The sequence below is a fragment of the Citrobacter sp. KH_055_1 genome, from assembly GCF_057838705.1.
Map to the genome: position 1 here is coordinate 4,022,179 of NZ_CM174473.1, position 57,671 is coordinate 4,079,849.

Below are 57,671 nucleotides of genomic sequence, written 5' to 3' on the forward strand. Positions count from 1 at the left end.
CACTTTCAGCAGCTCGTCCCAGAACGTATCGTTCATCGCTTCGGTATCGGCCAGGCCAAACAGCCCCTGATACCACTCACCGGTGAAGACGTATTTTTCACGATCGCCCGGCAGGTAGCCCCAGATTTCATCTGCGGTGAAGGACATGATCGGCGCCATCCAACGCACCAGCGCTTCAGCAATATGGAACAGCGCGGTCTGGCAGCTACGACGCGCCACGCTGTCCGCTTTCGCGGTGTATTGACGGTCTTTGATGATGTCAAGGTAGAACGAACCCATTTCGACGGAGCAGAAACGCATCAGGCGCTGTACCACTTCGTGGAAGTCATAGGCTTCGTAGGCTTTGAGGATCTCGTCCTGCGCCGCTTGCGCACAGCCCACAGCCCACCGGTCCAGAACAACCATCTCTTCCGGTTTCACCATGTCTTTCACCGGATCAAACCCGTTCAGGTTTGCCAGCAGGAAGCGCGCGGTGTTACGGATACGGCGATAGCTGTCAGCAGCACGTTTCAGGATTTCGTCAGAAACAGCCATTTCACCGGTATAGTCGGTAGACGCCACCCACAGGCGCAGAATATCCGCACCCAGCTTGTTCATCACGTCCTGCGGAGAAACGGTATTACCGATGGACTTGGACATCTTGCGGCCCTGACCATCAACGGTGAAACCGTGGGTCAGTACCTGACGGTACGGCGCTTTGCCCTTCATCGCAGTGGAGATCATCAGCGAAGACATGAACCAGCCACGATGCTGGTCAGAGCCTTCCAGATACATATCTGCCGCATGCCCCGAAAACTCAGGACGCACGTCGACGACGGATGAGTGGGTAGAACCGGAGTCGAACCATACGTCCAGGGTATCCGGTACTTTGACGTACTGATCGGCTTCATCACCGAGGATATCTTTGGGATCGAGATCCCACCACGCCTGGATACCGTCAACTTCAACGCGTTTAGCCACTTCTTCCATCAGTTCGATGGCGCGCGGATGCAGCTCTTCAGTGTCTTTGTGGACAAACAGAGACATCGGCACACCCCACGTACGCTGACGGGAGATACACCAGTCAGGGCGGTTGGCGACCATCGATTCAATACGCGCCTGGCCCCAATCGGGGATCCACTGCACGCCTTTAATCTCTTTCAGCGACTGCGCACGCAGGCCTTTCTGATCCATGCTGACAAACCACTGCGGGGTGGCACGGAAGATGATCGGTGACTTGTGACGCCAGCAGCACGGATAGCTGTGCTGCATCTTCTCAACGTGCAGCAGTGCACCTTTTTCAGTCAGCAGCGCCACGACAACATCGTTCGCTTTGAAGACGTTAACTCCATCCAGGGTCGGGTACGTACCCGGCAGATAGGTACCATCTGGCCCTACCGGGTTTGCGACTTCCAGGCCGTATTTCTGACCAATCACGTAATCATCCGGACCGTGGCCAGGTGCGGTGTGTACCGCACCGGTACCGGCATCCAGCGTCACGTGATCGCCCAGGATCGCCGGAACATCAAAGCCAATGAACGGATGGGTAAAGCGCAGCAGTTCCAGCTCAGCGCCTTTTACCGTGCCCAGAATGGTGTAATCCGCCGCGCCGAGACGCTGCATCACACTTTCGACCAGATCTTTTGCCAGAATCACGGCCTGACCGTCAATCTGCACCAGTGCATAGTCAAAATCAGGGGCCAGAGAAATCGCACGGTTAGCCGGCAGGGTCCACGGAGTGGTGGTCCAGATAACCAGAGAGATCGGGCCATTCACGTCAGAAACGCCAAATTTCGCTTTCACCGCATCCTGATCGGCGGCGTGGAACGCAACGTCGATAGACGGGGAGGTTTTGTCGTAATACTCAACTTCCGCTTCCGCCAGCGCGGAACGGCAGTCTACACACCAGTGCACCGGCTTCGCGCCTTTATGCAGATGGCCGTTACCGATGATTTTACCCAGCGCGCGAATGATGTTGGCTTCGGTTTTGAAGTCCATCGTCAGGTACGGCTTCTGCCAGTCACCCAGCACGCCCAGACGGATAAAGTCTTTACGCTGACCGTCAACCTGCGTTGCGGCGTATTCGCGGCACTTGGCGCGGAACTCTGCGGCAGTGAACTTTTCACCCGGCTTGCCGAACTCCTGCTCTACTTTCAGTTCGATAGGCAGGCCGTGGCAGTCCCAGCCAGGGATATAAGGGGAGTCGTAACCGGAAAGCCCTTTGGACTTCACGATAATGTCTTTCAGAATCTTGTTAACGGAGTGACCAATATGAATGCTGCCATTCGCATAAGGAGGGCCATCATGCAGAATAAAGGTTTTTTTGCCTTTTTTAGCCGCACGAATGATGCCGTACAGGTCATCATCGGTCCAACGCGCCAGCATTCCCGGTTCACGCTTGGCGAGATCGCCGCGCATCGGGAACCCTGTTTCCGGCAAATTCAGGGTTGATTTAAAGTCACTCATCAGATTCTCGGTTCCGTATTTAAAACTCGTATAGGCGTTAAGCCGGTTTTGATAGCCCAAAAAATTCGCGGGCAGTTAACTCATCACGCGCAATCTGCGCTTTTAGTTCATCCAGCGAGGCAAATCGCTGCTCGTTGCGTATTTTTTTACGCAGCACGACATCTATATGGCGACCGTAGAGGTCCATTACAACATCCAGTAGATGCACTTCTAACTGCTGGCGTACACCGGCCACCGTTGGGCGGGTTCCGATATTCGCGACACCGGGTAAAGGCGTTTCGCCCAAGCCCATCACCTCAACCGCGTACACCCCTTTAACTGGAGAAACCTGGCGACGAAGCGGTAAATTCGCCGTGGGGAACCCGATGGTCCGCCCTAACTCGTCGCCGTGTACCACCCGTCCTGAAATGGTAAACGGATGGCCCAGTAAGCTTTCGGCTAACAGCAGATTATCTTCTGCTAGCGCCTGGCGCACAGCAGTGCTGCTGATTCGCACCCCGCCCTCACAGAAGGTCTGGGTGCTGGTGATATCAAAGCCATACTCCGCGCCCGCTTCCTGTAATAACAAGAAATCGCCCGCGCGGCTAGCGCCAAAGCGGAAATCATCACCTACGGCAAGAAATTGTACGCCAAGGCGCTTCACCAACAGGTCGCTGATAAAGTTCTGCGCCGTTAATGCGGCAAAACGCCGGTCAAAACGCACGCACAGCACGTAATCAACACCACATTCCGCCAGATAACGCAGCTTTTCCCGCAGGCGGGTCAGTCGCGCAGGTGACTTTTCAGTCGCAAACAGCTCCAGCGGCTGCGGCTCGAAAATCATCACCATGACCGGTAAATTTCGTTTGCGCCCTTCTTCCTGTAAGCCCTGCAACAACGCGCGATGACCACGGTGCACGCCGTCGAAATTACCAATAGTCAGCACACACCCATGCGGGGCCTGACTGAGATTATGTATGCCTCGTATCAGCTTCATGTCTGGCTCAAAACAGTGAAAATCGTGAAAGTATACCCTGTACCGCGGTCAAGGTTAACCGGCGATTGGTTCTGCGAAACAGAAAGAAGATTGTTTTCATTGTTATGAAACAAAATGCGGTCCTCCGCTGACCAATCAATTCAACTTTTCTCGTGGAAAAGCTGTATTCACAGCACGCAAGCTGGTAGAATCCTGCGCCATCACTACGCAACGAGTGCTGCATTTTAAACGGCGCTTATTTGCACAAATCCATTGACAAAAGAAGGCTAAAAGGGCATATTCCTCGGCCTTTGAATTGTCCATATAGAACACATTTGGGAGTTGGACCTTGGCTAATATCAAATCAGCTAAGAAGCGCGCCGTTCAGTCTGAAAAGGCCCGCAAGCACAACGCTAGCCGTCGCTCTATGATGCGTACTTTCATCAAGAAAGTATACGCAGCTATTGAAGCTGGCGACAAAGCTACTGCACTGAAAGCATTTAACGAAATGCAACCAATCGTGGATCGTCAGGCTGCTAAAGGTCTGATCCACAAAAACAAAGCTGCACGTCATAAAGCAAACCTGACTGCACAGATCAACAAACTGGCTTAATCGCCTGCTTGCTGTCGCTTTGTGAAAAAACCCGCGTAAGCGGGTTTTTTTATGTCTGTTTACTTACTCCCCGGCGCAAACAATGCCGAGTAGTTAGCATTGCAAATACGCTGCACCGCCGGATGCTGGATCATCCTCTCCGCAAAAATGGCATGGTACTCCTCCATCACATTCTCCACGCGTCCAATCTCAATGATGGAATCATCAGCGTAGAAATTGTTCGAATAGAGCGTAGGGGCGACGAAAATAGCATTGTGCGTAGCGCCAAAGGCTTTCATCAAGGCGGCATCGTCAAACTCTCCGAGGATCTCAACGTTCAGTCCCTGCGAGTTAATCCAGTTCAGCAGCTTGCGCCCGAGCATTGAGCGACGTCCTGGTATCAGCAGGCGACGCTCCTCAAGGCAGGCTGGAAACGGCTTCTCCGGCAGCGGATTGGTGCACCAGAAACTCACGCAACACTCGCCGATTTTTACCGAGAACAGCCCTTCCTGCTGCGTTGAGTCGATTGGGCAGTCGGAGATAATCATATCCAGCTTGTGCTGGCTGAGCTGCTCCAGCAGCATCTCATGCGTGGATTCAAAGCAGCGTAGATGGATTTGTTCATCGTCAACGACGGCAGCGTCGAGCACGCTACTGACCAGCTGTTTAGATAACGCATCCGCCACGCCCACATCGAACAGCAAGTTAGACTCTTTGCGGTAGTTCACGATATCCAGCATCTCCTGGCTTAAAGTGAACATTTTGTCCGCATAACGAAAAACTAATTCGCCTAGCTCACTAGGCTCCAGCCCTCGCCCCTTACGCTTAAACAACTTCCCCTGTAAGCGTTCCTCCAGCGCTTTGATCTGCCCGGTAATGGTTTGCGGTGTCAGATAAAGCGCTTCTGCGGCCCCCACCACCGAACCTTCTTTATACACATGCCAGAAGTAATACAGGTGGTTGTAATTTATATGAGACATACTCTCTCCCTGAAAATTGTCACCAAAGGGTTATCGGCTCAGGCTGACGCGTTTAACCGGGTACGCAGCCAGCTATAACCGATCACCGCCGATAGCAGAGAACCAATCAGGATCCCCAGTTTCGCCCAGTTAATCAGCTCCGGATCAACGTTACCAAACGCTAGGCTGGCGATGAAAATAGACATCGTAAAGCCAATCCCGCAAAGAATACCCACCGCCATGATTTGCTGGAAGTTCGTGCCTTCAGGCAGCTGCGCCACCTTGAGGCGTAACGCCAGCCAGCAGAACAGGCTAATCCCCAGCGGTTTACCGATAAGCAGGCCGGCGATAATCCCCAGCGGCAGGATGGAGGTCAATCCGTCCATCGTCACACCCTGCAGTGGAACCCCCGCATTGGCGAAGGCAAACAACGGCAGAATCAGATAGGCCACCCACGGATGCAGCACATGCTCCAGACGTTTCGCCGGAGAACGGCCATGCTTTTCCTTCAACGGGATGAAGAAACCGACAATCACACCCGCCAGCGTCGCATGCACCCCTGACTTCAGCACTGCGGTCCATAACACGACGCCCACCAGGATATAAATACCGGTACGTCTGACACCACACAGGTTCAACGCCGCCAGAATAAGAATCGCTAATGCGGCAACCCCCAACGACAGCAGAGAGAGATCGCTGGTATAGAACAGTGCGATGATCACAATCGCGCCAAGATCGTCAATAATCGCCAACGCCATGAGAAAGATTTTCAGCGCCAGCGGAACACGGCTGCCCAGCAGCGCCAGTACGCCGAGCGCAAAAGCGATATCCGTTGCCGCCGGGATCGCCCATCCTTCACGTGTGATGGGGTCGGCATAGTTGAATGCCAGATACAACAGCGCCGGGACAATCATCCCGCCAATCGCGGCAATCACCGGAAACGCAGCCTGGCGTAAACTGGCCAGCGATCCCTGCATCAGCTCACGCTTAACTTCCAGACCAATCAGCAGGAAAAACACCGCCATTAAGGCGTCGTTGATCCACAGCAGCATATTTTTATTGATCTCAAGCGCGCCGACCCGCAGTTGAACCGGGGTCTCCAGAAAGTCGTGGTACCATCCACTGGTTACGCCGATATTGGCCATCAACATTGCTACTACCGCAGCGATGATCAAAATAATGCCTCCCGAGGCATCGCTACTAAAAAAACGATGTAGATGTTTCACTTTTATTCTCTCTATTGGGTGAATACTTCGTAATTACTATCTTACTCCGCATGACTCATCGTTAATATTAGATTATTCATGATAAATAGATCGGTTTTTACGATCTAACAATCTGGATTGTTTCGTTCCTGTTCAGGACGGATCCGAAAAAATAAAAAAGCCTGAGACTCTTCAGTCCCAGGCTTTTTATCAAATTTATGGCGGTAAATTAACGCGTCAGGTCGTCAAAGAATTTCTTCACGCCGTCGAAGAAGCTTTTAGAACGCGGGCTGTTTTGTTCGCCCGTTGGGCCGCCAAAACTGTCCTGCAGATCTTTCAGCAACTGTTTCTGCTTGTCGTTCAAACCAACCGGGGTTTCAACCACCACGCGACACAGCAGATCGCCCTGAGCACCACCGCGTACCGACTTAACGCCTTTACCACGCATACGGAAAAGTTTACCGGTTTGCGTTTCGCCAGGGACTTTTAACTTCACCCGGCCATCCAGCGTCGGGACTTCAATCTCGCCGCCCAGCGCAGCCATCGCAAAGTTGATCGGCACTTCACAGTACAGGTTATTTCCTTCACGTTCGAAAATCGGGTGCTGTTTCACCTGCACCTGAACGTACAAATCGCCTGACGGTGCGCCATGCTCACCCGCTTCGCCTTCACCAGATAAACGAATACGGTCACCGGTATCAACCCCTGCCGGGATTTTAACGGACAGTGTTTTGCTCTTCTCTACGCGGCCATGCCCGTGACATTTGTTGCACGGATCTTTAATCAGCGTACCGCGGCCCTGACAGTGTGGACAGGTCTGCTGTACGGCAAAGAAACCCTGACGCATCTGCACCTGACCGGAACCGTGACAGGTCGGACAGGTCTGCGGCTGAGTCCCGGATTTCGCGCCGCTGCCGTGGCAAACGTCACACTCTTCCAGCGTAGGAATACGGATCTCTTTGGTGACGCCACGCACGGCTTCTTCCAGAGTGAGATCCATGTTGTAACGTAAATCCGCACCACGTGAGGCGCGCTGACGGCCACGACCACCGCCAAAGATATCGCCAAACACGTCACCAAAGATATCGCTGAAGTCAGCACCGCCGCCGAAACCGCCACCGCCGCCCATACCGCCTTGCTCAAACGCAGCATGACCGTACTGATCGTAAGCCGCGCGTTTTTGCGCGTCGGTCAGGATCTCGTAGGCTTCTTTGATCTCTTTGAATTTGGCTTCGGCCTCTTTATCACCCTGGTTACGGTCCGGGTGAAATTTCATGGCCAGGCGCTTATAGGCCTTTTTGATTTCACGCTCTTCCGCTGTTTTGGAAACGCCCAAAATCTCGTAATAGTCTTGCTTAGCCATCTCTTTTTATCTGCCCCTAACATGCGTGCACGGGCGGAGAGGAAACCTCTTCGCCCGTGCCAGTGTTTTACCCGTTCAAAGGGCGATTATTTTTTGTCTTTCACTTCTTCAAACTCAGCGTCGACAACATCGTCATCTTTCGCGTTGTTCGCGGAAGCATCAGCTGAACCCGCCTGCTGCTGTGCATGCTGCTGCTGAGCGATTTCCATCAGTTTCTGGGAAACCTGTGCCAGCGCCTGCATTTTCGCTTCGATATCTGCTTTGTCTTCGCCTTTCAAAGACGTTTCCAGCGCAGTCAGAGCGGACTCGATAGCAGTTTTGTCGTCAGCCGGCAGTTTATCGCCTGCTTCTTCAACCTGCTTGCGAGTGCTGTGCAGCAGATGGTCACCCTGGTTACGGGTCTGGACCAGCTCTTCAAACTTACGGTCAGATTCTGCGTTCGCTTCTGCTTCGCGAACCATTTTCTGAATTTCTTCTTCGTTCAGACCAGAAGACGCCTTGATGGTGATCTTCTGCTCTTTACCGCTGTTTTTATCTTTCGCAGAAACGTGCAGGATACCGTCAGCATCGATATCGAAGGTCACTTCGATCTGCGGCATACCGCGCGGTGCCGGGCTGATACCATCCAGGTTAAACTGACCCAGATCTTTGTTATCAGCAGCACGTTTACGTTCACCCTGCAGCACATGGATGGTTACCGCGGACTGGTTGTCTTCAGCGGTAGAGAACACCTGGCTGTGCTTGGTCGGGATAGTGGTGTTTTTCGCGATCAGCGGTGTCATCACGCCGCCCATGGTTTCGATACCCAGAGACAGCGGGGTAACGTCCAGCAGCAGTACGTCTTTAACATCACCGGTCAATACACCACCCTGAACAGCAGCACCGATTGCTACAGCTTCGTCCGGGTTAACGTCTTTACGCGGTTCTTTACCGAAGAACTCAGCAACTTTCTTCTGTACCATCGGCATACGAGTCTGACCACCGACCAGGATAACGTCCTGAACGTCAGAAACAGACAGACCAGCATCCTGCAGAGCAACTTTCAGCGGCTCGATAGAACGGTTAACCAGGTCTTCTACCAGGCTTTCCAGTTTCGCACGAGTCACTTTGATGTTCATGTGTTTCGGACCAGACGCATCTGCAGTGATGTACGGCAGGTTAACGTCGGTCTGCTGCGCAGAAGACAGCTCAATTTTCGCTTTCTCTGCGGCTTCTTTCAGGCGCTGCATTGCCAGCGGGTCGTTACGCAGGTCAATGCCCTGATCTTTCTTAAATTCATCAACGAGATAGTTGATCATGCGGCTATCGAAGTCTTCACCACCGAGGTGGGTATCACCGTTGGTTGCCAGAACTTCGAAGGTTTTTTCACCGTCAACTTCGTCGATTTCGATAATAGAGATATCGAAAGTACCACCACCGAGGTCGTAGACCGCGATAGTACGGTTGCCGACTTCTTTGTCCAGACCGTAAGCCAGTGCAGCAGCGGTCGGTTCGTTGATGATACGTTTGACTTCCAGACCTGCGATACGGCCGGCGTCTTTCGTTGCCTGACGCTGAGCATCGTTGAAGTATGCAGGTACGGTGATAACCGCTTCAGTTACCGGTTCGCCCAGGTAATCTTCAGCCGTTTTCTTCATTTTTTTCAGCACTTCAGCAGAGATCTGCGGCGGTGCCAGTTTCTGACCTTTTACGTCAATCCATGCATCACCGTTGTCAGCACCGATGATTTTGTACGGCATGATGGCTTCATCACGCTGTACTTCTTCGTCCTGGAAGCGGCGGCCAATCAGGCGTTTAATCGCAAACAGGGTGTTTTGCGGGTTTGTCACTGCCTGACGTTTAGCCGGCTGACCAACCAGAGTTTCACCATCCTGGGTATAAGCAATGATAGAAGGCGTGGTGCGATCGCCCTCGGCGTTCTCCAGCACACGTGCAGTAGTGCCATCCATAATCGCTACACAAGAGTTGGTAGTACCCAGGTCGATACCAATAATTTTACCCATCTAAACGTCTCCACTAAAAATTCTGTCATCAGGTGGTTGTGAATCTGTAATAAGGGCGAAACGTGCGGTTTCAACTACCCTGAATCGTTTTTTTTCAGACTCACCACTGCGGTTGTCTACAAGATGGGGTCGTAACCCACGTCATCAAGGGGGGCATGCAAATTTTTTTTAGCCCGATCGTAATAAAATGAGAGATAACGGGCAGAAAAACAGGAAAGTAAATAGTCACCACCCCAAAATAATTCATAAAACCAATATTAAAAATACCAGTCATTCACTTGAAAATTGTAATAAAAAGAAAAGATTACCTGCATGAACCGTTTTTCCAACGGCGGTATTATGGTCACTGGTCACTCACTTTTGAACCCGTCAAAGAGAAATTTCATGAAATCCCTGTTTACCCTTCCCACCAGCCTGTTGATAGGCCTGCTGCTGAGCAGCGCTGCACAGGCTAACGATCATAAAGTTCTGGGAATGATTGCCATGCCCAGAAATGCAACCAACGATCTCACGCTAAGAATCCCTGTTTGTCGTGTCGTGAAGCGTATTCAACTGACGGCAGACCGTGGTGATATCACACTAAATGGCGCTTCCGTTTATTTTAAAGCCGCGCGCATGTCCAGCCAGAGCCTGAATGTTCCGTCCTCCATCAAAGAGGGGAAAACCACCAACTGGATTAACATCAATAGCGACAACGACAACAAACGCTGTGTGTCTAAAATCACCTTCTCTGGCCAGTCAGTAAACTCCTCCGACATGGCGACCTTAAAAGTCATTGGTGATGACTAACCCCCTGACTTCTCGGCCATGATATTCAGTACTGGGGAAAAAAATTCATTTTCCCCTCATCAGATCATAGACAGCCCCCTCTCCCCTGATTATCATGCCGCGCCCCGAAGTCCGTGATCGTTTTTCGGGGAAATTATTTCACCATTCAATCAATGATGATTTTGAGGAATTATGGGCAACACTAAGTTGGCTAATCCGGCACCGCTGGGCCTGATGGGCTTCGGCATGACCACCATTTTGCTTAACCTGCATAACGCGGGTTTCTTCGCCCTTGACGGTATTATCCTGGCGATGGGACTGTTCTACGGCGGTATCGCGCAAATTTTTGCCGGTCTGCTGGAGTACAAAAAAGGCAATACCTTCGGCTTAACCGCCTTCACCTCTTACGGCTCGTTCTGGCTGACGCTGGTCGCGATCCTGTTAATGCCGAAAATGGGCCTGACAGAAGCACCGAACGTGCAGTTCCTCGGCGTGTATTTGGGTCTGTGGGGCGTGTTCACCCTGTTCATGTTCTTCGGCACACTGAAAGCAAACCGCGCGCTGCAGTTTGTCTTCCTGAGCCTGACCGTGCTGTTCGCCCTGCTGGCTGTGGGCAATATTGCAGGTAACGAAGCGATTATTCATGTTGCTGGCTGGATTGGCTTAGTGTGTGGCGCAAGCGCCATTTACCTGGCGATGGGTGAAGTGCTGAACGAACAGTTTGGCCGCACCATCCTGCCAATTGGTGAAATGCACTAATTCTGTCTGTATCCCCCCGCAAGGGGGGATAATCCTTACAGACGCTGTAATTCTCCCTCAGCGTCCGTATCACGATGATAAATATCCTGTCGTAGCCAAATCCCCAGCCCTAAACCCACCAACGAAAGCGCCAGCACATACCAGGCCGGAGCCATCGGCGACACACTCATCAACATCGTGACCGCGATTGGCGTCAAACCACCGAAAATGGCATACGAGACGTTATAGGAAAAAGAAATACCAGTAAAACGGACTTCCGCCGGGAACGCCCGTACCATCACGTAAGGCACCGCGCCAACCACGCCAACGCAAAGCCCAACCAGACCGTACAACAGGAACAGGTGCTCAGGATGACTGCCGATCAGGTGATAGAAAAACCAGCTGGAACAGGCCAGCAGCAGGCTACCGACAATAAAGGTTTTGCTGGCACCCACTCTGTCGACCACGAATCCCGCCAGCAAGCACCCGATGCACAGCATAATGGTGGCCACGCTGTTGGCCTGTAACGTCAGCGCAGGTGCAAAACCATACTGTTTTTGCAGCCAGACGGGCGACATCAGGATCACCACCACAATCCCAGCTGAGAGCAGCCAGGTCAGTAGCATCGACACCGCCACTGCTTTTTTATGCTTGCTGACGACCGACTTCACCGGCAGTTCCTGCGCCAACGCTTTGCGCTGCTGCATCTCGAGAAAGATCGGCGTCTCCTGCAACCAGCGGCGCAAATACATTGCCACCAGCCCAAACGCACCTCCCAGCAAGAAAGGTATACGCCAGCCGTACTCATGTACCGCCTGCTGCGTCAGGCTGGTATTCACCAACGTGGCCACCACCGAGCCCAGAAGGATCCCCACCGTTAACCCGGCGGTCAGCGTTCCACAGGCAATGCCGATACGGCGCTCCGGCACGTGTTCGGCAACAAACACCCAGGCCCCCGGCACTTCTCCTCCAATGGCGGCACCTTGCAGAATACGCATCAGCAACAGCAACAGCGGGGCCAGGATCCCCATCGAGGTATACGTCGGCAGCAGACCTATCGCCAGCGTCGGTATCGCCATCAGTAAAATGCTCAGAGTGAACATTTTTTTGCGCCCGACCAGATCGCCAAAATGCGCCATGATGATGCCGCCTAACGGGCGCGCCAGATAGCCCGCGGCAAAAATACCGAAGGTTTGCACCTGACGTAGCCATTCGGGAATGTCCGCGGGGAAGAACAGCTCACCCACAACGGCGGCAAAGAAGACAAAGATAATAAAATCATAAAACTCGAGCGCCCCACCGAGAGCAGCGAGCGAAAGGGTTTTATAATCCTGGCGATTCAGCGGTCGAGAATGTTGTGACATAGCAAACCATGCGTCAGTGGAGTGATTGAAGGTGTTTAGCGATACGTGTAAATCAAAAATTACTATATCGTAAACAATTCAATACTCCACCGGCATTGCGCTTTATGTCACGAAAAGGCTACTTTCAGGCATTTGTATCGCGTATCGCGCTTTTAGGCCGAAAAGATGCTACCACTTCCGGGGCGGTTTCCACATACGGTCCATCCAGCAGCTGTATACAATATGGTACACTTGCAAAAATACCCGCCACAATAACGTTACCGTCGGCGTCTTTCACCCCTTCCAGCGTTTCTTTGATCGATTTCGGCTGGCCAGGCAGGTTGAGGATCAGTGCCTGCTTGCGAATAACCCCAACCTGACGGGAGAGGATCGCCGTCGGCACAAAGTGCAGGCTAATCTGGCGCATTTGTTCACCAAAGCCGGGCATCTGCCTGTCGGCTACCGCCATCGTAGCATCTGGGGTTACATCACGACGCGCCGGGCCGGTGCCGCCGGTGGTCAGCACCAGGTGACAGCCCATTTCATCAACCAGTTCACACAATGTTTGTTCAATGATCGCCTGCTCATCCGGGATCAACCGGGTTTGCAGTTCAAAAGGCGTTATCAGGGCGGACGCTAGCCACTCTTCAAGTGCGGGAATACCCTTATCCTGATAAACACCGCTGGAGGCACGGTCAGAAATAGAAACTAAGCCAATGCGTAAAGTATTCATGATTATTCCGTTTAAACAGTCTCGTTAAACAGAATGATACACTGCGAAGGGAAGGACAGACAGATTTCAGAAGAGGTAGCGTGACCCCCGTCAGGGCCACGCGCAAATGATTACAGCAGATCGCCGATCATTTTTTCCAGTTTGCCCTGGTCTACAGCAAACTTACGGATACCGTCTGCCAGTTTGTCTACAGCCATCGGGTCCTGGTTGTGCTGCCACAGGAACTCAGCTTCAGTGATACGTGCAGGACGCGCTTTCACTTCGCCAGAGAAGGACAGTTTACGTTCGAGCGCGCCTTCGCTTTCAGCCAGCTCTTTCAGCAGTGCCGGGGCAATAGTCAGACGATCGCAGCCCGCCAGCTCAATGATTTCGCCAATGTTACGGAAGCTCGCGCCCATCACCACGGTTTCGTAACCGTGCTGTTTGTAGTACTCATAGATTTCCGTGACGGAAACCACACCCGGATCTTCTGCCGGTGCGTACTCTTTCTTATCGGTGTTGGCTTTGTACCAGTCCAGAATACGGCCAACGAACGGAGAAATCAGGTAAACGCCTGCTTCTGCACATGCACGCGCCTGCGCGAAGGAGAACAGCAGAGTCAGGTTACAGTTGATGCCTTCTTTTTCCAGCTGCTCCGCGGCACGGATACCCTGCCAGGTAGAAGCCAGTTTGATCAGAATGCGATCGTTGCTGATGCCAGCATCGTTGTACATTTTGATCAGACGTTTCGCTTTCGCGATAGACGCTTCGGTGTCGTAGGACAGGCGCGCGTCAACTTCAGTAGAGATACGACCCGGGACCAGTTTCAGGATCTCCAGGCCGATGTTTACCGCCAGTTTGTCCGTCGCGTCGACGACCTGCTGCGCGCGGTCGTTGCTCTGCTGCTTAGCCCAGGCCACAGCGTCATCAATCAGCTTGCGGTATTCCGGGATCTGCGCTGCGTTAAGAATGAGAGAAGGGTTAGTTGTGGCATCCTGAGGCTGATACAGCTTCATTGCCGCGATGTCTCCGGTGTCGGCCACTACAGTGGTGAACTGACGAAGGGAGGTCAATTTGTCCGTCATGATAGCGTTTCTCTTTAAACAGCGTGTTAGGGGGATGTAACCGATCTTTCCTGATGATAGCACGACGCACTCTCAGCGCAACCGCCGGGAGTGCCTCACCTGCCGTTCAGCCCTGATTACGCATCTCAGAGCCTATAGTGCGCAATTAAAGAGTCGACCTGATGTTATGGTAAACTCCCGCTATCAATCTCATTACAAGGTTTATACTGTTCGATAATTGGTAGCGCTTACATCAGGATATTAGCGCGTGCCGGCATCAACAAGAGGGATGTTAATGCCTGATTTTTTCGCATTTATTAATGAAATACTGTGGGGCTCGGTGATGATCTATCTCCTGCTGGGCGCAGGATTTTGGTTCACTTACCGTACCGGTTTCGTCCAGTTCCGCTACGTTCGCCAGTTTGGCAAAAGTCTTAAAAATAGCATCAACCCACAACCTGGGGGTTTAACCTCATTTCAGGCTCTGTGTACCAGCCTCGCCGCCCGTATCGGCAGCGGAAACCTGGCAGGCGTTGCCCTGGCTATCGCGGCTGGGGGGGCGGGTGCCGTCTTCTGGATGTGGGTCTCGGCGGTGATCGGCATGGCAACTTCATTTGCCGAATGCTCACTCGCCCAACTGTATAAAGAACGCGACAGTAAAGGCCAGTTTCGCGGCGGACCCGCGTGGTATATGGCGCGCGGGCTGGGCATGCGCTGGATGGGCGTTCTGTTCGCCATCTTTTTACTCATTGCCTATGGCTTAGTTTTTAACAGCGTCCAGGCGAACTCGGTCTCGCGTGCGCTGGAGTTTGCTTTCGACATCCCCCCCCTCGTATCCGGGATCTCGCTGGCAGTGCTGTCTTTGCTCGTCATCGTCGGCGGTATTAAAGGCGTTGCCCGCCTGATGCAATGGATCGTGCCCTTAATGGCCCTGCTGTGGGTCGGCTGCAGCATCGTCATCTGCCTGTGGCATATCGGGCAGATCCCTGAGGTCATCGTCACCATTGTGAAAAGCGCGTTTGGCTGGCAGGAAGCCGCCGCCGGCGCCGCCGGGTATACGCTAAGCCAGGCCATTGCCAGCGGCTTTCAACGCGGTATGTTTTCTAATGAAGCGGGCCTGGGTTCAACGCCTAACGCCGCGGCCGCGGCCGCGTCATGGCCTCCGCATCCCGCCGCACAAGGCATTGTGCAGATGATTGGCGTGCTGGGCGATACGTTGGTTATCTGTACGGCCAGCGCAATGATTATTCTACTGGCAGGCAATGGCACCACGTACGTTCCAATGGAAGGTATTCAACTGGTCCAGAAGGCTATGGTAACGCTCACGGGGGAATGGGGTGCCGGGTTCGTTGCGCTGATTGTGGTTCTGTTCGCCTTCAGCTCTATTGTCGCTAACTACATTTATGCAGAAAATAATCTGATCTTTCTGAAACTGGACACCATTCGCATCATCTGGATTTTGCGTATTACCACCGTCTGCACCGTGATCGGCGGAACACTACTCCACTTTCCGCTGGTGTGGCAGCTCGCCGACATTATTATGGCCTGCATGGCCATCACGAATCTGACGGCGATTTTGCTGCTTTCCCCGGTTGTTCATACTCTTGCCAGCGACTACCTGCGCCAGCGAAAACTCGGCGTGCGACCGGAATTTGATCCGCAGCGTTATCCTGATATCAGACAACAGCTTGCACCTGATACCTGGGATGAGCCGCCGCGCAGCTAGCGCGGCAATCGCAACCATCGATCAATTCTGTCGTTTTTTTTGCTACAGTCGCAGTAAATCTCCCGCAAGGACTGGATATGCTGATTCTGATTTCACCTGCAAAAACGCTCGACTACCAAAGTCCACTGGCCACCACGCGCCATACGCTGCCCGAGCTGCTGGACCATTCCCAGCAGCTTATCCACGAAGCGCGTCAGCTGTCTGCACCGCAAATAGGTAAGCTGATGGGGATAAGCGACAAGCTGGCGGACCTGAACGCCACCCGTTTCCACGACTGGCAGCCTGACTTCACGCCCGATAATGCGCGTCAGGCCATCCTGGCGTTTAAAGGCGACGTCTACACTGGGCTGCAGGCAGACACCTTCAGCGAGGCCGATTTTGATTTCGCCCAACGGCATTTACGCATGTTGTCCGGGTTGTACGGCGTGCTGCGCCCGCTGGATCTGATGCAGCCTTACCGCCTCGAGATGGGCATTCGCCTTGCCAACACCAAAGGCAAAGATCTCTACCAGTTCTGGGGGGACATCATCACTGACAAGCTGAACGAAGCGCTGGAAGCACAAGGCGACAACGTGGTGATTAACCTCGCCTCGGATGAGTATTTTAAGTCCGTGAAACCGAAAAAACTGAACGCGGAGCTGATCAAACCGGTCTTCCTCGACGAGAAAAATGGCAAATTCAAAGTGATCAGTTTCTATGCTAAAAAAGCGCGCGGTCTGATGAGCCGCTATATCATTGAAAACCGCTTAACCCAGCCAGAACAGCTGACCGCCTTTAACAGCGAGGGCTATTTCTTTGATGAAGAAGCTTCCGGTAAAGGCGAGTTGGTGTTTAAACGTCACGAGCACTAGTGTACATGCCGGATGGCGGCTAACGCCTTATCCGGCCTACGACACAAAACGAATGCCCGTAGGCCGGATAAGACGCGCTAGCGTCACCATCCGGCACAACAATTATCCGCGGGTCATCATCAGTTGACGCAGCGCGGCAAAATCAGCCGGTAGATGATGCGACAGCAGCGGCAAGTCCGCACGCTCCGCCAGCTCTTTTGGTAGATCCAGCGTCACATCAAGGATCTGTTCAACGCTTTCTTTAAACTTCGCCGGGTGCGCGGTCCCAAGGAACAGGCCATATTCGCCTGGGTTCAGTTGATCACGCAGCGCGCGGTACGCCACCGCCGCGTGCGGCTCTGAGGTGTAGCCAATCGCCTGCAGCTCACGCATCGTTTCCTCAGTGGTCGCATCGTCAACGGCCGCATAGCCCAGTTCGTTCAGACGCCAGATTTTACGACGGAACAGCTCTTCCACGCGCGGCCAGTTGTTCGGCTGGCTGACATCCATGGCATTCGATAAGGTCGCCTGGGTGGCTTTCGGCGCCCACTCGCCTTCTTCAAGGAAACGCGGAACCGTATCGTTGACATTGGTTGCCGCGATAAAACGCTTCACCGGCAAACCGAGTGATTTTGCCAGCAGTCCAGCGGTCAGATCGCCAAAGTTGCCGCTCGGTACAGAAACCACCAGCTGATTGCGCGCCTCCTGCGGCAGTTGCGCCACGGCCTCAAAGTAGTAGCAGATTTGCGCCAGCAACCGGCTGATGTTGATCGAGTTAGCCGAATTTAATCCCAGCGCCACCTTTAGTTCTTCGTCATCAAACGCCTGTTTCACCAGCGCCTGGCAGGCATCAAAATCACCGTCAATGGCGACAGTTTCAATGTTTCCACCCAGCGTACAGAACAGTTTTTCCTGTAACGGGCTGATCTTACCGTTAGGATAGAGGATCACCACGCGCACATTTTTCAGGCCATAAAAGGCATGCGCGACCGCCGCCCCGGTATCGCCGGACGTGGCCGTCAGGATGGTTACCGGCTTGTCGCCGCTGATGTGCGTCAGCATCTGCGCCATAAAGCGCCCGCCAAAGTCTTTAAAGGCCAGCGTCGGGCCGTGGAACAGCTCCAGACAACCGACATCCCCCGTCACCTGAGCAACCGGCGCAGGGAATGCAAACGCCGCGCGCACGCGATCTGCGAGGACGTCATTCGCTATTTCATCACCAATAAAGGCGGACAGGATCTTTGCGCTACGGCTGACAAAATCCAACTTCAGCATTTCATCGATTTCGGTCAGGCTAAATTCCGGCAGATCGTGCGGAAAAAATAACCCCTGTTTTCTACCCAACCCTTGGGTGACGGCCTGCGCGAAACTGACCTGCTCGTTATGATCTTTTAGATTGTAGAGTTTCATTTATTTTCCCAGTACCCGTGCGCCCGCCGTGTCCAGCCGGCAAATATGAACAAAGCCTTCCTGATTTTGCAGGTAATTTTTACCCAGCCAGTCTGCAACCCGCTGCGCCGTCTCCGGTTTATCGCACAGGGCAAACAGCGTCGGTCCAGAACCGGAAATACCACTGGCCACCGCGCCGATTTCCGCCACTGCCTGACGCGCCTGGCTGAAGCCGGGCAGCAAGCGGGTGCGATATGGCTCGGCAATCACATCTTTCATCAGCTTTGCCGCTAACCCTGGCTGACGGGAATAGCAAGCATGAATGAAGCCCGCCAGATGTCGCCCGTGGGCGATACAGTCCTGGCGACGGTATTGCGCCGGTAAAATCGCCCGCGCTTCAGCCGTTGAAACCTTAATTCCCGGATAGGCCAGCACCCACAACCACTCATCAAAGCCTGGCACCTGTTGGCTGATAATGCCGTTTTCCTCAATCATCAACTGCATACCGCCCAAAAAGCAAGGCGCCACATTATCGTAGTGAACACTGCCGGAGATACGCCCTTCCAGCTCACCCATGATCGCCAGCAGGCGGGTGTCGTTGAGCGGTTTACCGCAGTGCTCATTCATTGCCACCAGCGCGGCCACAACAGAACAGGCGCTGGAGCCTAAGCCGGAGCCAATCGGCATATTTTTTTCCAGCGTCATCGTCACCGGAACGGCTTTCCCCAGCTCCTGACAAAATCGCTCCCAGCACTGGTAGACGATATTTTCCCGCGGCTCTGACGGCAGTTTGCTCGCAAAGCGCCCCAGGTTGTTGAGGCTAAAGCTGTCAGCGGCTTCCACAGAGACAACATCACCTAACAAAGAACCATCAACGGGCGTGACCGCCGCCCCAAGCACATCAAACCCGACGCTCATATTGGCACTGGAAGCCGGGGCATAAACTCTCACCATGTTAAACTCCTAACTTCCATGAAAGGGTGCGTAGCAGATCGGCAAAGACGCCCGCCGCCGTGACATCATTACCTGCACCGTAACCACGCAGTACCAGCGGTAATGGCTGGTAGTAGTGACTGTAGAACGCCAGCGCGTTTTCGCCATTTTTCACTTTATACAGCGGATCGTTGCCATCCACTTCGGCGATTTTCACCCGACACACACCGTCTTCTTCGATATTGCCAACATAGCGCATGACTTTCCCCTCATCACGGGCTTTCGCCACGCGCGCGGCAAACGCATCATCGAGCTGCGACAGCTTAGCCATAAACGCAGAGACATCGCCAGAATCATCAAAATCTTGCGGTAACACCGGCTCAATAACGATATCGCTAAGCTCCAGCTCGCGACCGGTTTCGCGGGCGAGGATCAGCAGTTTGCGCGCCACATCCGTCCCGGAAAGGTCATCGCGTGGATCGGGCTCGGTATAGCCCATTTCGCGTGCCAGCGTGGTGGCTTGCGAGAAGCTCATGCCTTCATCCAGCTTGCCAAAAATAAACGACAGCGAACCGGACAGAATCCCCGAGAAGCGTTGCAGTTCATCACCTGCACTGAGCAGGTTTTGCAGGTTTTCGATAACCGGTAATCCCGCGCCAACGTTGGTGTCATAGAGGAATTTACGTCGGGACTTCGCGGCGGCAAAACGTAGCTGATGGTAGTAATCCATCGACGAGGTATTCGCCTTTTTATTCGGCGTCACGACGTGGAAGCCTTCGCGCAGGAAGTCCGCATACTGATCTGCCACGGCCTGACTTGACGTACAGTCCACAATCACCGGGTTAAGCAGATGGTATTCTTTCACCAGGCGAATTAAGCGACCGAGGTTGAAAGGTTCCTTGGCTTCCGCCAGCTCCGCCTGCCAGTTTTCCAGATTCAGACCGTGAACATGGGTCAGCAGGGCCTTCGAATTCGCCACCCCGCAAACGCGTAAATCAATATGCTTGCTCTTCAGCCAGGTTTGTTGCCGCTTAAGCTGTTCAAGCAGCGCAGACCCGACGCCACCGACGCCTATGACAAAGACTTCTATCACCTGATCGGTATTGAACAGCATCTGATGCGTCACGCGCACGCCGGTGGTGGCATCATCATTGTTCACCACCACCGAAATAGAGCGCTCAGACGAGCCCTGGGCGATAGCCACGATATTGATGTTGGCACGGGCCAGCGCGGCAAAGAATTTCGCGGAGATACCGCGCAGCGTACGCATACCGTCGCCAACTACTGAGATGATCGCCAGGCGCTCAGTGACCGCCAGCGGCTCCAGCAGCCCTTCTTTCAACTCGAGGTAGAATTCATCCTGCATCGCACGCTGTGCACGCGCACAGTCGCCCTGCGGGACGCAGAAGCTGATGCTGTATTCAGAAGACGACTGGGTGATCAGTACCACCGAAATCCCTGCGCGAGACATCGCGGCAAACACGCGGGCCGCCATGCCGACCATCCCTTTCATTCCAGGGCCCGACACGCTGAACATCGCCATATTGTTGAGATTCGAAATGCCTTTTACCGGCAGATCATCTTCATCGCGGCTGGCGCCAATCAGCGTACCCGGCGCTTGTGGGTTACCGGTATTTTTAATCAGGCAAGGGATCTGGAACTGGGCAATCGGGGTAATGGTGCGCGGGTGAAGCACTTTGGCGCCGAAATAAGACAGCTCCATCGCTTCCTGATAAGACATTGACTTCAGCAGTCTGGCATCGGGGACCTGACGCGGGTCGCAGGTATACACGCCGTCAACGTCCGTCCAGATCTCACAGCAGTCTGCACGCAAACAGGCAGCCAGCACGGCGGCGGAGTAATCAGAGCCGTTACGTCCCAGCACCACCAGCTCACCTTTTTCATTCCCGGCGGTAAAGCCTGCCATCAACACCATATGGTCTGCCGGAATACGGCTGGCGGCAATTCGACGCGTAGACTCGGTAATATCAACGGTCGATTCGAGGTAATGACCCACCGCTAACAGTTTCTCAACCGGATCAATAACCGTCACTTTGTGGCCACGTGCTTCCAGCAGCCCGGCCATAATTGCGATCGACATTTTTTCACCACGGCAGATAAGCGCGGCGTTGATGCTGTCCGGGCACTGTCCCAGCAGGCTGATGCCGTGCAGGACATGCTTAATTTGGGCAAATTCTTGTTCAACAAAGGCTTTGAGTTGCGCCAGCGGGAAAGCGGGCTGAACCGCGGCAAGACCGACCAAAAGCTCAGAGAAAATACGTTCAGCGTCGCTGATATTGGCTAAAGCATCCTGGCCACCGATGGTCTTCTCAATCATCGCCACCAGATGGTTAGTGATTTTTGCCGGGGCAGAGAGGACGGTCGCAACCTGCCCCTGCCTGGCATTGCTTTCCAGAATATCGGCAACCCGCAGAAAGCGCTCTGCATTTGCCACTGATGTACCGCCAAACTTCAACACTCGCATGGTTTACCTCGTTGCCTCTGGTCGAAAAAAAAGCCCGCACTGTTTAGGTGCGGGCTTTTTTCTGTGTTTCCTGTACGCGTCAGCCCGCACCGTTACCTGTGGTAATGGTGATGGTTGTAGTAATGGTGGTGCCGATGCGTTTCATGATGTTGTGTGCTCTGTAATTATTATCTGTCTGTGCTCTATTCTTTTAGGGTTAATGTATCTCGTGACCTAAGTCAATAAATTTCTAAATTGATCACGTTCCGAAACTTGTTCACGAGTCACTGCTTACCGTTTTACTTTCAACCAATACGGCGCGTCAGGCACGCTTGAAGTTAGAATAAAAAACCCACAAAGAATAGATTGGCAATATTTTATTTTGTGATATTTTTTTCAATATCATGTAAAAAACGGTGCAACATTGCCGTGTCTCGCTGTCCTAACAGGCCCATTCGTTGTTGCAACCAGTCCGTGAGTTTGATGTCATCGGCAACATCCAGCGTGGTCAATAAACGTAAAACACGCGTCCGTAATGCCTGGAGCTGAAGCTCATCCGTCACCTCAGCGGTTTTAGCGGGCTGTTGTATTAAACCGGCTAATTGATAGCAATACACCATCACCGCCTGCCCCAAATTCAGTGAAGGATAGTCAGCCACCATCGGTACGCCGGTCAACACGTCCGCCAGCGCCAGTTCTTCATTCGTCAGGCCAGAATCCTCACGGCCAAAAACCAGCGCAGCGTGATCCATCCACGCCGATTTTTCCTCCAGCAACGGAACCAATTCGACCGGAGTAGCGTAATAATGAAACTTTGCGCGACTGCGCGCCGTGGTAGCAACGGTAAAATCCACGTCGTGCAGCGCCTCGGCTAACGTTGTAAAAACGTTAATATTATCAATAATGTCACCCGAACCGTGGGCCACCCAGCGCGTGGCCGGTTCCAGGTGTGCCTGACTGTCAACGATCCGCAACTCGGTGAATCCCATGGTTTTCATCGCACGGGCTGCCGCACCAATATTTTCCGCTCTGGCAGGGGCCACCAGAATAATTGTTAAACGCATTTTGCTACTCTTTTTGGTCAGTTTGCCGATAATAATGTGATGCACATCAACATATTACGCAGCGCGAATTTACATATTTTTAACAGAGATCACTGAAAAAGCATTTTACATTAAGTAAAAAATGCTAAACTGTTTCGTACCTGTACTATTGCTTTTTATGTTAACAGAAGTTGCATATCCTTCTGTTTATTCATGATAATTTAATTTAAAATGGATCTCATTCGTAGGATTCATTACATTTATTAGTTAGCACGTGCAACTAGTTGTATTATTGCAATTTTGTGATGAAAGCTAACATTTGGATACGATGATTTCATCAAACTGTTAACGTGCTACAATTGAACTTGATATATGTCAACGAAGCGTAGTTTTATTGGGTGTCCGGTACGTCTTAGCCTGTTATGTTGCTGTTAAAATGGTTAGGATGACAGCCGTTTTTGACACTGTCGGGTCCAGAGGGAAAGTGCCCACGACCAAGCTAATGATGTTGTTGACGTTGATGGAAAGTGCATCAAGAACGCAATTACGTACTTTAGTCATGTTACGCCGATCATGTTAATTTACGACATGCATCAGGCAGGTCAGGGACTTTTGTACTTCCTGTTTCGATTTAGTTGGCAATTTAGGTAGCAAACATGCAGACCCCGCACATTCTTATCGTTGAAGACGAGTTAGTAACACGTAACACGTTGAAAAGCATTTTCGAAGCGGAAGGCTATGATGTATTCGAGGCGACAGATGGCGCGGAAATGCATCAGATCCTCTCTGAATATGACATCAACCTTGTGATTATGGATATCAATCTGCCAGGTAAAAACGGTCTTCTGTTAGCGCGCGAACTCCGCGAACAAGCTAACGTTGCGCTGATGTTCCTGACGGGCCGCGATAACGAAGTCGATAAAATTCTCGGCCTCGAAATCGGCGCGGATGATTACATCACCAAACCGTTTAACCCGCGTGAACTGACTATCCGTGCTCGTAACTTGCTGTCCCGTACCATGAACCTGGGCACGGTCAGCGAAGAACGTCGTAGCGTCGAAAGCTACAAGTTCAATGGTTGGGAACTGGACATCAACAGCCGTTCTCTGATCGGTCCTGACGGCGAGCAGTATAAACTGCCACGCAGCGAATTCCGTGCCATGCTTCACTTCTGTGAGAATCCGGGCAAGATCCAGTCTCGCGCAGAACTGCTGAAAAAAATGACCGGTCGCGAACTGAAGCCGCATGACCGTACCGTTGACGTGACTATCCGTCGTATTCGTAAGCATTTCGAATCTACGCCGGATACGCCAGAAATCATCGCCACCATTCACGGTGAAGGCTATCGTTTCTGCGGCGACCTGCAGGATTAATCTCATCCTTGCGGGAACAAAAACGGCGCGTAAAGCGCCGTTTTTCATTTTATCTCCACCCTACTTCCACAAACGAAATTCATCGTTTTCCACGGGTTGCGTCTCTTTTGCTTTGGGCCGAGCCAGTGCGTGCCAGTCAAGATGACGCGTCAGGAACATAATCCCGCACAGTGCCAATAACAGCACGCCGGTTCCCAGTAGCAAAGAACTGTCCTGCGAACGCAGTAACACCCACATCACCCCGTCCAGTGCCAACAGCGCCAGGGTGAACAGAATACTGTTACGCCACCCTTGTAATACCGCCTGTAAATACACGCCGTTCATCAGGGCACCAATCAGGCTGGCAATAATCCACGCCGCGGTAAAACCAATATGTTCTGACAGTGCCAGCAACAGCAGATAAAACATCACCAGCGATAACCCTACCAACAGATACTGCATGGGGTGCAGGCGCAGACTGGTCATACTCTCAAGCACAAAGAAAGACATAAAAGTCAGTACGATCAGTAAGATGGCATACTTCGTTGCTCTGTCGGTCAGCTGATATTGATCGGCCGGTGTAGCTACCGCCACGCTAAACGCTGGCATTCCCTGCCAGCCAATTTTTTCCCCATCAAAACGATCACCGAGGTTATTGGCAAACCAGCTGCTTTGCCATTGGGCCGTAAACCCTGATGCACTAACTTCACGCTTCGTGGGCAAAAAATCCCCCAGAAAATTGGGATGCGGCCAGTTACTGGTTAGGGTCATTTCGCTGTTACGTCCAATGGGGACAACGGAAAAATCCCCGGTACCGTTCAGATTAAGCGACAGCGCCAGACTAAGGTTTTGCTTCGTCCATTCCGCATCCGGCAGCGGAATGTGGATCCCCTGCGCACGCCCATCAAGCCCCGTTCCCGGCTCAACGGCCAGCGACGTCCCGTTAATCTGCGGCACTTTCACCACGCCAATCCCGCGTGCGTCGCCGACGCCAACCACAATAAACGGTTTCCCTAACGTTATATTAGGGTGATGCAATTCACTCAGCCGTTCCGCATTGAACTCCGCGTTCAACGACACATCGTTATGCCAGACCTGGCCCTCATAAATGCCGACTTTACGTCCTTCAACATTTTGATTGCCCTCAACCATCAACGACTCCGGCAGCCAGAAATGGATATAGCTGCGCTTTTGCGAGACTTCTTTACCGTCTTCCAGCGAGGTATAAAGTTCGGTCACGGGGATAGCAATTAGCGGCCCAACTAACTTCTGCGGCCCACTGGTACTCTGCCGGATAGCATCTTCGACCTCATTACGGTAATCCGATCGCTCAACGATTATCTGCCTGACCATCGTCAGAGGAATTAACAGCAACAGCATGGCGCCACCTAAGGTGACGATTTTCCAGAACAGGGGGGATTTCAACATAGCGTTCTCCTTTGCAATGACGACAAGGTAGAACGGCTATGTGCGCAGAATTTGAAGTTATGTGAAGTGACGGTGAAGTGTGAACGACGCCTGTACTCCGCCTTCGGGGCGATTACTCAGTGTCACATCGCCGTCAAACAGACGGGCGACTTCGCTGACAAACGCCAGCCCCAGACCGCTGCTCTTGTGACCATTCTCGCGGGGCAGTGAATAAAATCGTTCAAAAATGCGCGGTAACGCAAAATCAGGGATCCCGCTGCCGCTGTCCGTCACCTGCAACGAGACTTTTTCTCCTTGCTGCGGCGCACTCAGGACAATGGTCCCCTGTTCAGGAGTAAAGTCGATGGCGTTATCCAGCAGATTGCCCATGGCCTGCTCCAGCAGCGCAGGTTCAGCCGCAACCACCCATGATGAGGGCTCAATGTTGAGCGTGATATGTTTAGCAGACAACTGGACGCTACGCGACTCGCGCAACTGGGCAAACAGTGCATCAACCGCAACGGGCGTAAACGCAACATCCTGCCGGTTTTCCAGCCGCGCCTGGCGCAACAGGGTTTCGACCAGTGCCTGCATACGCGCATTTTGCGTCAGAATATTTTCGGTAAAACGTGCCACCACGTCAGGTGGCGGCCCTTCACGTAAAATCTCCGCCGCGCCACGAATAGCCGCCAGCGGGCTTTTCAGTTCATGGGTTAAGGCATACACATACTGCTCAATGTAATTCTTACCCTCCAGCTTCAGGCGCATACTTTCCAGCGCCTGCGCCAGTTTTCGCAATTCACTGCTGCCTAAATCCGGTAACGCGACGGGCCGATTCTCCGTCACCGAGTCAGCATAGCGCGCCAGCCGGGCAATAGAGCGGTTGATCCACCATACCATTCCCACGCCAATCACTAATGCGATCCCCAGCAACACCGCGCTCGCCCACAGCATCCGCCGCTCGCTGCGTTTAATTACCGGTGCCATTGCCGCATTGGGCTTCCCGACGCTAAGCACCCCAATAATGCGCTCACCGTCGATAATCGGTGCCGCAACGTACATCACCGAGCTTTCCGGGTCAGCCGGATTTTGCAGCGTACTGCGCGCGCCATATTGCCCGCGCAGCGTTAACCACACGTCGTTCCAGCGGGAATAATCTTCCCCTACTGCTTTATTGGCGGAATCAAACAACACCTTGCCCTGAGCATCTGTCATGTAGACGTGATACTCATTGCGCACTTTGTTAATGCCGCTGATGTTGGCACGAAAAGGGCGGTTATGCAGTTGCGAGAAGGCCTGCGCCAACTTGCCGTTGGCAGCAGAACCAGAAAGTACGTCGTCGCGTGCCAGCGCCGCTAACAGCGTGGCGGTGTCAATCAGCGTGCCTTCGGTGGCCCGGCGTACGCCAGGTTTAATCTCCTGCACAAAAATAGACAGAACAAACCAGGCGGCAACGGCGACAATCAAAAAGTAGCCCAGCAGCAGTCGCATGCCAATGCGCATCAGGCGTTCCTCAGGCTGTATCCCATCCCGCGATGCGTGTTAATCGGCGAGAGATCCGGATTAATAGCCCGCAGTTTGGCGCGCAGTGTTTTGATGTGCGTGTCCACCGTTCTGTCGTAGGTATCCTGCGCATCGGCCCAAACTAAATCCATCAGTTGCTGGCGCGAGTAGATACGCCCCGGCGACATCAGCAAGGTTTTCAGCAACAGGAACTCATAGCGCGTCAGGTTTAACGGACAGCCAAACCACGCAATCTGCGCGGCGGGTTCATTGAGTTCAAAATTGCCAAAACGCGCTGCCGATGGCGGTGCTGCAAATTTCCTCACCCGCCGCAGCAGCGTGCGCACCCGGGCGCACACCTCGCGCGGCGAGAAGGGTTTGGCGACGTAATCATCCGCGCCAATCTCCAGACCTAACAGGCGGTCCACTTCATCGCTGCGGGCGGTCAGAAAAAGAACCGGCAGCGCCGGGTGGCGCTCCAGCAGACGTCGGCACAGTTCAAAACCGCTGATATCAGGCAGTCCGACGTCGAGGATTATCGCATCCGGGCATCGCTGACGCGCGCTTTCCAGCACCGGCAGTCCACGCTCAAACGCTTCCACGCTAAAACCTTCCTGTTGCAGCATGTAGATAAGCGTATCCGCGATACCCTGCTCATCCTCAACCAACCAGATCAACGCCTGTTGCATTTTGCTTCCTTGTTACTGCCGCCACGGCATGATGGGCACCGCGCTGATGGCATTTTTCGGCGAACCGTCGACAACCTTGTCGGAATAGGCCAGATACGCCAGCGTGTTGCGTTTTTCATCATAAAAACGCACCACCTGTAATGATTTAAACACCAGCGACGTCCGTTTCTTAAAGACGACTTCGCCCTGCGCTTTACCGTTCTTGATTCTGTCGCTTAGCTCAACCGGCCCCACCTGCTGGCAGGAAATGGCGGCATCGGAGGTATCTTCAGCCAGCCCTAACCCGCCCTTAATGCCACCGGTTTTTGCGCGGCTAACATAGCAGGTCACATTGGTTACATCGGGATCGTCAAACGCTTCGACGACGATTTTATGATCCGGTCCAAACATTTTAAATACCGTATCGACAGAACCAATCTGCTCCGCATGGGCCACCTGCGCCAACAACAGCAAAATTGAGGAAATGACTAAGCTCTTATATTTCATATTGTTACCATTTTTAAAAGTTGCCCTGAGCAATTATTCAACATTCTAAAATAAAATGTATACAGATCACAGGATTACAATAATCACGCTTTCGTATGTCCGAAAACAGCATTTATGAGCAAAAAAAACACTGAATGCTAAAACAGCAAAAAATGCTATTATCCTCTTACCTGACGTCAGGTACTCGCTGTTGAAAGGATGAGGATATTTTATGGATCAGGCTGGCATTATTCGCGACCTATTAATCTGGCTGGAAGGTCATCTGGATCAGCCTCTGTCGCTTGACAATGTGGCGGCAAAAGCAGGCTATTCCAAGTGGCATCTGCAGAGAATGTTTAAGGACGTGACGGGCCACGCTATTGGTGCCTACATCCGCGCCCGTCGTTTATCGAAGTCCGCTGTGGCGCTACGCCTGACTGCGCGTCCGATTCTGGATATTGCCCTGCAATACCGTTTTGACTCTCAACAGACGTTTACCCGTGCGTTCAAAAAACAATTCGCTCAGACGCCTGCACTGTACCGCCGCTCGCCGGAATGGAGCGCTTTTGGTATTCGCCCACCGATGCGACTCGGGGAATTTGCGATGCCAGCGCATCAGTTCGTGACGCTGGAAGACACGCAGTTGCTCGGCACCACGCAAAGCTACTCTTGCTCGCTGGAACAGATTTCCGACTTCCGTCATGAAATGCGTATTCAGTTCTGGCGCGACTTCCTGAGCCAGGCTCCTGCCATTCCGCCGGTGCTGTACGGACTCAACGAAACGCGTCCGAGTTTTGAAAAAGATGACGAGCAGGAAGTCTTCTATACCACCGCACTCACGCCAGAACAGGCCAGCGGCTATGTACCGTCCGCGCAGCCAATCCTGTTGCAGGGCGGCGAATATGTCATGTTTACCTATGAAGGCCTGGGAACGGGCGTGCAGGAATTTATTCTGACAGTGTATGGCACCTGTATGCCAATGCTGAACCTGACCCGTCGTAAAGGTCAGGATATAGAGCGATACTACCCGGCAGAAGATGCCAAAGCAGGCGATCGCCCTATTAACCTACGCTGCGAATTCCTGATTCCTATTCGCCGTTAGCGCTGTAGCTCATCCAACGCAGGGGCGTCCAGATGCGAGATGTCCCCTGCCGTTTCGACCACCCAACCCGGCGCAAGCCATAAACTTTCCTGATAATCGACGCGGGAAATCGAGCAGTTGCGCAGACGCAGCCGACGCTCAGCCCAGGCGGGCAGTCCCAGAATCGTACTCACCAGGCAACCCAGCGCAATACCGTGGCTTACCAGCAATGGGCGGCTCCCTTGCGGCAGTTCCAGACAAGATGCCAGCGCGGCGTTAACACGATCGGCCAGTTCCTGCATGGATTCCCCATCCGGAATACGACCATCAACCGTGCCGTTGACTAACTGGCGACGCCAGCCCTCTTCCTCTGGCGTCAGAGAGTCGATGTGGCGCTTTTCCAGCACCCCCATATTCAGCTCGCGCAGGCGGGCGTCGAAGGTGATATCACAGCCACACGCCTGGGCGATGATTTCTGCGGTGCGTCGTGTACGACCTAAATCGCTACTGATGACGTGAGTAATGCCAAGCGAGCGGGCGCGTTCGCCAACCTGCATAGCTTGCTGTTCACCTTTAGCGGTCAGCGGGCTGTCTGACTGGCCTTGAATACGTCGCTCGGCGTTCCACTGCGTTTCACCGTGGCGAACAAGGTATACCTGTAACATGCGTTTTTTCCGTTATACTGCGATGCGATGAATTTTCAAACTGAGCTTAATTATGCACAAGGTTATCTCTGCGACCACCAATCCTGCCAAAATTCAGGCAATTCTTCGGGCATTTGAAGAGATTTTCGGTGAAGGATCCTGCCATATTGAACCCGTCGCCGTCGAGAGCGGTGTGCCGGAACAACCTTTTGGAAGTCAGGAAACGCGCACTGGCGCACGAAATCGCATAGATAACGCACGCCGCCTGCATCCGCAGGCCGATTTCTGGGTGGCCATTGAAGCCGGCATTGACGATGACGCGACCTTCAGCTGGGTGGTGATTGATAATGGCGTTCAGCGCGGTGAAGCGCGTTCCGCTACGCTGCCGCTGCCGGCGGTGATTCTCGACAGAGTCCGTCAGGGAGAAGCGCTCGGTCCGGTGATGTCACAGTACACTGGCATTGACGAGATAGGCCGTAAAGAAGGGGCGATTGGCGTGTTTACCGCCGGGAAGTTAACCCGTGCCAGCGTCTATCACCAGGCGGTGATCCTGGCGCTCAGCCCGTTCCATAACGCGGTGTATCGGTAATTATTTGCGCTACGTTGTAGGCCTGATAAGCACTGCGCCATCAGGCAATTCAATCTTTTCCGAGCAGCACCTGTTCCAGCCACTGACGCAGCTCGACCGGCGCAGTTTTGAGGCTATTGGACCCACGCGTTATGGTCGCAATACCGGCCCCAAGCTCGTTTTTCAACTCGCGTTGGCTCATCTCGCCGCGCAGCAGTTCTTCAATAATGCGCACGCGAGTCCCCAGCGCTTCGCGCTCATCAGGCGTTAACATCAAATTGAGCAATGGCTGGTGTAAATCTTGCTCATAAGCGTGTTTAAGCAGGTCGACAAAACGTAACCACTCCTGGTGACGCTGTTCTGCCATCTCTGCTGAATAGGGTGATTGCTGAGTCATAAGATATCGCCATCGTTGCGGGGGAGGCGCGATTGCCTCCCCCTTTGTACTCTTTAACGAGTACGATAGCATAACACACTCACCACGATCAGTAACGGCGTTGCCATTCTGCGTCGTTCATCAATTCCGGCTTATCACCGAGGAAGTAACGATAGTAGGCATCGTAAGCCAGCACGTTTTTCACGTACCCACGGGTCTCGGAGAACGGGATGCTTTCTACAAAGGCCACCGCGTCAATGCGCCCTGCACTGTTGCCAAGCCAGGTACGAACGCGACCCGGTCCGGCGTTATAGGCTGCTGAAGCAAAGATGCGGTTATTGCCAAACTGTTGATACACATACTGTAAATAGCTGGTGCCGATGTTGATATTGGTCTCAGGATCCAACAGCTGATTCGGACTGCTGTAACCCGGAATCGAGAACATCTTCACTGTATGCGTCGCCGTACCCGGCATTATTTGCATCAACCCGCTGGCACCCACCGGCGATTTTACCTTCGGGTTCCAGGCACTTTCCTGACGGGCAATGGCCATCGCGTAGCTTGGCTGAATGTCTTTCCCGCTGGTGTAACGGGTAAACAGATCTTTGTAGGCCAGCGGGAAACGCTCTTCCAGATGATCCCAGAGTTTGCCAGCGATCGTGGCCTGCACGCTCAGATCCCACCAATGGTTGTTAAACGCATAACGCGCCAGCTGCGCCTGCTCAGACTTGGTGCGGCTGGTGACCAGATTCGCCCACTCGCTGCGCGCGGTGTTGTCCATGTTCCAGTACATCAACTCACGTACGCGCGCCATCTCCGGTCCCTGCGTCAGGGCAGCGTCAACATCCGCAGGCGCTTTGTCGATTTTCAGCGTGTATTCTTCACCAAGGCGCTGTGCTGCCACCATCGGATAGAAGCCACGCTGCTGCATCAGCGCATGCAGGATCTCTTTCGCTTCGGCGTCACGTCCGCGCTCCAGCAGCAGATCCGCCTGCCAGTAACGCCATTCATCTTTTTCCTTCGCGTCCATCGGCAGGCGCGCCAGCCAGGTATTCAGCCCTCGACGATCGCCAGTTCCCAGCGCCATCCGCACGCGGCGCTCCACAAGCGTGGTGGATTGTGAGCGCATAATCGCATCATCGCGCCATTTGGCCTGCTCGTCAGTGACGTCGTTGCCCATCAGACGCCAGGCGACGATATCTCGCAGCTCCTGAGTTTGATCGTCATTTAACTGCTGCGCCTGCGCCAATGATGGGATCATCAAACGTGCATTTTCCGCGTCCTGACGCGCTACGCTGGCAAACGCCACCGCCGCCATCTGACGGGTAAAATCCGTAGCGCCGGTGGTGCGCGCAAACGTCATCACCGAGTTAGGGTTGTTTGCCAGTGCAATAATCGCTGAAGCAATGGTCTGATAATCCGCTGGCATTTGTCCGGCCAGCGCGGTAACCAGTCCGGTATTACCCGCCTTCATCGCCAGGCGAATACGTTCAAGATACGCTAACGGATCCTGAGTCCCCGATGCCCGCCATACGCCGAATAATTTGTCACAGGCGTTGGGCTGACTCTTCCCGGTCAGCCAAAGATCTTTTGCACCTTGCCAGGCTTCTTCGGCCTGCCCGGTACTCCATTTCGCATAGTAGTAATTACATTGCGCTTCGGTGGTGCCGGGCTTATCCGGGCTGAATGCTAACAACCCTCGCCAGTCTTCCCGACGTGCCAATTCGTTCACGAAGCGCGATTGCAATGTGCGTGCAGGCGGCAGCGTTGGATTAGCGCGCACAAAATTGGTGACGGTAACGGTGGGCTGATTCATCAGATCGTCAGTAATCTGGCGATATTCAAGGTAGGGATACAGAGGATAGCTTTTCAGGCCCGGCATCATCTGCTCGACGACGTCCATCTGCCGGTTATCCCAGGCCTGCTTAATTTGTGCATAGCGATTGCGCTGTTCATCCAGAGAATCCGCTCGCGCCACTTGACTGATCGTCAGCAGACATACGCTGGCTGCCAGCAGGCGCCAGGCTACGTGTTTGGCTTTGTCCACAAGCTCTTCCTCTTATCGTGTTACGACTGTGCAGCATCATGCCGCTTAATAGATTCATGCTAATCAGACATTGCAGAAAGTGCCACGTTCCGGACACTTTTTTACTTTTGTTGCGAGTGAGATCTGCTGGCTGGGATTGAGCAATGAAAAAGGCTACACTTCGCCTTTGATAACTATTCATCACCCTACTCAAAATCATTCTGGCTGCATCAAGGCGGCAAGAGAGAAAATCCCTGCGAGCATAGATGGCTATGTGACCAGGGTTTTCGAATGCAGCCAACACAGAGGCAGCCTGAAGGATGAAGAGTATATAAAAGAGGCGAAGTCCAACGTGGCTCAATTCGTTTATACCATGCATCGTGTCGGCAAAGTCGTTCCGCCGAAACGTCATATTCTTAAAAACATCTCTCTGAGCTTCTTCCCGGGTGCCAAAATCGGTGTACTCGGTCTGAACGGCGCGGGTAAATCCACCCTGCTGCGCATCATGGCCGGTATTGATACCGACATCGAGGGCGAAGCTCGTCCACAGCCGGGCCTCAAGATCGGTTACCTGCCTCAGGAGCCGAAGCTGAATCCGGAACATACCGTGCGTGAGTCCGTTGAAGAAGCGGTCGCCGACGTGGTTAACGCCCTGAAAGGCCTGGATGAAGTGTACGCGAAGTACGCCGAGCCGGATGCCGACTTCGATAAGCTTGCCGCACAGCAGGGTAAATTCGAAGAAATTATTCAGGCACACGACGGCCACAACCTGAACGTGCAGCTGGAGCGCGCCGCTGACGCACTCCGTCTGCCGGACTGGGATGCCAAAATTGAGAAGCTGTCCGGGGGTGAACGCCGCCGCGTCGCACTGTGCCGCCTGCTGCTGGAAAAACCAGACATGCTGCTGCTCGACGAACCGACCAACCACCTGGATGCAGAATCCGTGGCATGGCTGGAACGCTTCCTGCACGACTTCGAAGGGACCGTGGTGGCAATTACCCACGACCGTTACTTCCTCGATAACGTGGCTGGCTGGATCCTGGAGCTTGACCGCGGTGAAGGTATTCCGTGGGAAGGTAACTACTCTTCCTGGCTGGAGCAGAAAGATCAGCGTCTGGCGCAGGAAGCCTCTCAGGAAGCGGCTCGCCGTAAATCCATTGAGAAAGAGCTGGAGTGGGTACGCCAGGGTGCAAAAGGCCGTCAGTCGAAGGGTAAAGCCCGTCTGGCACGCTTTGAAGAGCTCAACAATACCGAATACCAGAAGCGTAACGAAACCAACGAACTGTTTATCCCACCAGGACCTCGTCTGGGCGATAAAGTCGTTGAGGTTACCAACCTGCGTAAATCCTACGGCGACCGCGTCCTGATCGACGACCTGAGCTTCTCGGTACCGAAAGGCGCTATCGTCGGGATCATCGGTCCGAACGGCGCGGGTAAATCCACCCTGTTCCGCATGCTCTCCGGTGAAGAACAGCCAGATAGCGGCACCATTGAACTGGGTGAAACCGTGAAACTGGCCTCCGTTGACCAGTTCCGTGACGCAATGGATAACAGCAAAACCGTGTGGGAAGAAGTGTCCGGCGGGCTGGATATCATGAAGATCGGCAACACCGAAATGCCAAGCCGCGCTTACGTAGGCCGCTTCAACTTCAAAGGTGTTGATCAGGGTAAACGCGTCGGCGAGTTGTCCGGTGGTGAGCGTGGTCGTCTGCACCTGGCGAAGCTGCTGCAGGTTGGCGGCAACATGCTGCTGCTCGATGAACCGACCAACGACCTGGATATCGAAACCCTGCGCGCGCTGGAAAACGCCCTGCTGGAGTTCCCGGGCTGCGCAATGGTTATCTCGCACGACCGTTGGTTCCTCGACCGTATCGCCACCCACATTCTGGATTACCAGGATGAAGGCAAAGTCGAGTTCTTCGAAGGTAACTTTACCGAATACGAAGAGTACAAGAAACGCACGCTGGGCGCAGATGCGCTGGAACCGAAGCGTATCAAGTACAAGCGTATTTCTAAGTAATTGCCGTTAAGTGCCGGATGGCACTGTGCGTGTCCGGCCTACGAGGTGAGTGCAACTTGTAGGCCGGACAACGCGTTTACGCCGCCATCCGGCATTAAAATCTATCCCTGCTCACCCATCAATTCTTTCACCAGCTCCACGCAGCGCAGGAAGCGGCCGTCATAGTCAGGCTCCTCGACGTGGACAAAATCGATGTTATTTTCCTGCAGCATTTCCACCAGCAGCGACTGAAACGCCTTACGGTCAACCGAGCTGCCCAGACTGCGTAGCCCATCTGCCACCCACGGCGTGTTATTTTCCAGCAGAATCACCAGGTCAAAGCGGTACTCGTCGATCAGCGCCTGCACAAACGGGTGCTCACGCCCTTCGTACTTTTTACAGAACGCCTGCGTCGTGACAAAGTCGGTGTCGATAAATGCCACTTTATTGGCATATTTAACTGCAAAATCAATGTATTGTGCTTGTCCAAGCGCGATTTTATCGTAATCGGAATACTGCAGCGCCATCTCATCGCCGCCCAAATGGGAGAAGACGTAATCACGGCCATATTCCCACGCACTGGTGGTGTTGAAGATATTGGCGAGTTTGTTCACCAGCGTCGATTTTCCGCTCGACTCACCGCCGAGGATCGCCACGGTGCGCACGAAAAACGGTTTCACCTCGGTGGGAATATACTCCCAGTAGCGAAACGGGTTCTCACGGATTTGCCCGCCGCTGATGCTCATGAATGTGCGCTTGGGATCGACCAGCACCGTTTCGATTCCCAGATGTTCCAGATACTGCGGCGCATCGGCTTCTTCAGAGGTGTAGATCCAGTTTGGCTGGATCCCTTTCTCCTGCATAAACGTTTTTATGCCGTTACTCCAGACATCCCAGCCGTGCGGATAGGGCTCCATGCCTTCTTCATTAAAGGCATGAATACGGATATTTTTCTGATATTTGAAGGTTTGCAGCAGCCAGCGAAGACGGTCAGAAACTGTGGGCTGCTGTGACATGGCGCTGTCTTCAAACAGGCTACGGTCGCGCGTTTCGTCATAGCCCATGATGATATGCAGCTCGTCAACCTGGCTACAGGCGCGCTGGATCAGATAAATATGCCCGGTATGCAGCGGATAAAACTTACCGAATACCACACCGATATTTTTCTGCTGACGGGGAAACTCAAGCCCGAGAAAACGGTGCAGCGCCTCCAGCTTTTGCGCGCTGGGGCTTTTGATTTTAGCATTCAGCAGTTGGCTTAAATATCCCTTGGTCATACCACTGGCATCCGCCACCTGTTGCAAGGTACAGCCCTTTTGCTTAATGGCGGTTTTGAGATAGTCGAACGATGACACAAGAGCCTCCTGCTGGAAAAATCGCGTAACACTGCCTGATGGCGCTTCGCTTATCAGGCCTACAGGGTGAAACAAATAATTACCCTATGGATTTCTGGTGGCAGCCAACACACCTGCCGACAGAAAGACGACGGGTAATGAATTATAAGTCGTCAAACACGTTTAACGCATCCGCGAGCTTTTTAACGCCAAAAACCTGCATTCCTTCCGGCACCTTTTTCGGCACATTGGCGGCAGGGACAATCGCCCGACGGAAACCGTGCTTCGCCGCTTCAGAAATTCGCTCCTGGCCGCTGGGAACCGGGCGAATCTCCCCCGCCAACCCCACTTCGCCAAAGACCACGAGATCGTGCGGTAGCGGCCTGTCGCGCAGGCTGGAAACCATCGCCAGCAGTAACGCAAGATCGGCGCTGGTTTCGGTGACTTTGACGCCGCCAACCACGTTAACGAACACGTCCTGGTCAGACATTTGCAGGCCGCCGTGACGGTGCAACACTGCCAGCAAGATCGCCAAACGGTTTTGTTCCAACCCGACAGCTACGCGCCGAGGATTCGCCATCATCGAGTGATCGACCAGCGCCTGAATCTCCACCAGCAGTGGACGCGTCCCTTCCCAGACCACCATCACCGAGCTGCCGGAGGTCACTTCATCGCCACGGCTTAAGAAAATAGCGGAAGGGTTGCTGACTTCGCGCAGGCCCTGTTCGGTCATGGCGAAGACGCCAAGCTCATTCACCGCACCAAAGCGGTTTTTATGGCTACGCAGGGTACGGAAACGAGAATCCGCATCGCCGTCAAGCAGCACCGAGCAGTCAATGCAGTGCTCCAGTACTTTTGGCCCAGCCAGAGAGCCATCTTTGGTGACGTGACCGACCATGACAATCGCCACGCCGCGCGTTTTAGCAAAGCGCGTCAGGTATGCGGCGGTTTCACGCACCTGCGCCACGCTGCCCGGCGAAGACTGAATATCCGCCATGTGCATCACCTGAATGGAGTCGATGACCATCAGCTTTGGCTGCTCTTCCTCTGCAATCAGGCAAATCTGCTCAATGCTGGTTTCTGACAGCATATTCAAATTTGCCGTCGGCAGACCGAGTCGATGGGCGCGCATCGCCACCTGTTGCAGCGATTCTTCCCCGGTGACGTACAGGGTCTTCATCTGCTCGGCAAGCTTGCACAGCGTTTGCAGCAGCAGGGTGGATTTCCCGGCGCCTGGATTACCGCCGATCAGAATGGCACTGCCGGGCACCACACCGCCGCCCAGCACGCGGTCAAACTCTTTAAAACCGGTAGAAAAACGCGGCAGCTCTTCCAGACTGATATCCGCCAGCTTTTGCACCTTAGCGACGCCTGCATTACCGGCATAGCCGCTGAGGCGCTCGTTACGTGCCACCGTCGGTGACGCCGCAAGACGCACCTCGGTGATGCTGTTCCAGGCCTGACAGGCGCTACATTGCCCCTGCCAGCGCGGATAATCGGCCCCGCATTCATTACATACAAAGGCGCGTTTAGGAGCTTTTGCCACGTTTTACCTCGTTATTTCTGGTTCATGCTACCGGAGAGAATGCAGAACACCCCCATCAGGTCAGCGTGACGGATAGTAATCTCTGTCTTTTCATTCACTTTCGGCTTAGCATGGTAGGCGATCCCCAGCCCTGCCGTTTTGATCATCGGCAGATCGTTAGCGCCGTCGCCAATCGCCACCGTTTGCGTCATTGGGATTTCATATTCCTGCGCCAGTCGGGTCAGGGTGGTGGCCTTGTACTGAGCATCGACGATATCGCCAATCACGTTGCCGGTAAATTTCCCGTCCATGATCTCCAGCTCGTTCGCCACAACCGCCGTCAGGCGCAGCTTTTCGCGCAGATATTCAGCAAAGAAGGTAAAGCCACCGGAGGCTATCGCGACTTTCCAGCCCAGCGTTTCCAGCTTCAGCACCAGTTGCGTTAAGCCGGGCATCAGCGGGAGATTTTCACGTACCTGCATCAAAATATTGGCATCCGCACCCTTCAGCGTGGCGACGCGGCTGCGCAGGCTGGCGGTAAAATCCAGCTCCCCACGCATCGCGCGTTCCGTCACTTCTGCGACCATCTCGCCGGTTCCGGCCAGTTTAGCGATTTCGTCAATGCACTCGATCTGGATCGCCGTCGAATCCATGTCCATCACCAGCAGGCCTGGCGTGCGCAAATGCGGGATTTTCCCCAGCGGGGCAACATCCAGTTTGGCATCATGCGCCAGTTTTGTTGCCCGCGGCGTTAACGATCCCGCGAGGCGAATCACCTGATAATCCTCGACGCACCAGGCCGCCACAATCACCATCGCCGCCCCCAGTTTGCTCTGGTATTGCGTTAAGCGTTGTTTATCCAGCCCACGACCATACAGCAGCCAGCCGCTACGGCCCGCGTGGTAATCCAGTGGCATCACTTCATCACCACTTAAAGAGAGGGGCAGACCTGGCCACAGAGAGACATCTTCAGGTAGATCGCACCAGGTAATGTTAGGCATTAAAGCTCCTGTAAAATCGTTCGGGTCGGAATCATCAGGGGAAAATAACGCATGAGGCTACCCTGTAACCAGCGCTTCTGGCAACATTAAGTCTCAAATTTTCAGCAGGTGGAATATGGCTCGCGCAAAACTGAAATTCCGACTTCATCGTGCAGTGATTGTATTGTCCTGCCTCGCGCTGCTCGTCGCCCTGATGCAGGGCGCGTCGTGGTTTAGTCAAAACCATCAACAGCAGCGAAATCCGCAGCTGGAAGAGCTGGCCCGCACGCTGGCCCGCCAGGTTGCATTAAACGTCGCGCCGCTGATGCGTACCGAAACGCCGGATGAAAAACGCATCGCTGTCGTGCTGCGCCAACTCACCGACGAGAGCCGTATTCTCGATGCGGGCGTCTATGATGAACAGGGCGATCTCATTACGCATGCCGGTGAGAGCGTGAATGTTCGCGACCGGCTGGCGCTGGACGGTAAAAAAGCCGGGGGCTATTTTAATCAGCAAATTGTCGAACCCATTCAGGGCAAAAATGGTCCGCTGGGCTACCTGCGCCTGACGCTGGATACCCACACCCTTGCCACCGAGGCCAAACAGGTGGATAACACCACCAACATTCTACGCCTGATGCTGCTCCTGTCACTGGCGATTGGCGTGGTATTAACCCGGACATTACTGCAAGGTAAGCGCACCCGCTGGCAACAATCGCCGTTCCTGCTGACCGCCAACAAACCGGTGCAGGAAGAAGACAGCGAGAAAAAAGAGTAATTCACCAGGAAGGAAATCAACCATGACCACATTACGCCTGCTTATCTCCGACTCTTACGATCCGTGGTTTAATCTGGCGGTTGAAGAGTGCATTTTTCGTCAAATGCCCGCCACGCAGCGCGTGCTGTTTTTATGGCGCAACGCCGATACGGTGGTCATAGGCCGGGCGCAAAACCCGTGGAAAGAGTGCAATACCCGACGCATGGAAGAGGATAACGTCCGGCTGGCTCGCCGTAGCAGCGGCGGCGGCGCGGTGTTTCACGATCTCGGTAATACCTGCTTTACCTTTATGGCAGGCAAACCGGAATACGACAAAACCATCTCCACCACTATCGTACTCAATGCCCTGAACGCACTGGGCGTCAACGCTGACGCCTCCGGGCGTAACGATCTGGTGGTCAAAACGGCCGAAGGCGATCGCAAAGTTTCAGGTTCGGCGTATCGAGAAACCAAAGATCGCGGGTTCCACCACGGTACGCTGTTGCTGAATGCCGACCTCAGTCGTCTGGCGAATTACCTCAACCCTGATCAGAAAAAGCTTCAGGCGAAGGGGATCACCTCCGTGCGTGGTCGGGTCGCGAATCTGGTTGAACTGCTACCTGAGATCACTCATGAAAAAATCTGTGAAGCCGTGACCGACGCCTTTTTCCAACACTACGGCGAACGCGTAGCGGCTGAAATTATTTCCCCGGATAACACGCCGGATCTGCCCAACTTCGCCGAAACGTTTGCCCGCCAGAGCAGTTGGGAGTGGAACTTTGGTCAGGCCCCTGCCTTCTCTCATCTGCTGGATGAGCGTTTTACCTGGGGTGGCGTCGAGTTACATTTCGACGTGGAGAAAGGCCATATCACCCGCGCGCAGGTCTTTACCGACAGCCTCAATCCCGCGCCATTAGAAGCGCTGGCGGGCAGCTTGCAAGGGTGTCTGTATCGGGCGGACAGGCTGCAACAGGAGTGCGAGGCGTTGATTAGCGATTTCCCGCAACAGGAAAAAGAGCTACGAGAACTGTCGGCGTGGATAGCGAGCGCGGTACGCTAATAAAAAAGCCCGCTGGCGCTGTGCTTAGCGGGCCTACAAAACCGTAGGCCGGGTCAGGCGAAGCCGCCCCCCGGCACTAAAGATATTACTCTTTATCGCCCAGCAGCACGGATTCCAGCGCGATTTTGATCATGTCGTTGAAGGTCGTCTGACGTTCAGCAGCCGTGGTCTGCTCGTGAGTACGGATATGGTCGGACACGGTGCAAATGGTCAGCGCTTTCGCACCAAACTCAGCCGCAACACCGTAGATACCCGCCGCTTCCATTTCCACGCCCAGCACGCCGTATTTTTCCATCACGTCGAACATTTCGCCGTCCGGAGAGTAGAACAGGTCAGCGGAGAACAGGTTCCCCACGCGCGCGTCTACGCCCAGCGCTTTGGCCGCATCAACAGCATTACGCACCATGTCGAAGTCAGCAATAGCGGCAAAGTCATGATCTTTAAAGCGGATACGGTTAACTTTGGAGTCGGTGCAAGCACCCATTCCAATCACCACGTCACGCAGTTTGACGTCCATACGCACAGCGCCACAGGAGCCTACGCGGATGATTTTCTTCACGCCGAAATCGGTGATCAGTTCTTTGGTGTAGATGGAACAGGATGGGATACCCATACCATGACCCATGACGGAGATCTTACGGCCTTTGTAAGTCCCGGTGAAACCTAACATGCCGCGAACGTTGTTCACTTCACGGACATCTTCGAGGAAAGTTTCAGCAATGTGCTTCGCACGCAGCGGGTCGCCAGGCATCAATACGACGTCAGCGAAATCACCCATTTCTGCATTAATATGTGGAGTTGCCATCTTTTATCCTTATTTCGTTGTTATTGCCTGATGGCGGCTACGCCTTATCAGGCCTACAAAACCGTAGGCCCGGTAAGCTTGCGCCACCGGGCAATTGCATTACAGCATGTTTTTACCGTAGTCCATCGGCGACGTGCCAAAGTAGCTCGCCAGCGTCTGACCGATATCCGCGAAGGTTTCGCGGTGACCCAGTGAACCCGGTTTGACTTTCGGGCCATAGATCAACACCGGAATGTGCTCACGAGTGTGGTCAGTGCCCGGCCAGCTTGGGTCACAGCCGTGGTCAGCGGTCAGGATCAGAATGTCATCTTCCCCCACCAGCTCCATCAGCTCAGGCAGGCGGCGGTCGAACAGCTCCAGGCCTGCGGCATAGCCGGCGATATCGCGACGATGGCCCCAGGAAGAGTCGAAGTCGACGAAGTTGGTGAAGACGATGGTCTCATCACCCGCTTCTTTCATCTCTTTGATGGTGGCGTCGAACAGCGCGTCCAGACCGGTCGCTTTCACTTTTTTAGTGATACCGCAGTTCGCGTAAATGTCAGCAATCTTACCTACAGAGACAACATGGCCTTTTTTCTCGTCGACCAGTTTCTGCAGAACGGTCGCCGCTGGCGGTTCTACGGCCAGGTCGTGACGGTTACCGGTACGTTGGAAGTTACCGGCTTTATCACCAATAAACGGACGGGCGATCACGCGACCAATGTTGTAGCCGCCTTCGGTCAGTTCTTCACGGGCGATTTCGCACAGCTCGTAGAGTTTATCCAGACCGTAGGTCTCTTCGTGACAGGCAATCTGGAACACGGAGTCAGCGGAGGTATAGAAAATCGGCTTGCCGGTTTTCATATGTTCTTCGCCCAGTTGATCCAGAATGACCGTACCGGAAGAGTGGCAGTTGCCGAGGTAGCCCGGCAGGTTGGCGCGCTTAACCAGTTTGTCCAGCAGCTCCTGCGGGAAGCTGTTTTCATGATCGGAGAAGTAACCCCAGTCAAACAACACCGGCACACCGGCGATTTCCCAGTGACCAGACGGCGTGTCTTTGCCGGAAGAGAGTTCATGCGCCCATGCGTAGGCACCGATCACTTCTGCATTACCGTCCATTCCGGCGGCAATTTTACCTGTAGAACCTTCGTGAGCTTTCACCAGGCCCAGACGGGTCAGGTTAGGCAAATTCAGCGGACCTTTGCGACCATTGTCAGCTTCGCCTTTCGCACAGGCTTCTGCAATATGCCCCATAGTATCGGCGCCAACATCGCCAAAGCGGTCAGCGTCTTCAGTCGCACCTATACCAAAGGAGTCCAGCACCATAATAAATGCACGTTTCATATTATTCTCCGTACCTTTTGCGCCGCAAAAAAGCGATCAGATCAGTATACAGTTATTCGGTTATACGACGATAGACTGTCGGTGTAATTTCTGGCGCTTTGTCGTCAAGACTGATTGCCGCTTTGACCGCTTTCGCCGCTTCCTGCCAGCTGGCTTCATCTTTGGCATGGATCACCGCCAGCGGACGCTGCCCGTCTACGCTGTCGCCCAGACGCGCCATGTCGCTAAAGCCGACGCTGTAATCAATGGTGTCCGATGCCTGACGACGACCGCCGCCCATGGAAACTACCGCCATCCCCAGCGCACGGGTATCCATTGCGCTAACAAAACCTTCGGTATCAGCATATACAGCTTTGCTGAGCATTGCCGTCGGCAGATACTTCGCATAATTTTCCACGAAGTCGGTCGGACCTTTTTGCGCCGCGACCATGCGACCAAAAATTTCCGCCGCTTTACCGTTATCCAATACCGCCTGCAGCTTGGCGCGGGCTTCGGCATCGTCTTTCGCCAGTTTGCCGGAGATCAGCATTTCCACACTCAGCGCCATGGTGACGTCTAACAAACGTGGATTGCGGTATTCACCGGTCAGGAACTGCACGGCTTCGCGGACTTCTACTGCGTTACCGGCGCTGGAAGCCAGCACCTGGTTCATATCGGTTAACAGTGCGGTGGTACGCACGCCTGCCCCGTTCGCCACGCCGACAATTGCTTCAGCAAGGGCTTCTGAAAGTTCGTAGGTTGGCATAAAGGCGCCGCTACCAACTTTCACGTCCATGACCAGCGCATCCAGCCCTTCCGCCAGCTTTTTCGCCAGGATCGAACCGGTGATCAGCGGAATGGAATCCACCGTCGCGGTAATGTCACGGGTGGCATAAAAACGTTTATCCGCCGGTGCGAGCGAGCTGGTTTGCCCAATAATCGCCACACCCACGTCTTTAATAATTTCACGGAAACGCGCGTCATCCGGGAAGATGTCAAATCCCGGGATCGCTTCCAGTTTATCCAGCGTACCGCCGGTATGACCCAGACCCCGCCCGGAAATCATCGGAATATAGCCGCCGCATGCTGCGACCATTGGACCTAACATCAGTGACGTTACATCACCCACGCCGCCGGTAGAGTGCTTATCCACAATCGGGCCGTTCAGCTGCAGACTCTTCCAGTCCAGCACGGTTCCTGAATCACGCATTGCCATGGTCAGCGAAACACGCTCAGGCATTGTCATATCGTGGAAGAAAATGGTCATCGCCAGGGCGGCGATTTGCCCTTCAGAGATGGTGTTGTCGCGAATACCGTTAATAAAGAAACGAATTTCTTCATCACTCAGCGCATGACCATCACGTTTTTTACGAATAATTTCTTGTGCGAGAAACAAGGGAACCTCCCGATTATGGGCCGGGTAAGCAATGCGCCACCCGGCAAGTCGTATTCATGCCGGATGGCGGCTTGCGCCTTATCCGGCCTACGATGGGCAATAAAAACTTAGTAGCTGCTTGCGCTCTTACCGTCGCCGTGACCCAGCGCCTTCAGCAAGCTTGCCAGCAGGCTGGATGCGCCAAAGCGATAGTGACGGGAATCCGCCCAGTCTGCGCCAAACAGTTCATCAGCAATGGCGAGGAATTGCTGCGCGTCTTCCGCAGTACGCACGCCGCCAGCCGGTTTGAAACCAACGGTTTTCGAAACGCCCATATCGCGGATCACTTCCATCATGATGCGTGCGCTTTCCGGCGTCGCATTAACCGGGACTTTACCGGTAGAGGTCTTGATGAAATCAGCCCCTGCTTTGATGGAGATTTCAGATGCTTTGCGAATCAACGCTTCTTCTTTCAGTTCACCGGTTTCGATGATCACTTTCAGCAGCACGTTTGCCGCTGCACACGCCTCTTTACAGGCTTTCACCAGGTCAAAACCGACCTGCTCATTACCGGCGATCAGCGCACGATACGGGAATACCACATCAACTTCGTCTGCGCCGTAGGCAATCGCTGCACGGGTTTCTGCCAGCGCAATATCGATGTCATCGTTGCCGTGCGGGAAGTTGGTTACCGTTGCAATACGGATATCCGGCGTGCCCTGCTCGTTCAGCGTTTTACGCGCAATAGGGATGAAACGCGGATAGATACAGATTGCCGCCGTGTTACCCACTGGGGTTTTTGCCTGATGACACAGCGCGATCACTTTTTCGTTGGTGTCGTCATCATTCAGGGTGGTCAGGTCCATCAGTTTCAGGGCACGCAGGCTGCTTGCTGTTAAATCGGTCATAACATTCTCCAACGGCATCGCCGTATAAAATTTCACCTTGCGAGTTTGTTAGTATTCTAACATCCACTCGCTATTACACTTCGATATACATCACAGTTAATGAAAACCACATACAGATTTGCATTACTCTAATGAGATCTACTTCAAATAATCGAGCTTTACTGGCGCGAAGCGATGGCATCAGGCGCATCCGGATCAAAGGTTGAGGATCGGTTGCTTCCTACAATGTTGCTTAACCTTCGGCACATAAAGGAATCGACGATGCCCACTTCAAGCGAACTCGCGCTGCAACAGCGCTGCCAACAAATCGTGACCAGTCCGGTGCTCAGCCCTGAGCAGAAACGCCACTTTCTGGCGCTGGAGGCAGAAAACGCACTGCCTTATCCGCAGTTGCCTGCTGAAGCACGCCAGGCGTTGGATGACGGGGTTATCTGCGATATGTACGAAGGTCATGCCCCGTTCAAACCACGTTATGTTTTGCCCAATTATGCGCATTTTCTGGCCAACGGTTCAGCCTGGCTGGAGCTGGAAGGTGCACAGGATCTTGATGACGCTTTATCCTTGCTCACCATTCTGTACCACCATGTTCCGTCAGTGACGTCGATGCCGGTGTACCTTGGTCAGCTCGATGCCCTGCTGCAACCATATGTTAGAATTCTAACACAAGAAGAGATCGATATTCGAATAAAACGTTTCTGGCGGTATCTCGACAGAACCCTGCCAGACGCCTTTATGCATGCCAATATTGGCCCGGCCGATACGCCGATCACCCGCGCCATTTTACGTGCAGATGCAGAGCTAAAGCAGGTCTCGCCTAATCTTACCTTTATTTATGATCCACAAATCACACCTGACGACCTGCTGCTGAACGTGGCACAAAATATTTGCGAATGCAGTAAACCGCATATTTCCAACGGTCCTGAAAATGATAAAATTTTCACAAAAGGCCATTATGGCGTCGTCAGTTGTTACAACTCGCTGCCGCTGGCGGGCGGCGGAAGTACGCTGGTTAGGCTGAATCTGAAAGCCATCGCAGAGCGCAGCACGTCTGTCGATGACTTCTTTACGCACACCCTACCGCACTATTGCCAGCAGCAAATTGCCATCATTGATTCACGGTGTGAATTCCTCTATGAGAAATCACATTTCTTTGAGAATAGCTTCCTGGTGCAGGAAGGGTTGATTGATCCCGAACGTTTTGTGCCGATGTTTGGTATGTACGGCCTGGCGGAGGCGGTAAACCTGCTGTGTGAGAAGGCCGGGCTGAACGCACGCTACGGCAAAGATGAGAGCGCTAATGAGATGGGCTATCGGATCAGCGCCCAGCTTGCCGACTTTGTGGCCAACACACCGGTGAAATACGGCTGGCAGCAGCGGGCGATGCTGCATGCGCAGTCGGGGATCAGTTCAGACATTGGCACCACGCCGGGCGCGCGTCTGCCGTATGGCGACGAGCCGGATCCTATTACTCATCTGCAAACCGTGGCCCCGCATCACGCGTATTATCACGCCGGGATCAGCGACATCCTCACGCTGGATGAAACCATCAAGCGTAACCCACAGGCGCTGGTACAGCTTTGCCTGGGCGCGTTTAAAGCCGGAATGCGTGAATTTACCGCCAACGTCAGCGGTAACGATCTGGTCCGCGTCACCGGTTATATGGTGCGACTGTCGGATCTGGAAAAATACCGTGCCGAAGGCTCACGCACCAACACCACCTGGCTGGGCGAAGAGGCCGCTCGCAATACTCGCATTTTGGAACGTCAACCTCGCGTGATGAGTCATGAACAGCAGATGCGCTTCAGTAAGTAGGCTGATCCCTTTCTCCTGCGTCGACGGGCCGGGCAGTCGCCTGGCCCTGTTCCTGCAAGGGTGCAATCTGCGCTGTAAAAATTGCCACAATCCGTGGACGATGGGGCGATGCAACGATTGCGGGGAGTGCGTACTGCATTGTCCACATGACGCCTTAAGTCTGAGTGCGGGAAAAGTGTGGTGGCAGTCCGATGTTTGCCAGCAGTGCGACACCTGCCTACAAATGTGCCCGCAGCAGGCCACGCCAATGACGCAGACGATGAGCGTCGATGAGGTGCTGCATCACATTCGTAAGGCATCGTTGTTTATTGAAGGGATAACCGTGAGCGGCGGTGAGGCGACAACGCAGCTTCCTTTCGTGATTGCGCTGTTCTCAGCGATCAAAGCCGATCCGCACCTGCAACACCTAACCTGCATGGTGGACAGCAACGGCATGCTGCGTGAAACCGGCTGGGAGAAGCTGCTGCCGGTTTGCGATGGTGTCATGCTAGATTTAAAAACCTGGGACAGCGCATGTCATTTACAGCTCACCGGGCGCGATAACGCGGCAATCAAGCGCAGTATTCTCTTTCTGGCCGAGCGGGGAAAACTGGCGGAGCTTCGCCTGCTGGTCATTCCCGGACACGTTGATTACCTGCAGCACGTTGATGCGCTGGCCGCGTTTATTCACCGCCTGGGCAACATTCCCGTGCGGCTTAACGCGTTTCATGCGCATGGCGTGTATGGTGAAGCCAAAGCCTGGCCGAGCGCGACGCCAGAGGACGTGGAAGAATTGGCAAAGGAATTACGGGCACGCGAGGTTGATAACCTGATTTTCCCGGCGTTATATCTGTGACTTGCCGGATGCGACGCCAAAGCGTCTTATCCGGCCTACAAGCGGCGTCGCCCGCAGTCAAACATTAAACAACGTCGTCGTATTGCGATACAACGCCTCGGCGATGACCTCTGCGGGCTCCGGGCGCAGCTCACATAATACTTCAAACACCCTGGTGACCTGCTCCGGGCGATTGGGCTGACCCTGAAAGCCGTTGAGCGGCATATCCGGCGCATCGGTTTCCAGCAGCAAGGATCCCAGCGGCAGCCGCGCCATCACCTCGCGCGTTTTGCTGGCACGGGGATAGGTAATGGTTCCGCCCACGCCAATTTTATATCCCAGCTGCACAAAGCGTTCCGCCTGCTGCAAGCTCCCGGCAAAGCCATGCACTACGCCGGTACGCGGTAGCGCATGGCGCTTAAGGTGCATCGCCAGTTTGTCATGAGTACGTCGTGAATGCAGGATCACCGGCAGTTCGTAGCGCTTCGCCAGTTGAAGCTGCGCGTCCAGCATCCTTTCCTGCTTGTCGAACTGCGGATCGTCACGATACAAATCCAGTCCTATCTCCCCTACCGCCACCACCTTCTGTACACGCTTTTCCAGCGCCTGTTGCAACTGGTCCAGGGCATCATCGTCATGATGTTCAATCACAATCGGATGTAAACCCAAAGCTGCAAATAGCGGGGGGTAGGTTTGCGCCAACGCCAGCACGCGGGAAAAGTTCGACGCCTCGGTCGCCGGCATAATAATGCGGCTCACACCGGCTTCAATTGCCCGCTGAATGCTGGCAGGTTCGTCGCCGGTGAACGGCGGAAAATCAAAATGACAATGCGTATCGATAAACCGATAGCTCACGCCAGATCCTCATGGCTAAACGTCGTGTCGTTGGCCTGAGGTGCATCGGCCACCACCGGTATAAGGGCATCGTTGGCAACCGGTGCCGGAGGGACCACCACCGGTCCAGGCACCATAATCTTCGGCGTCTGGCGGGGCAACGGTGTGTTTTTCGCCAACAGTTTACCGACGGTCGCCAAAAAGTAACGTCCGCACAGGCGTCCGGTTTTATAGTCTTCCCGCAGGGCCGGAATTCGGCTTCCCAGCGCCATACTGTGGAGCGGCTTGGGCGGATAGATCTCAAAGATACGCAGTTTACCCGGCGGTTTTTCAATAAAACTCTGAATGGCGCGGTAGCTGGCCTCATGATGCTGCACCAGATTGACCAGCGGTTGCAGGCTGCTTTCCCCCAGCCAACGTTCCATGCGTTTGAACCACTGCGGGGTGTAGTACATTTGCGAGGGCACGGTGCGGATCACCACCAGCGTTTTCGCCCCCTGCTTTACCGCCTGCTGAACGGGGATGGCGTCACTGACCCCACCATCCAGATAGTTCACGCCGTCCAGCACTACCCCGCTACGATAAAATCCAGGAATGGCGCTGGACGCACGCAGAAGGTCGAGCCAGTTTTGTCGGTTCGGCGAAAAATAACCCGGCGTGTAGTCATCTCCGCGACAGGCGCACATGTAAAACGCTTTTCCCGCGGCAAATAACTGTTCGGCATGGTCTATCGCCAGCGGCATCTGCGCGGCGGTGGCCTCTACCAGCCAGTCGAGATCGATGAGATTTCCCCCGCGCACAAACCGCACCGGGTCAAAGAATTCACGTCGGGTGGTGTAGCGCATAATCACTTTGCGCCCGTAACCTGGCTGGTTACAGAGATAGGCCGACAGGTTTTGCGCACCAGCGGACGTCCCGTAGAAGAGATCAAAAGGATTAAACTGCGCGCGCATAAACTCGTCCAGCACGCCCGCGGTAAAAATGCCTCTTTGCCCTCCGCCCTCGCACACCAGCGCCATGCTGCCGGGTTGAAACGGACGTAACGATAACGGCGCAATATTACCGAGCGTGACGGGTATTCTCTGCCCCACCTCTGCCTTCCTGTTTTTTTTATGATAGAGCGACAAAGTAACGCAAATTACGTATCACTAAAACCGTAAAAGCCAGTCCGCTGGACTGGCTGAGTAGCAATTTTTCTTTACGGTTTACCAACTAGGGTCGTTTACGCCCGGTAAACAGGCTGACCAGGAACAAGATAATCCCCACCACGAAGACAATTTTCGCTGCACCTGCAGCGGTACCCGCCAGTCCACCAAAGCCCAGAGCGGCGGCAATTAACGCGATAACCAGAAATATGATGCCCCAACGAAACATACGCTTCTCCTTTACCATAGTTAATGTCAACCGCTTGATATGGGCGCTCAGGCCGCCCATTGCGATATTTTAGTGTGGTGCACAACGCGCCTTCCGACAAATATCAGGTTGGCGAATTAAGTCGAATTACTGAGTTTTGAGGTCGTTTTTAACGCTTTTCACGCCATCAACGGCTTTGGCGATACTCTCAGCGCGCTCGATTTGCGCCTGTGAGTCAACGGTGCCTGAAAGCTGAACCACGCCATCGGTGGTCTCCACTTTCACTTTGCGAGAAGGAACGATGTCATCAGCCAGCAATTTGGCTTTGACTTCACTGGTGGTTGCCGTATCGCCCGCATAGCCTTTTACAGAAGTGCTTTTGCTGTCACGCACGTGCAGTTTGTCGCTCACGGAGGTAACTCCCTCAACGCCTTTCGCCACTTTTACCGCTTCTTCTGCCTGCGCCTGGCTTTCAACAAATCCGCTTAACGTGACCACTTTCTGGTCTGTTTTAACCGAGATATCGGTGCTCTTAATGCTTTCGTGATCGACCAGCGCGGCTTTCACTTTTGCAGTAATGGAGCTGTCATCCATGAAATCGCCGACTTTATTCATCGAGCTATCAACTTTCTGCCCTGCGCTTTCAAGACCGGATTGCCCTTTATCGGTGGTCGCGTTTTCTGCAAATGCAGACCCCGTGGCAACAGCAGACGTCAGCATCACAGCCAGCAGCGTTTTTGAGATCTTCAGTTTTGTCATTGTCATCGATTTAATCCTTTTTTTGCTCATATCGATGCTCTGCCGCTTATCGGGCTGAGCCAGCAACTAATCTCGTAATCAAAATAAATATCAGCTAAAACAACTAAGATGAGAAAGTAACGTAGAATTTAAAGCCGATATTTATGTCATCACATTGTTAAATATAGATCACAATTTTGATACCGCAGGCAAATACGGTCAAAAAATAGGCAAAATGAGGAAAAAGTGCGGGATTTAAGAACATTCCGTAAGGGATTAATAAGGCAGGGAAAGTCGCAGGGCACGGCATAAGCCGCACCCTGGAAGGTCGATTAGTGTTCGCGAGTTTTACGGAACGTCACGTCCGGATAACGTTCCTGGGTGAGGTTCAGGTTAACCATGGTCGGGGCGATATAGGTCAGGTTATCGCCGCCATCCAGCGCCAGCTGAATTTCGTTTTTACGCTTAAACTCTTCGAATTTCTTCACGTCTGAGCATTCTACCCAGCGCGCGGTCGCCACGTTGACCGATTCGTAGATCGCTTCAACGTTGTATTCGCTTTTCAGGCGGGAAACGACGACGTCAAACTGCAGCACACCAACGGCACCGACGATCAGGTCGTTGTTGGCAATTGGACGGAAGACCTGCACCGCACCTTCTTCAGACAGCTGTACCAGCCCTTTCAGCAGCTGTTTTTGCTTCAACGGATCTTTCAGGCGAATACGACGGAACAATTCCGGCGCGAAGTTCGGAATACCGGTGAACTTCATCATCTCACCCTGGGTAAAGGTGTCGCCAATCTGAATAGTGCCGTGGTTGTGCAGACCGAGGATATCGCCCGGGTAGGCTTCTTCCACGTGAGAGCGGTCACCCGCCATAAAGGTCAGCGCATCAGAGATCACCACGTCTTTACCAATACGTACCTGACGCATTTTCATGCCTTTCTCGTACTTACCGGAAACCACACGCATGAACGCCACGCGGTCGCGGTGTTTCGGGTCCATATTGGCCTGAATTTTAAACACAAAACCGGTGAATTTCTCTTCAGATGCCTCAACGATGCGGGTGTCGGTTTTGCGCGGCATAGGCGCAGGCGCCCACTCCACCAAACCGTCAAGCATATGGTCAACGCCGAAGTTACCTAACGCGGTTCCGAAGAACACCGGAGTGATTTCACCGGCGAGGAACAATTCCTGGTCGAACTCGTTAGACGCGCCCTGCACCAGTTCCAGCTCGTCACGCAGCTGCTGCGCCAGATCTTCACCGACGGCGGCATCCAGCTCCGGATTATTCAGGCCTTTAACAATACGGACTTCCTGAATAGTGTGACCTTTACCGGTCTGGTACAGATAAGTTTCGTCTTTATACAGGTGGTAAACACCTTTGAACAATTTACCGCAGCCAATCGGCCAGGTAATTGGCGCGCAGCCAATTTTCAGTTCGTTTTCGACTTCATCCAGCAGCTCCATCGGATCGCGGATATCACGGTCGAGTTTGTTCATGAACGTCAGGATCGGCGTATCGCGCAGACGCGTTACTTCCATCAGCTTACGGGTACGGTCTTCTACACCTTTCGCGGCGTCGATAACCATCAGGCAGCAGTCCACCGCCGTCAGCGTACGGTAGGTATCTTCCGAGAAGTCTTCGTGCCCTGGGGTATCCAGCAGGTTTACCAGGCAGTCATGATACGGAAATTGCATCACAGAGGTGGTAATAGAGATACCACGCTGCTTTTCCATCTCCATCCAGTCTGATTTCGCGTGCTGGTTAGAGCCGCGGCCTTTAACGGTACCGGCGGTCTGGATTGCCTGTCCGAATAACAGCACCTTTTCGGTGATCGTCGTTTTACCGGCATCCGGGTGAGAAATAATGGCAAAGGTGCGGCGTTTGGCCACCTCTTGCAAATAAGGAGACAACGTCATAGTTCAATCTTCTTGAGTAAGCGCGGCTCTACGTCACGCATGTTGAATACGAAAAATTGCGGCTATTTTACCCATCAATGGGGGGGAGGCAATCAGTGTTTACACAGGAGTTGTTCCAGTTCGCTTAATGAAGCCACGGTCCAGGTCGGTTGAATGCCCACCAGCTGTTCGCGTTGGTGCGCATTTAGCCAGCAGGTTGATAGCCCGGAATTGATGCCACCCAGAATATCGGACTCCGCCGTGTCACCCACCATCAGCACGCGGGAGCGTTCGGGATTGCCCGCCTGCTCCAGCGCATAATCAAAAATACGCGGGTCGGGTTTTGCTACACCAATCTGCTCAGAAATAACCATCAGGTCAAAATAATCGCGCAGACCGGTGCGCTCAAGACGGATTTGCTGCAACGCGGTAAACCCGTTGGTAATAATACCGATTTTCGTTTTGCCACGAATCGTATTCAGCAGCGACACCGCACCTGGCAACGGAGAGCAGATTTCTGCCATCGCATTAATAAACGCATCATTGAGCGACCCAGGCGGCACGTTCAGACGCTCAGCCCAGCTCAGGAAACGGGCATGCTGCAGTTGTAATGAGGTGATCGCACCGTTTTGATAATCCACCCACAGCGGTTTATTCACGGCCTGGTAGTCCTGAAAATCCTCAGCGGTAAAGGTAATGCTGTAGTCAAGAAACATCCGCTGTAGGCCGGTAAACGCGTCAAATGTGAACAGCGTTTCGTCGGCATCAAAGAAAATCCAGTCCCACTTCTTCATCATTACACCTTGTCTTACATACTGATTGGCAATGCCATAATAATGGCGTCTTCGTGGCCGTCGGCTGTCGGGTAGTAATTGCGGCGGATCGTCGCCTCGTTAAAGCCCAGGCTTTCGTACAGCGCAATCGCCGCAGCGTTCGAGGCGCGCACTTCTAACCACAGCGTCAGAATGCCGCGTTTTTCCAGCTCGTCGATCAGGTACTCCAGTAGCTCACGTCCCAGTCCCCGTCGCTGAAAATCAGGATCGACGGCAATGTTGAACAGCGTGGCTTCATCCAGCACGACCTGCGTTATCGCAAAGGCGGCCATCGTTCCATCAACGGTTAACTGATAGTTGAGATAGCGATCGCCCTGGTTGCTGGCAAATGTTTTTTCGCTCCATGGAAAAGCATGGGCGCGTTTTTCAATCTGAAATGCTGCGGGTAAATCAGTCGGATTGAGGGAAGAAATCGTGTTCATATGCGCAGATTTGTTGCCATAAAGCGGCGCGTGCCGCTGGGTTTTCCCGTAATTCATTAAACGCAGGACTGGTGACCTGAGCGCCATCCAGTTGCAGAGGCTCTTCGGTTCCCAGCCGCCAGCTATTACAGCGACTGCCTTGCGGCAGCATGGCGACACGGTCTGGCGTCAGTTGTAAAACCTGATCCGCACTGACGGTCAATGCGCGTAAAATATCGTTCATCAACGGTTCGGTTAATGCGGGTAGCTCCGCCGCGACCATCACCAGACGGACGTGCGCAGGAATGGAAATCGCGATCTCCCCTTGCAGTGCGCCAGGACGGCGCAGCGACCACTGCGTAATGCCCAGTTGCTGTAACTGCCAGTCTCGTCGGGATGTCATAGCGAAACACTCCTGTCTATCAGGGGCGCAAATATAGCAAATCTGTCGAATCTACGCCAACAAACAACGATACACGACATCCCGCAGGCCGCCTTGATTCAGCTTGACTGATTTTGTGTATATAATCGCAACCTGTATAAATTGAGGAGCATTCCATGTCTGCTTTTACCCCGGCAAGTGAAGTCTTGCTGCGCCACAGTGATGATTTCGAACAAAGCCGTATTCTGTTTGCCGGTGATTTGCAGGATGACCTGCCTGCCCACTTCGAAAGTGCCGCCAACCGCGCACATACCCAACAACTCCACCACTGGCAGGTGTTAAACCGCCAGATGGGCGATAACGTACGCTTTAGCCTCGTAGCCCAGGCCGAAGACGTTGCGGACAGCGATACGCTGATCTATTACTGGCCGAAGAATAAGCCGGAAGCCCAGTTCCAACTGATGAACATTCTGTCGCTGCTGCCAGTCGGCACCGATATTTTTGTCGTTGGCGAGAACCGCAGCGGTGTACGCAGCGCGGAGCAGATGCTGGCCGAATTCGCGCCACTGAATAAAATCGACAGCGCACGCCGCTGTGGTCTCTATCACGGTCGCCTGGAAAAACAGCCGGTCTTTGATGCCGAAAAATACTGGGACGAGTACAGCGTCGACAACCTGACCATCAAAACGCTGCCGGGCGTGTTCAGCCGTGACGGCCTGGATGTCGGCAGCCAACTGCTGCTCTCAACCCTGACGCCGCACACCAAAGGTAAAGTGCTGGATGTCGGTTGCGGGGCGGGTGTTCTCTCCGTAGCCTTAGCCAGTCATTCACCAAAAGTGCGACTGACCCTGTGTGATGTCAGTGCATCCGCGGTTGAAGCCAGCCGAGCTACGCTTGCGGCAAACGGAATTGAAGGCGATGTCTTCGCCAGCAACGTTTTTTCTGACGTGACCGGTCGCTTTGACATGATCATCTCCAACCCGCCGTTCCACGACGGGATGCAAACCAGCCTCGATGCCGCACAAACCCTGATTCGCGGCGCAGTGCGTCATCTGAACAGCGGCGGTGAACTGCGTATTGTGGCCAACGCCTTCCTGCCGTACCCGAAAATTCTGGATGAGATGTTTGGCTTCCATGAAGTCATCGCCCAGACCGGTCGTTTTAAGGTGTATCGCACGGTAATGACCCGCCAGGCAAAGAAAGCCTAACGGAAATCACTCACGGCCATGTACGTGGCCGTTTTTGCGCCAATCAACCCAGACCGCGCAATTAGCTATTGACGAAAAGTTGAAAACCACTAGAATGCGCCTCCGTGGTAACGATACTTTTTGAGTGTCGATGGTATGCGAAGGTGGCGGAATTGGTAGACGCGCTAGCTTCAGGTGTTAGTGTCCTTTCGGACGTGGGGGTTCAAGTCCCCCCCCTCGCACCATAATCCACGTTTGATATTGCTCGCACTGGGCGAAGGTGGCGGAATTGGTAGACGCGCTAGCTTCAGGTGTTAGTGTCCTTAGGATGTGGGGGTTCGAGTCCCCCCCCTCGCACCAACGAGGCGATATCAAAAAAAAGTAAGATGACTGTGCGAAGGTGGCGGAATTGGTAGACGCGCTAGCTTCAGGTGTTAGTGTCCTTAGGATGTGGGGGTTCGAGTCCCCCCCCTCGCACCAATTATCTTATTTTCCTCTCGATTATCTTCCTTGCTTTGTTCATCCCTGATTCCAGTTCATCATCATCAGAACCACACCGGCGATCACTGCTGCGCATGAAGGCAGTAAAACAAAATGCCGTAAACGCTTGTGGTACAGCATCAGTGAAGTTAACAGTAATCCTAATACAATCATCGCTTTCCATGCGTGAACTGACAGGTCAGTAAAAGCCAGACCCGCAATGAATATCCCCGGCAGCAGCACACCCCATCCACTGCCCAGCGCACGTTGCAACATGGTTTCACCTATGACATTGATAATGATAACCAATATCATATGATATATTTTCTCATTTGTCAGCGGGGAGGTACTATCAATTATATGAGTTTTACTTAACGATTGATGACATGAATAATTTAAGGTGATAAATTGCTCGCCGGTTAGCTTTTCAACTAAAAACAATAAAGACCCCGGCTAATGATACCTCGTTCGTTATTTGTTTTATTTACCAACACACCTTCGTATATAGCAGATAAATAACAACATTTACCTATGACAGTACAATCCTGGCGAACGCTACGCACCAAAAAATATCAACTCTCTTTACGACTGTTTCTGCTGCTCAACGCAGTCTCCGCACTGTTTACACTCTTTTTTCCACTTTTTGCCGTTAAAGCGTTATCAGAACCGGCGTTGACGATACTCGTGATGAGTACACTGTTGCTGGCATGGCATGGGAAATATGCGGATAAACGAATTAATCTTCCTTTTATTTCACTCGCTTTTGGCTTGTTGTGGGCATTACATATTTCCTTGAAATATAACGCACTAGGTCATAATGATTATTCTTTTCTATTGATAGCGCTGCTCAGCGTACTGTTTATTGGATCAATTGCTTTTGCCAATAATATCATCGCCTTTACCTTCCATTCACTCCCCTCCGTTGCCGTCTGCTTGTGGCTGAACGGCAGCGAACATGGACTGCGCGTGATCTATTTTATGGCGCTGCCGATGGCCGGGATCGCCATTCAGCACGTGATACAAAAGCGCTATGACGGTTTTGCTCAGCAACTGATGTACAAGCTACTGGAAGAACGGGAAACGCTAAACGGTCTCAGTATGCTCGACCCGTTAACCGGGTTGTATAATCGCCGGGGACTGCAACACCGACTCGATACGCTGCTGGCCCTGAGCAACGCGAAGCATTACGTGCTGCTGCTGGATATCGACCATTTCAAAGCCTATAACGACCATTACGGGCATATGATGGGTGACCAGGCGCTGATCCGTGTTTCCGCCGCCATTCGGGATTCCGTACGCTCACGAGATGTGGTGGCACGCTTTGGCGGCGAGGAATTTATGGTTTTACTGACAGCAGTCGATCCGCAGCAGGCACAGGCCGCCGCCGAGCGTATTCGCCAGAAAGTCTACGATCTTAAAATTCCCCACATGTTTAACGAAAACGTGGCCACCAACGTGACCGTCAGCATCGGCATTGCGCCGTTGGTGGATCAGGATATTGATGCCGCAATAAGCAAAGCGGATAAAGCCCTTTACGAAGCCAAAAATCAGGGACGCAATAACACGCTAGTCAGCGATGAACTGCGGATAAACTAACCCCTGCCTACGCTATCCGTGCGCTGCCTCCCGACACCACGACAAAGATCTTGCCATCGCCAGCCCTCGTCTATAGGATTAGCAATCATTATCATTTAGATTAACATCCTTATATAGCTATGGCTTATCGTTCCGCACCGATCGTTGAAATCGTTGAAGATGTCATCTGGCGCAGCCACCTCCCTACGGAGATGCCGTCGCTGGCCGATTCAGTGCGTGCAACCATTGCTCAAACCCGTGAGCACCTACTGGACTTCATTCGTCTCGATGAAACACCGCCACAAGGTGCCATGACGCTGCATGAATGGGCCCAACCCGCCACGCTGCGTTCACTCCTGGCAGTTTATTCCGATCATATCTATCGCAATCAGCCCACGTTAACTCGTGAAAACAAACCGCTGATTTCACTCTGGGCACAGTGGTATATCGGCCTGATGATGCCCCCGCTGATGGTGGCGCTGCTGACGCAAAAAGACGCCATTGATGTTGCACCCGAACATATGCACGTCGAGTTTCACGAAACGGGTCGTGCAGCCTGCTTCTGGATAGACGTTCACCCCGACAGGCAGATCACCGCCTGCTCACCACAACAGCGGATGGAAACACTGATTCTTTCTGCACTGACGCCGGTTGTCCGGGCGCTGGAAGCAAC

At 53.5% G+C, this 57,671-nt stretch carries 55 protein-coding genes, 3 tRNA genes and 1 other annotated feature (2 of these 59 only partly in view); of the genes, 19 read left to right on the forward strand and 39 right to left on the reverse strand.

The window, feature by feature from the left end; genetic code table 11:
* The 3 genes in view from ileS to AC3ITF_RS18925 are tightly spaced (at most 37 nt apart) and all read right to left on the reverse strand, a layout consistent with a single transcriptional unit that may run on beyond the window.
* Positions 1-2,445, reverse strand: partial view of an isoleucine--tRNA ligase gene (gene ileS / locus AC3ITF_RS18915; RefSeq protein ID WP_489175929.1) — the 5' portion only. The gene continues 372 nt to the left of window position 1, outside the view; only the first 2,445 of its 2,817 coding nucleotides appear in the window; the start codon lies at positions 2,443-2,445; the stop codon falls past the left edge of the window.
* A 37-nt stretch (positions 2,446-2,482) separates the two neighbouring features.
* Positions 2,483-3,421, reverse strand: a complete 939-nt coding sequence (gene ribF, locus AC3ITF_RS18920; RefSeq protein ID WP_115259502.1) for a bifunctional riboflavin kinase/FAD synthetase — start codon at positions 3,419-3,421, stop codon at positions 2,483-2,485.
* Between the two features lie 7 nt (positions 3,422-3,428).
* Positions 3,429-3,644, reverse strand: coding sequence for a DUF2575 family protein (locus tag AC3ITF_RS18925; protein WP_096758366.1), 216 nt, complete (start codon positions 3,642-3,644; stop codon positions 3,429-3,431).
* A gap of 105 nt (positions 3,645-3,749) precedes the next feature.
* On the opposite strand from AC3ITF_RS18925, the gene rpsT reads away from it, so the two are divergent.
* Positions 3,750-4,013 (forward strand): 30S ribosomal protein S20, encoded by a 264-nt coding sequence (gene rpsT / locus AC3ITF_RS18930; RefSeq protein WP_003018940.1) that lies wholly within the window; start codon positions 3,750-3,752, stop codon positions 4,011-4,013.
* 59 nt (positions 4,014-4,072) lie between these two features.
* Here the strand turns inward: rpsT and nhaR are convergent, their stop codons facing one another.
* The 4 genes from nhaR to dnaK form a co-directional block, all read right to left on the reverse strand.
* Entirely contained in the window at positions 4,073-4,972 is a 900-nt protein-coding gene (nhaR, locus tag AC3ITF_RS18935; RefSeq protein ID WP_115259503.1) for a transcriptional activator NhaR, read from the reverse strand.
* 38 nt (positions 4,973-5,010) lie between these two features.
* Positions 5,011-6,177, reverse strand: a complete 1,167-nt coding sequence (gene nhaA / locus AC3ITF_RS18940) for a Na+/H+ antiporter NhaA (RefSeq protein ID WP_115259504.1) — start codon at positions 6,175-6,177, stop codon at positions 5,011-5,013.
* A 208-nt stretch (positions 6,178-6,385) separates the two neighbouring features.
* Positions 6,386-7,519, reverse strand: coding sequence for a molecular chaperone DnaJ (gene dnaJ, locus AC3ITF_RS18945; RefSeq protein WP_115259505.1), 1,134 nt, complete (start codon positions 7,517-7,519; stop codon positions 6,386-6,388).
* Positions 7,520-7,605: 86 nt separating this feature from the next.
* Positions 7,606-9,522 carry a molecular chaperone DnaK gene (dnaK, locus tag AC3ITF_RS18950; protein WP_096758373.1) on the reverse strand — a complete coding sequence of 639 codons (1,917 nt, stop codon included), beginning with the start codon at positions 9,520-9,522 and terminating at the stop codon, positions 7,606-7,608.
* A 384-nt stretch (positions 9,523-9,906) separates the two neighbouring features.
* Between dnaK and AC3ITF_RS18955 the strand changes: the two genes are divergently transcribed.
* Both AC3ITF_RS18955 and satP read left to right on the forward strand, forming a co-directional pair.
* On the forward strand, positions 9,907-10,311 hold the full coding sequence (locus AC3ITF_RS18955) for a DUF2541 family protein (RefSeq protein ID WP_135912615.1): 405 nt from the start codon (positions 9,907-9,909) through the stop codon (positions 10,309-10,311).
* 171 nt (positions 10,312-10,482) lie between these two features.
* Positions 10,483-11,049 carry an acetate uptake transporter gene (gene satP, locus AC3ITF_RS18960; protein WP_096758375.1) on the forward strand — a complete coding sequence of 189 codons (567 nt, stop codon included), beginning with the start codon at positions 10,483-10,485 and terminating at the stop codon, positions 11,047-11,049.
* 35 nt (positions 11,050-11,084) lie between these two features.
* Here satP and AC3ITF_RS18965 read toward each other — a convergent pair whose 3' ends face one another.
* The 3 genes from AC3ITF_RS18965 to tal form a co-directional block, all read right to left on the reverse strand.
* On the reverse strand, positions 11,085-12,392 hold the full coding sequence (locus AC3ITF_RS18965) for an MFS transporter (protein ID WP_182296706.1): 1,308 nt from the start codon (positions 12,390-12,392) through the stop codon (positions 11,085-11,087).
* Between the two features lie 124 nt (positions 12,393-12,516).
* Positions 12,517-13,104, reverse strand: coding sequence for a molybdopterin adenylyltransferase (mog, locus tag AC3ITF_RS18970; RefSeq protein WP_489175930.1), 588 nt, complete (start codon positions 13,102-13,104; stop codon positions 12,517-12,519).
* Between the two features lie 110 nt (positions 13,105-13,214).
* Positions 13,215-14,168, reverse strand: coding sequence for a transaldolase (gene tal / locus AC3ITF_RS18975; RefSeq protein ID WP_096758378.1), 954 nt, complete (start codon positions 14,166-14,168; stop codon positions 13,215-13,217).
* A gap of 274 nt (positions 14,169-14,442) precedes the next feature.
* Here tal and AC3ITF_RS18980 point away from each other — a divergent pair, with 274 nt between their 5' ends.
* Positions 14,443-15,873: an alanine/glycine:cation symporter family protein gene (locus tag AC3ITF_RS18980; RefSeq protein WP_115259510.1), complete on the forward strand. Its 1,431-nt coding sequence runs from the start codon at positions 14,443-14,445 to the stop codon at positions 15,871-15,873.
* 77 nt (positions 15,874-15,950) lie between these two features.
* Entirely contained in the window at positions 15,951-16,724 is a 774-nt protein-coding gene (yaaA, locus tag AC3ITF_RS18985; RefSeq protein ID WP_115259511.1) for a peroxide stress protein YaaA, read from the forward strand.
* A 102-nt stretch (positions 16,725-16,826) separates the two neighbouring features.
* Here the strand turns inward: yaaA and thrC are convergent, their stop codons facing one another.
* From thrC to yjjY, 6 genes are all read right to left on the reverse strand, one after another.
* Positions 16,827-18,113 carry a threonine synthase gene (gene thrC, locus AC3ITF_RS18990; protein ID WP_096758381.1) on the reverse strand — a complete coding sequence of 429 codons (1,287 nt, stop codon included), beginning with the start codon at positions 18,111-18,113 and terminating at the stop codon, positions 16,827-16,829.
* Positions 18,114-19,046 (reverse strand): homoserine kinase, encoded by a 933-nt coding sequence (gene thrB / locus AC3ITF_RS18995; protein WP_096758382.1) that lies wholly within the window; start codon positions 19,044-19,046, stop codon positions 18,114-18,116.
* 1 nt (position 19,047) lies between these two features.
* Positions 19,048-21,510 (reverse strand): bifunctional aspartate kinase/homoserine dehydrogenase I, encoded by a 2,463-nt coding sequence (gene thrA, locus AC3ITF_RS19000; protein ID WP_181595903.1) that lies wholly within the window; start codon positions 21,508-21,510, stop codon positions 19,048-19,050.
* Positions 21,511-21,533: 23 nt separating this feature from the next.
* Positions 21,534-21,660, reverse strand: a sequence feature (Thr leader region).
* A complete protein-coding gene (gene thrL, locus AC3ITF_RS19005) occupies positions 21,590-21,655 on the reverse strand; it encodes a thr operon leader peptide (RefSeq protein WP_096759473.1) in 66 nt (21 codons plus the stop codon). It overlaps the preceding feature by 66 nt.
* Positions 21,661-21,866: 206 nt before the next feature.
* Positions 21,867-22,553, reverse strand: coding sequence for a tRNA/rRNA methyltransferase (locus AC3ITF_RS19010; protein ID WP_115259514.1), 687 nt, complete (start codon positions 22,551-22,553; stop codon positions 21,867-21,869).
* Positions 22,554-22,952: 399 nt separating this feature from the next.
* Positions 22,953-23,093 (reverse strand): YjjY family protein, encoded by a 141-nt coding sequence (gene yjjY / locus AC3ITF_RS19015; protein WP_001541509.1) that lies wholly within the window; start codon positions 23,091-23,093, stop codon positions 22,953-22,955.
* 95 nt (positions 23,094-23,188) lie between these two features.
* Between yjjY and arcA the strand changes: the two genes are divergently transcribed.
* A complete protein-coding gene (gene arcA, locus AC3ITF_RS19020) occupies positions 23,189-23,905 on the forward strand; it encodes a two-component system response regulator ArcA (RefSeq protein ID WP_001194359.1) in 717 nt (238 codons plus the stop codon).
* A 60-nt stretch (positions 23,906-23,965) separates the two neighbouring features.
* Here the strand turns inward: arcA and creD are convergent, their stop codons facing one another.
* From creD to creA, 4 genes are read right to left on the reverse strand one after another with little or no spacing between them, the layout of a single operon-like run.
* Positions 23,966-25,312, reverse strand: coding sequence for a cell envelope integrity protein CreD (gene creD, locus AC3ITF_RS19025; protein WP_115259515.1), 1,347 nt, complete (start codon positions 25,310-25,312; stop codon positions 23,966-23,968).
* A 57-nt stretch (positions 25,313-25,369) separates the two neighbouring features.
* Positions 25,370-26,794, reverse strand: a complete 1,425-nt coding sequence (gene creC, locus AC3ITF_RS19030; RefSeq protein ID WP_181637238.1) for a two-component system sensor histidine kinase CreC — start codon at positions 26,792-26,794, stop codon at positions 25,370-25,372.
* On the reverse strand, positions 26,794-27,483 hold the full coding sequence (gene creB, locus AC3ITF_RS19035) for a two-component system response regulator CreB (protein WP_096758387.1): 690 nt from the start codon (positions 27,481-27,483) through the stop codon (positions 26,794-26,796). Before creB ends, creC begins: the two co-directional genes overlap by 1 nt.
* Before the next feature lie 12 nt (positions 27,484-27,495).
* Positions 27,496-27,969: a protein CreA gene (gene creA, locus AC3ITF_RS19040; RefSeq protein WP_096758388.1), complete on the reverse strand. Its 474-nt coding sequence runs from the start codon at positions 27,967-27,969 to the stop codon at positions 27,496-27,498.
* A 211-nt stretch (positions 27,970-28,180) separates the two neighbouring features.
* Here creA and robA point away from each other — a divergent pair, with 211 nt between their 5' ends.
* Positions 28,181-29,050, forward strand: a complete 870-nt coding sequence (gene robA, locus AC3ITF_RS19045; protein WP_096758389.1) for an MDR efflux pump AcrAB transcriptional activator RobA — start codon at positions 28,181-28,183, stop codon at positions 29,048-29,050.
* Here the strand turns inward: robA and gpmB are convergent.
* Positions 29,047-29,694 (reverse strand): 2,3-diphosphoglycerate-dependent phosphoglycerate mutase GpmB, encoded by a 648-nt coding sequence (gpmB, locus tag AC3ITF_RS19050; RefSeq protein ID WP_096758390.1) that lies wholly within the window; start codon positions 29,692-29,694, stop codon positions 29,047-29,049. The genes robA and gpmB overlap by 4 nt on opposite strands.
* A 52-nt stretch (positions 29,695-29,746) precedes the next feature.
* Here gpmB and yjjX point away from each other — a divergent pair, with 52 nt between their 5' ends.
* The gene (gene yjjX / locus AC3ITF_RS19055) at positions 29,747-30,262 is read left to right on the forward strand and encodes an inosine/xanthosine triphosphatase (RefSeq protein ID WP_096758391.1); all 516 of its coding nucleotides are present in this window, start codon (positions 29,747-29,749) and stop codon (positions 30,260-30,262) included.
* A gap of 49 nt (positions 30,263-30,311) precedes the next feature.
* Here the strand turns inward: yjjX and trpR are convergent, their stop codons facing one another.
* On the reverse strand, positions 30,312-30,638 hold the full coding sequence (gene trpR, locus AC3ITF_RS19060; protein WP_096758392.1) for a trp operon repressor: 327 nt from the start codon (positions 30,636-30,638) through the stop codon (positions 30,312-30,314).
* 88 nt (positions 30,639-30,726) lie between these two features.
* Positions 30,727-32,664 (reverse strand): murein transglycosylase, encoded by a 1,938-nt coding sequence (gene sltY, locus AC3ITF_RS19065; RefSeq protein ID WP_137399165.1) that lies wholly within the window; start codon positions 32,662-32,664, stop codon positions 30,727-30,729.
* A 331-nt stretch (positions 32,665-32,995) separates the two neighbouring features.
* Between sltY and ettA the strand changes: the two genes are divergently transcribed.
* Positions 32,996-34,663 (forward strand): energy-dependent translational throttle protein EttA, encoded by a 1,668-nt coding sequence (gene ettA, locus AC3ITF_RS19070; RefSeq protein WP_096758394.1) that lies wholly within the window; start codon positions 32,996-32,998, stop codon positions 34,661-34,663.
* Positions 34,664-34,764: 101 nt separating this feature from the next.
* On the opposite strand, the gene nadR is transcribed toward ettA, so the two are convergent.
* The 3 genes from nadR to serB form a co-directional block, all read right to left on the reverse strand.
* Entirely contained in the window at positions 34,765-35,997 is a 1,233-nt protein-coding gene (nadR, locus tag AC3ITF_RS19075) for a multifunctional transcriptional regulator/nicotinamide-nucleotide adenylyltransferase/ribosylnicotinamide kinase NadR (RefSeq protein WP_135912622.1), read from the reverse strand.
* A gap of 142 nt (positions 35,998-36,139) precedes the next feature.
* Positions 36,140-37,522 carry a DNA repair protein RadA gene (radA, locus tag AC3ITF_RS19080; protein ID WP_096758396.1) on the reverse strand — a complete coding sequence of 461 codons (1,383 nt, stop codon included), beginning with the start codon at positions 37,520-37,522 and terminating at the stop codon, positions 36,140-36,142.
* Between the two features lie 11 nt (positions 37,523-37,533).
* Positions 37,534-38,502, reverse strand: a complete 969-nt coding sequence (serB, locus tag AC3ITF_RS19085; protein WP_115259521.1) for a phosphoserine phosphatase — start codon at positions 38,500-38,502, stop codon at positions 37,534-37,536.
* Between the two features lie 115 nt (positions 38,503-38,617).
* Between serB and AC3ITF_RS19090 the strand changes: the two genes are divergently transcribed.
* Both AC3ITF_RS19090 and lplA read left to right on the forward strand, forming a co-directional pair.
* Positions 38,618-39,259, forward strand: a complete 642-nt coding sequence (locus tag AC3ITF_RS19090) for a YtjB family periplasmic protein (RefSeq protein ID WP_096758398.1) — start codon at positions 38,618-38,620, stop codon at positions 39,257-39,259.
* Positions 39,260-39,281: 22 nt separating this feature from the next.
* Positions 39,282-40,298: a lipoate--protein ligase gene (gene lplA, locus AC3ITF_RS19095; protein ID WP_489175931.1), complete on the forward strand. Its 1,017-nt coding sequence runs from the start codon at positions 39,282-39,284 to the stop codon at positions 40,296-40,298.
* 85 nt (positions 40,299-40,383) lie between these two features.
* On the opposite strand, the gene deoD is transcribed toward lplA, so the two are convergent.
* The 4 genes from deoD to deoC form a co-directional block, all read right to left on the reverse strand.
* Positions 40,384-41,103 (reverse strand): purine-nucleoside phosphorylase, encoded by a 720-nt coding sequence (gene deoD, locus AC3ITF_RS19100; RefSeq protein ID WP_000224864.1) that lies wholly within the window; start codon positions 41,101-41,103, stop codon positions 40,384-40,386.
* 99 nt (positions 41,104-41,202) lie between these two features.
* Positions 41,203-42,426: a phosphopentomutase gene (deoB, locus tag AC3ITF_RS19105; RefSeq protein WP_096758401.1), complete on the reverse strand. Its 1,224-nt coding sequence runs from the start codon at positions 42,424-42,426 to the stop codon at positions 41,203-41,205.
* A 52-nt stretch (positions 42,427-42,478) separates the two neighbouring features.
* On the reverse strand, positions 42,479-43,801 hold the full coding sequence (gene deoA / locus AC3ITF_RS19110) for a thymidine phosphorylase (RefSeq protein ID WP_115259523.1): 1,323 nt from the start codon (positions 43,799-43,801) through the stop codon (positions 42,479-42,481).
* Between the two features lie 107 nt (positions 43,802-43,908).
* Complete coding sequence (gene deoC / locus AC3ITF_RS19115) at positions 43,909-44,688, reverse strand: deoxyribose-phosphate aldolase (protein ID WP_197970842.1); 780 nt, start codon at positions 44,686-44,688, stop codon at positions 43,909-43,911.
* 261 nt (positions 44,689-44,949) lie between these two features.
* Between deoC and AC3ITF_RS19120 the strand changes: the two genes are divergently transcribed.
* Together AC3ITF_RS19120 and AC3ITF_RS19125 are read left to right on the forward strand one after the other, a co-directional pair.
* Entirely contained in the window at positions 44,950-46,500 is a 1,551-nt protein-coding gene (locus tag AC3ITF_RS19120; protein WP_137362043.1) for a YjjI family glycine radical enzyme, read from the forward strand.
* Entirely contained in the window at positions 46,472-47,335 is an 864-nt protein-coding gene (locus AC3ITF_RS19125; RefSeq protein ID WP_489175932.1) for a YjjW family glycine radical enzyme activase, read from the forward strand. Before AC3ITF_RS19120 ends, AC3ITF_RS19125 begins: the two co-directional genes overlap by 29 nt.
* A gap of 57 nt (positions 47,336-47,392) precedes the next feature.
* Here AC3ITF_RS19125 and AC3ITF_RS19130 read toward each other — a convergent pair whose 3' ends face one another.
* The 8 genes from AC3ITF_RS19130 to AC3ITF_RS19165 all read right to left on the reverse strand — a co-directional run bounded on the left by AC3ITF_RS19130 (position 47,393) and on the right by AC3ITF_RS19165 (position 53,777).
* Entirely contained in the window at positions 47,393-48,169 is a 777-nt protein-coding gene (locus tag AC3ITF_RS19130; RefSeq protein WP_489175933.1) for a metal-dependent hydrolase, read from the reverse strand.
* A complete protein-coding gene (locus AC3ITF_RS19135) occupies positions 48,166-49,239 on the reverse strand; it encodes a patatin-like phospholipase family protein (protein ID WP_489175934.1) in 1,074 nt (357 codons plus the stop codon). Before AC3ITF_RS19135 ends, AC3ITF_RS19130 begins: the two co-directional genes overlap by 4 nt.
* A gap of 121 nt (positions 49,240-49,360) precedes the next feature.
* Entirely contained in the window at positions 49,361-49,522 is a 162-nt protein-coding gene (locus tag AC3ITF_RS19140) for a DUF1328 domain-containing protein (RefSeq protein ID WP_003019081.1), read from the reverse strand.
* Positions 49,523-49,648: 126 nt separating this feature from the next.
* Positions 49,649-50,266 (reverse strand): molecular chaperone OsmY, encoded by a 618-nt coding sequence (gene osmY / locus AC3ITF_RS19145; RefSeq protein ID WP_115259528.1) that lies wholly within the window; start codon positions 50,264-50,266, stop codon positions 49,649-49,651.
* A gap of 305 nt (positions 50,267-50,571) precedes the next feature.
* Positions 50,572-52,161, reverse strand: coding sequence for a peptide chain release factor 3 (gene prfC, locus AC3ITF_RS19150; protein WP_115259529.1), 1,590 nt, complete (start codon positions 52,159-52,161; stop codon positions 50,572-50,574).
* 92 nt (positions 52,162-52,253) lie between these two features.
* A complete protein-coding gene (gene yjjG / locus AC3ITF_RS19155; protein WP_489176457.1) occupies positions 52,254-52,934 on the reverse strand; it encodes a pyrimidine 5'-nucleotidase in 681 nt (226 codons plus the stop codon).
* A 14-nt stretch (positions 52,935-52,948) separates the two neighbouring features.
* Positions 52,949-53,395, reverse strand: a complete 447-nt coding sequence (gene rimI / locus AC3ITF_RS19160) for a ribosomal protein S18-alanine N-acetyltransferase (RefSeq protein ID WP_096758411.1) — start codon at positions 53,393-53,395, stop codon at positions 52,949-52,951.
* Positions 53,364-53,777, reverse strand: a complete 414-nt coding sequence (locus AC3ITF_RS19165; RefSeq protein ID WP_137399159.1) for a DNA polymerase III subunit psi — start codon at positions 53,775-53,777, stop codon at positions 53,364-53,366. The genes rimI and AC3ITF_RS19165 overlap by 32 nt, the downstream gene beginning before the upstream one ends.
* Before the next feature lie 155 nt (positions 53,778-53,932).
* Between AC3ITF_RS19165 and rsmC the strand changes: the two genes are divergently transcribed.
* The 4 genes from rsmC to AC3ITF_RS19185 all read left to right on the forward strand — a co-directional run bounded on the left by rsmC (position 53,933) and on the right by AC3ITF_RS19185 (position 55,423).
* Positions 53,933-54,964, forward strand: a complete 1,032-nt coding sequence (rsmC, locus tag AC3ITF_RS19170; protein ID WP_115259530.1) for a 16S rRNA (guanine(1207)-N(2))-methyltransferase RsmC — start codon at positions 53,933-53,935, stop codon at positions 54,962-54,964.
* A 137-nt stretch (positions 54,965-55,101) separates the two neighbouring features.
* Positions 55,102-55,188: transfer RNA gene (locus AC3ITF_RS19175), tRNA-Leu, on the forward strand.
* Positions 55,189-55,217: 29 nt separating this feature from the next.
* A tRNA-Leu gene (locus AC3ITF_RS19180) sits at positions 55,218-55,303 on the forward strand.
* Positions 55,304-55,337: 34 nt separating this feature from the next.
* A tRNA-Leu gene (locus AC3ITF_RS19185) sits at positions 55,338-55,423 on the forward strand.
* Between the two features lie 39 nt (positions 55,424-55,462).
* Here the strand turns inward: AC3ITF_RS19185 and AC3ITF_RS19190 are convergent.
* Positions 55,463-55,738, reverse strand: a complete 276-nt coding sequence (locus AC3ITF_RS19190; RefSeq protein ID WP_096758414.1) for a DUF1435 domain-containing protein — start codon at positions 55,736-55,738, stop codon at positions 55,463-55,465.
* A 216-nt stretch (positions 55,739-55,954) separates the two neighbouring features.
* Between AC3ITF_RS19190 and AC3ITF_RS19195 the strand changes: the two genes are divergently transcribed.
* Positions 55,955-57,019 carry a GGDEF domain-containing protein gene (locus AC3ITF_RS19195; protein WP_115259532.1) on the forward strand — a complete coding sequence of 355 codons (1,065 nt, stop codon included), beginning with the start codon at positions 55,955-55,957 and terminating at the stop codon, positions 57,017-57,019.
* A 119-nt stretch (positions 57,020-57,138) separates the two neighbouring features.
* On the forward strand, positions 57,139-57,671 hold the 5' portion of the coding sequence (gene fhuF, locus AC3ITF_RS19200; RefSeq protein WP_489175935.1) for a siderophore-iron reductase FhuF. The gene runs 265 nt beyond the window's last position; only the first 533 of its 798 coding nucleotides appear in the window; its start codon is at positions 57,139-57,141; its stop codon lies off the right edge, out of view.

Coding starts and splice junctions, on each gene's coding strand:
- thrC (WP_096758381.1), bottom strand. CDS start 18,113: ATGAAACTCTACAATCTAAAAGATCATAACGAGCAGGTCAGTTTCGCG.
- yjjX (WP_096758391.1), top strand. CDS start 29,747: ATGCACAAGGTTATCTCTGCGACCACCAATCCTGCCAAAATTCAGGCA.
- robA (WP_096758389.1), top strand. CDS start 28,181: ATGGATCAGGCTGGCATTATTCGCGACCTATTAATCTGGCTGGAAGGT.
- AC3ITF_RS18980 (WP_115259510.1), top strand. CDS start 14,443: ATGCCTGATTTTTTCGCATTTATTAATGAAATACTGTGGGGCTCGGTG.
- creC (WP_181637238.1), bottom strand. CDS start 26,794: ATGCGCATTGGCATGCGACTGCTGCTGGGCTACTTTTTGATTGTCGCC.
- nhaR (WP_115259503.1), bottom strand. CDS start 4,972: ATGTCTCATATAAATTACAACCACCTGTATTACTTCTGGCATGTGTAT.
- AC3ITF_RS19165 (WP_137399159.1), bottom strand. CDS start 53,777: ATGACATCCCGACGAGACTGGCAGTTACAGCAACTGGGCATTACGCAG.
- yaaA (WP_115259511.1), top strand. CDS start 15,951: ATGCTGATTCTGATTTCACCTGCAAAAACGCTCGACTACCAAAGTCCA.
- thrA (WP_181595903.1), bottom strand. CDS start 21,510: ATGCGAGTGTTGAAGTTTGGCGGTACATCAGTGGCAAATGCAGAGCGC.
- AC3ITF_RS18925 (WP_096758366.1), bottom strand. CDS start 3,644: ATGCAGCACTCGTTGCGTAGTGATGGCGCAGGATTCTACCAGCTTGCG.
- satP (WP_096758375.1), top strand. CDS start 10,483: ATGGGCAACACTAAGTTGGCTAATCCGGCACCGCTGGGCCTGATGGGC.
- creA (WP_096758388.1), bottom strand. CDS start 27,969: ATGAAATATAAGAGCTTAGTCATTTCCTCAATTTTGCTGTTGTTGGCG.
- gpmB (WP_096758390.1), bottom strand. CDS start 29,694: ATGTTACAGGTATACCTTGTTCGCCACGGTGAAACGCAGTGGAACGCC.
- AC3ITF_RS19120 (WP_137362043.1), top strand. CDS start 44,950: ATGCCCACTTCAAGCGAACTCGCGCTGCAACAGCGCTGCCAACAAATC.
- arcA (WP_001194359.1), top strand. CDS start 23,189: ATGCAGACCCCGCACATTCTTATCGTTGAAGACGAGTTAGTAACACGT.
- thrB (WP_096758382.1), bottom strand. CDS start 19,046: ATGGTGAGAGTTTATGCCCCGGCTTCCAGTGCCAATATGAGCGTCGGG.
- AC3ITF_RS18955 (WP_135912615.1), top strand. CDS start 9,907: ATGAAATCCCTGTTTACCCTTCCCACCAGCCTGTTGATAGGCCTGCTG.
- tal (WP_096758378.1), bottom strand. CDS start 14,168: ATGACGGACAAATTGACCTCCCTTCGTCAGTTCACCACTGTAGTGGCC.
- AC3ITF_RS19090 (WP_096758398.1), top strand. CDS start 38,618: ATGGCTCGCGCAAAACTGAAATTCCGACTTCATCGTGCAGTGATTGTA.
- trpR (WP_096758392.1), bottom strand. CDS start 30,638: ATGACTCAGCAATCACCCTATTCAGCAGAGATGGCAGAACAGCGTCAC.
- creD (WP_115259515.1), bottom strand. CDS start 25,312: ATGTTGAAATCCCCCCTGTTCTGGAAAATCGTCACCTTAGGTGGCGCC.
- rsmC (WP_115259530.1), top strand. CDS start 53,933: ATGTCTGCTTTTACCCCGGCAAGTGAAGTCTTGCTGCGCCACAGTGAT.
- rimI (WP_096758411.1), bottom strand. CDS start 53,395: ATGAACACGATTTCTTCCCTCAATCCGACTGATTTACCCGCAGCATTT.
- AC3ITF_RS19125 (WP_489175932.1), top strand. CDS start 46,472: ATGAACAGCAGATGCGCTTCAGTAAGTAGGCTGATCCCTTTCTCCTGC.
- AC3ITF_RS18965 (WP_182296706.1), bottom strand. CDS start 12,392: ATGTCACAACATTCTCGACCGCTGAATCGCCAGGATTATAAAACCCTT.
- ribF (WP_115259502.1), bottom strand. CDS start 3,421: ATGAAGCTGATACGAGGCATACATAATCTCAGTCAGGCCCCGCATGGG.
- deoB (WP_096758401.1), bottom strand. CDS start 42,426: ATGAAACGTGCATTTATTATGGTGCTGGACTCCTTTGGTATAGGTGCG.
- creB (WP_096758387.1), bottom strand. CDS start 27,483: ATGCAACAGGCGTTGATCTGGTTGGTTGAGGATGAGCAGGGTATCGCG.
- AC3ITF_RS19190 (WP_096758414.1), bottom strand. CDS start 55,738: ATGATATTGGTTATCATTATCAATGTCATAGGTGAAACCATGTTGCAA.
- lplA (WP_489175931.1), top strand. CDS start 39,282: ATGACCACATTACGCCTGCTTATCTCCGACTCTTACGATCCGTGGTTT.
- yjjY (WP_001541509.1), bottom strand. CDS start 23,093: ATGACTAAAGTACGTAATTGCGTTCTTGATGCACTTTCCATCAACGTC.
- deoC (WP_197970842.1), bottom strand. CDS start 44,688: ATGACCGATTTAACAGCAAGCAGCCTGCGTGCCCTGAAACTGATGGAC.
- osmY (WP_115259528.1), bottom strand. CDS start 50,266: ATGACAATGACAAAACTGAAGATCTCAAAAACGCTGCTGGCTGTGATG.
- AC3ITF_RS19140 (WP_003019081.1), bottom strand. CDS start 49,522: ATGTTTCGTTGGGGCATCATATTTCTGGTTATCGCGTTAATTGCCGCC.
- mog (WP_489175930.1), bottom strand. CDS start 13,104: ATGAATACTTTACGCATTGGCTTAGTTTCTATTTCTGACCGTGCCTCC.
- deoD (WP_000224864.1), bottom strand. CDS start 41,103: ATGGCAACTCCACATATTAATGCAGAAATGGGTGATTTCGCTGACGTC.
- dnaJ (WP_115259505.1), bottom strand. CDS start 7,519: ATGGCTAAGCAAGACTATTACGAGATTTTGGGCGTTTCCAAAACAGCG.
- dnaK (WP_096758373.1), bottom strand. CDS start 9,522: ATGGGTAAAATTATTGGTATCGACCTGGGTACTACCAACTCTTGTGTA.
- AC3ITF_RS19195 (WP_115259532.1), top strand. CDS start 55,955: ATGACAGTACAATCCTGGCGAACGCTACGCACCAAAAAATATCAACTC.
- serB (WP_115259521.1), bottom strand. CDS start 38,502: ATGCCTAACATTACCTGGTGCGATCTACCTGAAGATGTCTCTCTGTGG.
- yjjG (WP_489176457.1), bottom strand. CDS start 52,934: ATGAAGAAGTGGGACTGGATTTTCTTTGATGCCGACGAAACGCTGTTC.
- AC3ITF_RS19010 (WP_115259514.1), bottom strand. CDS start 22,553: ATGCGTTTAACAATTATTCTGGTGGCCCCTGCCAGAGCGGAAAATATT.
- prfC (WP_115259529.1), bottom strand. CDS start 52,161: ATGACGTTGTCTCCTTATTTGCAAGAGGTGGCCAAACGCCGCACCTTT.